This window comes from Thermocatellispora tengchongensis (genome assembly GCF_014202315.1).
In the GTDB taxonomy this organism is placed as follows: domain Bacteria; phylum Actinomycetota; class Actinomycetes; order Streptosporangiales; family Streptosporangiaceae; genus Thermocatellispora; species Thermocatellispora tengchongensis.
The window spans coordinates 456,472-514,142 of the sequence record NZ_JACHGN010000003.1 but is presented as its reverse complement, the minus strand read 5'-3'; the positions used below and the strand labels follow the sequence as shown (position 1 = coordinate 514,142).

General features: G+C 73.8%; 41 protein-coding genes, 1 pseudogene and 1 riboswitch (2 of these 43 only partly in view). Of the genes and pseudogenes, 25 read left to right on the top strand and 17 right to left on the bottom strand.

Features of this window, described 5'->3' with window-relative positions:
• From pulA to HNP84_RS08610, 4 genes are all read left to right on the top strand, one after another.
• Positions 1 to 5,032, top strand: partial view of a pullulanase-type alpha-1,6-glucosidase gene (pulA, locus tag HNP84_RS08625; protein ID WP_312924150.1) — the 3' portion only. It extends 620 nt beyond the left edge of the window; only the last 5,032 of its 5,652 coding nucleotides appear in the window; its start codon lies off the left edge, out of view; it ends in the stop codon at positions 5,030 to 5,032.
• 134 nt (positions 5,033 to 5,166) lie between these two features.
• Entirely contained in the window at positions 5,167 to 7,227 is a 2,061-nt protein-coding gene (locus tag HNP84_RS08620) for an N-acetylneuraminate synthase family protein (protein ID WP_221335988.1), read from the top strand.
• 163 nt (positions 7,228 to 7,390) lie between these two features.
• Entirely contained in the window at positions 7,391 to 8,365 is a 975-nt protein-coding gene (locus HNP84_RS08615; protein WP_185048838.1) for a glycosyltransferase family 2 protein, read from the top strand.
• Positions 8,362 to 9,672 (top strand): polysialyltransferase family glycosyltransferase, encoded by a 1,311-nt coding sequence (locus HNP84_RS08610; RefSeq protein ID WP_185048837.1) that lies wholly within the window; start codon positions 8,362 to 8,364, stop codon positions 9,670 to 9,672. The genes HNP84_RS08615 and HNP84_RS08610 overlap by 4 nt, the downstream gene beginning before the upstream one ends.
• Before the next feature lie 79 nt (positions 9,673 to 9,751).
• Here HNP84_RS08610 and HNP84_RS08605 read toward each other — a convergent pair whose 3' ends face one another.
• Both HNP84_RS08605 and HNP84_RS08600 read right to left on the bottom strand, forming a co-directional pair.
• Positions 9,752 to 10,945 carry a DUF6716 putative glycosyltransferase gene (locus HNP84_RS08605; protein WP_312924149.1) on the bottom strand — a complete coding sequence of 398 codons (1,194 nt, stop codon included), beginning with the start codon at positions 10,943 to 10,945 and terminating at the stop codon, positions 9,752 to 9,754.
• Positions 10,946 to 10,956: 11 nt separating this feature from the next.
• Entirely contained in the window at positions 10,957 to 12,000 is a 1,044-nt protein-coding gene (locus HNP84_RS08600) for a hypothetical protein (RefSeq protein ID WP_185048835.1), read from the bottom strand.
• 240 nt (positions 12,001 to 12,240) lie between these two features.
• Positions 12,241 to 12,394: riboswitch (cyclic di-AMP (ydaO/yuaA leader) on the top strand.
• A gap of 9 nt (positions 12,395 to 12,403) precedes the next feature.
• On the opposite strand from HNP84_RS08600, the gene HNP84_RS08595 reads away from it, so the two are divergent.
• Together HNP84_RS08595 and HNP84_RS52690 are read left to right on the top strand one after the other, a co-directional pair.
• Positions 12,404 to 13,054, top strand: coding sequence for a CHAP domain-containing protein (locus HNP84_RS08595; RefSeq protein WP_185048834.1), 651 nt, complete (start codon positions 12,404 to 12,406; stop codon positions 13,052 to 13,054).
• Between the two features lie 78 nt (positions 13,055 to 13,132).
• Positions 13,133 to 14,020, top strand: a complete 888-nt coding sequence (locus HNP84_RS52690; RefSeq protein WP_185048833.1) for an oxidoreductase — start codon at positions 13,133 to 13,135, stop codon at positions 14,018 to 14,020.
• Positions 14,021 to 14,336: 316 nt separating this feature from the next.
• Here the strand turns inward: HNP84_RS52690 and HNP84_RS56680 are convergent.
• The 3 genes and pseudogenes from HNP84_RS56680 to HNP84_RS08575 all read right to left on the bottom strand — a co-directional run.
• A pseudogene (locus tag HNP84_RS56680) lies at positions 14,337 to 14,627 on the bottom strand (histidine kinase dimerization/phospho-acceptor domain-containing protein); the annotation flags it as partial.
• A gap of 390 nt (positions 14,628 to 15,017) precedes the next feature.
• On the bottom strand, positions 15,018 to 15,650 hold the full coding sequence (locus tag HNP84_RS08580; protein ID WP_185048832.1) for a response regulator: 633 nt from the start codon (positions 15,648 to 15,650) through the stop codon (positions 15,018 to 15,020).
• A gap of 31 nt (positions 15,651 to 15,681) precedes the next feature.
• Positions 15,682 to 16,263, bottom strand: coding sequence for a hypothetical protein (locus HNP84_RS08575; RefSeq protein WP_185048831.1), 582 nt, complete (start codon positions 16,261 to 16,263; stop codon positions 15,682 to 15,684).
• Positions 16,264 to 16,455: 192 nt separating this feature from the next.
• On the opposite strand from HNP84_RS08575, the gene HNP84_RS08570 reads away from it, so the two are divergent.
• The 9 genes from HNP84_RS08570 (at position 16,456) to HNP84_RS08530 (ending at position 32,658) form a co-directional block, all read left to right on the top strand.
• Positions 16,456 to 17,277 (top strand): DUF418 domain-containing protein, encoded by an 822-nt coding sequence (locus tag HNP84_RS08570; RefSeq protein ID WP_281396057.1) that lies wholly within the window; start codon positions 16,456 to 16,458, stop codon positions 17,275 to 17,277.
• Between the two features lie 492 nt (positions 17,278 to 17,769).
• Positions 17,770 to 18,981, top strand: coding sequence for a hypothetical protein (locus tag HNP84_RS08565; RefSeq protein ID WP_185048829.1), 1,212 nt, complete (start codon positions 17,770 to 17,772; stop codon positions 18,979 to 18,981).
• 1,480 nt (positions 18,982 to 20,461) lie between these two features.
• Positions 20,462 to 21,757, top strand: coding sequence for an ABC transporter substrate-binding protein (locus HNP84_RS08560; RefSeq protein WP_246517921.1), 1,296 nt, complete (start codon positions 20,462 to 20,464; stop codon positions 21,755 to 21,757).
• A gap of 118 nt (positions 21,758 to 21,875) precedes the next feature.
• Positions 21,876 to 22,856 (top strand): carbohydrate ABC transporter permease, encoded by a 981-nt coding sequence (locus HNP84_RS08555; protein WP_185048827.1) that lies wholly within the window; start codon positions 21,876 to 21,878, stop codon positions 22,854 to 22,856.
• Complete coding sequence (locus HNP84_RS08550; protein ID WP_185048826.1) at positions 22,853 to 23,740, top strand: carbohydrate ABC transporter permease; 888 nt, start codon at positions 22,853 to 22,855, stop codon at positions 23,738 to 23,740. Before HNP84_RS08555 ends, HNP84_RS08550 begins: the two co-directional genes overlap by 4 nt.
• Positions 23,737 to 25,170, top strand: coding sequence for a GH1 family beta-glucosidase (locus HNP84_RS08545; protein ID WP_185048825.1), 1,434 nt, complete (start codon positions 23,737 to 23,739; stop codon positions 25,168 to 25,170). Before HNP84_RS08550 ends, HNP84_RS08545 begins: the two co-directional genes overlap by 4 nt.
• A gap of 54 nt (positions 25,171 to 25,224) precedes the next feature.
• Positions 25,225 to 26,247: a LacI family DNA-binding transcriptional regulator gene (locus tag HNP84_RS08540; RefSeq protein WP_185048824.1), complete on the top strand. Its 1,023-nt coding sequence runs from the start codon at positions 25,225 to 25,227 to the stop codon at positions 26,245 to 26,247.
• A gap of 673 nt (positions 26,248 to 26,920) precedes the next feature.
• Entirely contained in the window at positions 26,921 to 31,243 is a 4,323-nt protein-coding gene (locus HNP84_RS08535) for a non-ribosomal peptide synthetase (protein WP_185048823.1), read from the top strand.
• On the top strand, positions 31,240 to 32,658 hold the full coding sequence (locus HNP84_RS08530; RefSeq protein ID WP_221335986.1) for an MFS transporter: 1,419 nt from the start codon (positions 31,240 to 31,242) through the stop codon (positions 32,656 to 32,658). The genes HNP84_RS08535 and HNP84_RS08530 overlap by 4 nt, the downstream gene beginning before the upstream one ends.
• A gap of 7 nt (positions 32,659 to 32,665) precedes the next feature.
• Here the strand turns inward: HNP84_RS08530 and HNP84_RS08525 are convergent, their stop codons facing one another.
• The 7 genes from HNP84_RS08525 to HNP84_RS08495 all read right to left on the bottom strand — a co-directional run bounded on the left by HNP84_RS08525 (position 32,666) and on the right by HNP84_RS08495 (position 40,589).
• Positions 32,666 to 33,706, bottom strand: a complete 1,041-nt coding sequence (locus HNP84_RS08525; protein ID WP_185048822.1) for a methyltransferase — start codon at positions 33,704 to 33,706, stop codon at positions 32,666 to 32,668.
• Between the two features lie 88 nt (positions 33,707 to 33,794).
• Complete coding sequence (locus HNP84_RS08520; RefSeq protein ID WP_221335985.1) at positions 33,795 to 34,421, bottom strand: DUF6875 domain-containing protein; 627 nt, start codon at positions 34,419 to 34,421, stop codon at positions 33,795 to 33,797.
• On the bottom strand, positions 34,418 to 35,779 hold the full coding sequence (locus HNP84_RS55910; RefSeq protein WP_312924144.1) for an FAD-dependent oxidoreductase: 1,362 nt from the start codon (positions 35,777 to 35,779) through the stop codon (positions 34,418 to 34,420). Before HNP84_RS55910 ends, HNP84_RS08520 begins: the two co-directional genes overlap by 4 nt.
• Positions 35,776 to 37,287, bottom strand: a complete 1,512-nt coding sequence (locus HNP84_RS08510) for a condensation domain-containing protein (protein ID WP_185048820.1) — start codon at positions 37,285 to 37,287, stop codon at positions 35,776 to 35,778. The genes HNP84_RS55910 and HNP84_RS08510 overlap by 4 nt, the downstream gene beginning before the upstream one ends.
• Positions 37,284 to 37,535 carry an acyl carrier protein gene (locus HNP84_RS08505; RefSeq protein WP_185048819.1) on the bottom strand — a complete coding sequence of 84 codons (252 nt, stop codon included), beginning with the start codon at positions 37,533 to 37,535 and terminating at the stop codon, positions 37,284 to 37,286. Before HNP84_RS08505 ends, HNP84_RS08510 begins: the two co-directional genes overlap by 4 nt.
• Complete coding sequence (locus HNP84_RS08500) at positions 37,529 to 39,076, bottom strand: condensation domain-containing protein (RefSeq protein ID WP_185048818.1); 1,548 nt, start codon at positions 39,074 to 39,076, stop codon at positions 37,529 to 37,531. The genes HNP84_RS08505 and HNP84_RS08500 overlap by 7 nt, the downstream gene beginning before the upstream one ends.
• A gap of 1 nt (position 39,077) precedes the next feature.
• A complete protein-coding gene (locus tag HNP84_RS08495) occupies positions 39,078 to 40,589 on the bottom strand; it encodes a class I adenylate-forming enzyme family protein (protein WP_312924142.1) in 1,512 nt (503 codons plus the stop codon).
• Positions 40,590 to 41,010: 421 nt separating this feature from the next.
• On the opposite strand from HNP84_RS08495, the gene HNP84_RS08490 reads away from it, so the two are divergent.
• The 6 genes from HNP84_RS08490 (at position 41,011) to HNP84_RS08465 (ending at position 47,538) form a co-directional block, all read left to right on the top strand.
• On the top strand, positions 41,011 to 41,949 hold the full coding sequence (locus HNP84_RS08490) for a thiamine pyrophosphate-dependent dehydrogenase E1 component subunit alpha (protein ID WP_312924141.1): 939 nt from the start codon (positions 41,011 to 41,013) through the stop codon (positions 41,947 to 41,949).
• Entirely contained in the window at positions 41,946 to 42,935 is a 990-nt protein-coding gene (locus HNP84_RS08485) for an alpha-ketoacid dehydrogenase subunit beta (protein WP_312924139.1), read from the top strand. Before HNP84_RS08490 ends, HNP84_RS08485 begins: the two co-directional genes overlap by 4 nt.
• Positions 42,932 to 44,164 (top strand): 2-oxo acid dehydrogenase subunit E2, encoded by a 1,233-nt coding sequence (locus tag HNP84_RS55905; RefSeq protein WP_185048815.1) that lies wholly within the window; start codon positions 42,932 to 42,934, stop codon positions 44,162 to 44,164. Before HNP84_RS08485 ends, HNP84_RS55905 begins: the two co-directional genes overlap by 4 nt.
• An 11-nt stretch (positions 44,165 to 44,175) precedes the next feature.
• Entirely contained in the window at positions 44,176 to 45,498 is a 1,323-nt protein-coding gene (locus HNP84_RS08475; protein WP_185048814.1) for a GH1 family beta-glucosidase, read from the top strand.
• A gap of 92 nt (positions 45,499 to 45,590) precedes the next feature.
• On the top strand, positions 45,591 to 46,490 hold the full coding sequence (locus HNP84_RS08470; RefSeq protein ID WP_185048813.1) for an aldose 1-epimerase family protein: 900 nt from the start codon (positions 45,591 to 45,593) through the stop codon (positions 46,488 to 46,490).
• 52 nt (positions 46,491 to 46,542) lie between these two features.
• The gene (locus HNP84_RS08465) at positions 46,543 to 47,538 is read left to right on the top strand and encodes a phosphotransferase family protein (protein ID WP_185048812.1); all 996 of its coding nucleotides are present in this window, start codon (positions 46,543 to 46,545) and stop codon (positions 47,536 to 47,538) included.
• A 64-nt stretch (positions 47,539 to 47,602) separates the two neighbouring features.
• On the opposite strand, the gene HNP84_RS08460 is transcribed toward HNP84_RS08465, so the two are convergent.
• A complete protein-coding gene (locus HNP84_RS08460) occupies positions 47,603 to 48,448 on the bottom strand; it encodes an anti-sigma factor (RefSeq protein WP_312924137.1) in 846 nt (281 codons plus the stop codon).
• On the bottom strand, positions 48,445 to 49,044 hold the full coding sequence (sigK, locus tag HNP84_RS08455) for an ECF RNA polymerase sigma factor SigK (protein WP_312924136.1): 600 nt from the start codon (positions 49,042 to 49,044) through the stop codon (positions 48,445 to 48,447). Before sigK ends, HNP84_RS08460 begins: the two co-directional genes overlap by 4 nt.
• Before the next feature lie 277 nt (positions 49,045 to 49,321).
• Here sigK and HNP84_RS08450 point away from each other — a divergent pair, with 277 nt between their 5' ends.
• On the top strand, positions 49,322 to 50,593 hold the full coding sequence (locus tag HNP84_RS08450) for an FAD-dependent oxidoreductase (RefSeq protein ID WP_185048810.1): 1,272 nt from the start codon (positions 49,322 to 49,324) through the stop codon (positions 50,591 to 50,593).
• Positions 50,594 to 50,642: 49 nt separating this feature from the next.
• Positions 50,643 to 51,983: a class II 3-deoxy-7-phosphoheptulonate synthase gene (locus tag HNP84_RS08445; protein WP_185048809.1), complete on the top strand. Its 1,341-nt coding sequence runs from the start codon at positions 50,643 to 50,645 to the stop codon at positions 51,981 to 51,983.
• Between the two features lie 143 nt (positions 51,984 to 52,126).
• Here the strand turns inward: HNP84_RS08445 and trxA are convergent, their stop codons facing one another.
• Together trxA and HNP84_RS08435 are read right to left on the bottom strand one after the other, a co-directional pair.
• Positions 52,127 to 52,504, bottom strand: coding sequence for a thioredoxin (gene trxA / locus HNP84_RS08440; RefSeq protein WP_185048808.1), 378 nt, complete (start codon positions 52,502 to 52,504; stop codon positions 52,127 to 52,129).
• A 149-nt stretch (positions 52,505 to 52,653) separates the two neighbouring features.
• A complete protein-coding gene (locus HNP84_RS08435) occupies positions 52,654 to 55,002 on the bottom strand; it encodes an ExeM/NucH family extracellular endonuclease (RefSeq protein WP_185048807.1) in 2,349 nt (782 codons plus the stop codon).
• Positions 55,003 to 55,184: 182 nt separating this feature from the next.
• Here HNP84_RS08435 and HNP84_RS08430 point away from each other — a divergent pair, with 182 nt between their 5' ends.
• Positions 55,185 to 56,837, top strand: coding sequence for a pentapeptide repeat-containing protein (locus HNP84_RS08430; RefSeq protein ID WP_185048806.1), 1,653 nt, complete (start codon positions 55,185 to 55,187; stop codon positions 56,835 to 56,837).
• A gap of 19 nt (positions 56,838 to 56,856) precedes the next feature.
• On the top strand, positions 56,857 to 57,612 hold the full coding sequence (locus tag HNP84_RS08425; protein ID WP_312924132.1) for a permease prefix domain 1-containing protein: 756 nt from the start codon (positions 56,857 to 56,859) through the stop codon (positions 57,610 to 57,612).
• 45 nt (positions 57,613 to 57,657) lie between these two features.
• Here HNP84_RS08425 and HNP84_RS08420 read toward each other — a convergent pair whose 3' ends face one another.
• Positions 57,658 to 57,671 carry the final stretch of a PadR family transcriptional regulator gene (locus HNP84_RS08420; RefSeq protein ID WP_185048805.1) on the bottom strand. 322 nt of this gene lie beyond the right edge of the window, so only the last 14 of its 336 coding nucleotides appear in the window; its start codon lies off the right edge, out of view; it ends in the stop codon at positions 57,658 to 57,660.

The following is a 57,671-nucleotide window of genomic DNA, read 5'->3' as shown; positions in this document are numbered from 1 at the left end:
CAAGAAGCCCGCCTGGCTGAACGACGTGACGATGTACCACAACCGGGGCGACTCCACCTTCGCCGGGGAGAGCTCCGAGTACGGCGACTTCCACGGCCTGGACGACCTGTGGACCGAGCGGCCCGAGGTCGTCCAGGGCATGATCGACATCTACAGGACGTGGGTGCGCGAGACCGGGATCGACGGGTTCCGCATCGACACCGCCAAGCACGTCAACCCGGAGTTCTGGGAGCGTTTCTCGCCCGCCCTGGACGGCTACGCGGCCAGGCTGGGCAACGAGCGGTTCTTCATGTTCGGCGAGGTGTACTCCGGCGAACCGGCCTTCACCAGCCGCTACTCCACCCGCGGCGGCATGGACGCCACGCTGGACTTCCCGTTCCAGGAGGCCGCCAGGTCCTTCGCCGGCGGCACCGCGGGCGCCTCGCGGCTGGCCGCGCTGTTCGCGGCCGACGACCACCACACCGACGCCGACGGCAACGCGTACTCCTCGCCGACCTTCCTCGGCAACCACGACATGGGCCGCATCGGCCGCTTCCTGGCGCAGGACAACCCGGGCGCGGACGACGCCGAGCTGCTGCGGCGCGACCTGCTCGCGCATGAGCTGATGTACCTCTCGCGCGGCCAGCCGGTGGTGTACTACGGCGACGAGCAGGGCTTCACCGGCAAGGGCGGCGACCAGGACGCCCGTCAGAGCATGTTCGCCAGCCGGACGCAGAGCTACCTCACCGACGACCTGATCGGCACCGACGCGACGCACGCCGCCGACAACTACGTCACCTCGCACCCGCTCTACCGGGGCATCGCGGCGCTGGCGGGGCTGCGCGACGCGCACCCCGCGCTGGCCGACGGGGCGCAGGTCGAGCGGCTGGCCTCCGGCGGCCTGTACGCCTTCTCCAGGATCGGCGCGAAGGAGCGGATCGAGTACGTCGTGGCGGTGAACAACGGCGAGTCGGCGGCGACGGCCGCGATCCCCACCTACTCGGCGAACGCCCGCTTCACCCGCGTCTACGGGCAGGGGGAGCCGGAGCGCACGACCGGCGCCGACCGCACCCTGCCGGTCACCGTGCCGCCGCTGTCGGCGGTGGTCTACCGGGCGGAGGCGCGGCTCGCGGCGCCGGAGGAGGCGCCGCGGATCACCCTCACGCCGCCCGCCGACCCGGTGCGCGGCACGGCCGAGGACGGCCGGGTGCCGGTCACCGCGACGGTGCCGGGGCACGGGTTCGACCAGGTCACGTTCGCGGCCCGGGTGGGCGACGGGGAGTGGCGGGTGCTGGGCACCGACGACGCGCCCACGCGGGTGGGCGATGACCGCCTTTTCCGGATATTTCATGATCTGAGGGGTGTGCCGGCCGGGACCCCCATCGCGTACAAGGCCGTGGTAAAGGACTCCGCCGGCCGCCACGCCTCGGCGCGGGCCCAGGCCGTCAAGGCCCCCGACCCTGTGCAGCCCGCCCCGGGCGCCGCGCGCCGCGACTGGCTGGTCGTGCACTACCAGCGCCAGGACGGCGACTACGACGGCTGGGGCCTGCACGTGTGGGGCGACGTCGAGCAGCCGACCGACTGGGCGAGCCCGCTCCCCCTGCGCGGCGAGGACGCGTTCGGCCGCTTCGCCTGGATCAGGCTCAAGCCCGGGGCGGCGAACGTCGGCCTGGTGGTCCACCGCGGCGACGAGAAGGACGGCGGCGACCGGATCGTCAACCCGGCGAGAAACGGGGAGGTCTGGCTGGTGGCGGGCCACGACGGGGTATACACCTCACGTGCGGCGGCCCAGGGCCACGCCACGGTCCGCTACCACCGGCCCGACGGCGCGTACGACGGCTGGGGCCTGCACCTGTGGGGCGACGCCATCGCCGACGGCGCCGCGACCGACTGGGCGTCGCCGCGCATGCCCGACGGCACCGACGAGTTCGGCGCGTACTGGGAGGTCCCGCTGAAGAACGCCTCGGCCCCGCTCGAGTTCATCGTGCACAGGGGCGACGAGAAGGACCCCGGGCCCGACCAGGCGTTCACGCCGGCCGGGCAGCCGGAGGCGTACGTCGTGTCCGGCCAGGCGGCCGTGCACCCGACGCGCGCCGCGGCCGAAGGCGAGGCCGTGCTGCACTACCACCGGCCCGATGGCGACTACGACGGCTGGGGCCTGCACGTGTGGTCCGGGGCGGCCGAGCCCACCGAGTGGGCGCGGCCGATCATGCCGGAGAAGGTGGACGGGTTCGGCGCCACGTTCCGGGTGCCGCTCGCCGAGGGCGCGCGCTCGCTCAGCTACATCATCCACAGGGGCGATGAGAAGGACCTGCCGGGTGACCAGTCGCTCGACCTGACCGCGACCGGTCACGAGGCGTGGCGGGTGGCCGCCACCGAGGGCTACGTGCTGCCGCAGCCGGCCGCCGCCGGCGCGGACGCCGACCTGGCGAAGTCGCGCGCGCACTGGATCGACGCGGGCACGGTGGCCTGGGACGTCGAGCCGTCGGCGTCGCTGCACTACTCGCTGGTCCTGTCGGCCTCGGGCCGCATCGCCTACCAGGACGGCGACCTGACCGGGGAGGACCTGCGGCTGATCCGGCTCGTCCCCGGCGCGCTCACCGAGGAGCAGAAGGCCAGGTGGCCGCACCTCGCCGGGTACGCCGCGCTCAAGGTGGACCCGCGCGACGCCGCGCTGGTGAAGCAGGCGCTGCGCGGGCGGATCGTCGCGGCCGAGCGCGACGCGTCCGGCGCGCTGCGCGCCGCGACCGGCGTGCAGATCCCCGGCGTGCTCGACGACGTGTACGCCGCCGCCACCACCGCCGAGCTCGGCCCTTCGGCCGGGCCGCTCCCCCGGCTCGCCGTGTGGGCGCCCACGGCCCAGAAGGTGCGGCTGGCGCTGTACCGGGAGCCGTCCGGCGGCACGCCCGCCCTGCACGACATGCGCCGCGACGACCACACCGGCGTGTGGTCCGTCCGCGGCCTGCCCACCTGGAAGAACCGCTACTACACCTTCTGGGTCACGGTGTACTCCCCGGCGGCGGGCCGGGTCGTGACCAACGAGGTGACCGACCCGTACGGCCTGGCGCTGGCGGCGGGCTCCGGGCGCAGCAGGCTGGTGGACCTGTCGGACCGGGCGCACCGGCCCGAGGGCTGGGCCGGGCTGCGCAAGCCCGAGCCGGTGCGCCAGGACCGGGCCTCGATCTACGAGCTGCACGTGCGCGACTTCTCCGCCTCCGACACCACCGTGCCCGAGGCGCTGCGCGGCACGTACGGCGCCTTCGCCGCCGGCGGCGCGGGCATGCGCGAGCTGCGCGCCCTGGCGCGCGACGGGCTGACCCACGTGCACCTGCTGCCCGTCTTCGACTTCGCCACCGTGCCGGAGAAGCGCGCGGAGCGCACCGAGCCCGGCTGCGACCTGGCCGCGATGCCGCCCGACTCCGCCGGACAGCAGGAGTGCGTGGCCGCCACCGCCGCCACCGACTCCTTCAACTGGGGCTACGACCCGCTGCACTACACCGTGCCCGAGGGCTCGTACGCGAGCGACCCGGAGAACCGGACCAGGGAGTTCCGCGGCATGGTCAAGGCCCTGAACGAGGCCGGGCTGCGCGTGGTCATGGACGTCGTCTACAACCACACCCACGCCGCCGGGCAGGACGCGGGCTCGGTGCTGGACCGGATCGTGCCCGGCTACTACCACCGCCTGCTCGACGACGGGACGGTGGCGAACTCGACCTGCTGCGCGAACACCGCCCCCGAGCACGCCATGATGGGCCGCCTGGTCGTGGACTCCGTCGTCACCTGGGCCAGGGAGTACAAGGTGGACGGGTTCCGCTTCGACCTGATGGGCCACCACCCCAAGGCGAACATCCTGGCCGTGCGCCGGGCCCTGGACCGGCTCACCCTGGACGAGGACGGCGTGGACGGCAAGTCGATCATCCTGTACGGCGAGGGCTGGGACTTCGGCGAGGTCGCGGGCGGCGCCCGGTTCGAGCAGGCCACGCAGGCCAACATGGCCGGCACCGGCGTGGGCACCTTCAACGACCGGCTGCGCGACGCCGTGCGCGGCGGCGGCCCGTTCGACGCCGACCCGCGGGTGCAGGGCTTCGCCTCCGGGCTCGCCGGCGCCCCCAACGGCTCCCCCGCCAACGGCACCGAGGAGGAGCGGCGGGCCCGGCTGCTGCGCTACCACGACCTGATCAAGGTGGGGCTGGCGGGCAACCTGCGCGACTACGCCTTCACCTCCTCGGTGAGCGGCGAGCGGGTGACGGGCGCCCAGGTGGACTACAACGGCTCCCCCGCCGGCTACACGGCCGCGCCCGGGGAGGCGGTGACGTACGTGGACGCGCACGACAACGAGACGCTGTTCGACGCGCTGGCGTACAAACTGCCGCAGGACACCCTCATGGCCGACCGGGTGCGCATGCAGACGCTGGCGCTCGCCGCGGCCACGCTGGGCCAGGGCACCGCGTTCGTCCACGCCGGCAGCGAGCGGCTGCGCTCCAAGTCGCTGGACCGCAACTCCTACGACTCCGGCGACTGGTTCAACCGGCTGCTGTGGGACTGCTCGGCCGGCAACGGCTTCGGGGCCGGGCTGCCGCCGAAGGCCGACAACGAGGCCAAGTGGCCGTACGCCCGGCCGCTGCTCGCCGACCCCGCCCTGCGGCCCGGCTGCGCCGACATCGGCGCGGCGCGGGCGGCGTACGGGGAGCTGCTGCGCATCCGCGCCTCCTCCCCCGCCTTCGCCCTGGGCAGCCTGGACGAGGTGCAGCGGCGGCTGGCGTTCCCGGTGGCGGAGGAGACCCCCGGCGTGATCACCATGCGGGTGGACGTCTCCGGGCTCGACCCGCGCTGGAAGTCGGTCACCGTGGTGTTCAACGCGACCCCGGGGGAGCAGCGGCAGACCGTGTCCGCGCTCGCCGGCGCGGACGTGGCGCTGCACCCCGTACAGGCGGCCTCGGCCGACCCCGTGGTCAGGCGCTCGGCCTTCGACGCGGGCACCGGGACGTTCACCGTGCCGCCCCGGACGGTCGCGGTGTTCGTCCAGTCATGGAGATCTCCCGGATCGGAGTGAGGCACGCAAAGTTAACAGGAGCGATGCGGAGCGTTCAGCTCAGCAACCCCCGCACGGTCACCCTCATGGCTAGTTTTCCCCCTACACCTCAGCCCCCCAGCTAGGGCCGTTTCGTTCCGTCATGAGGAGTCATCTTGCGAGTCCTGGCCGTTGTACCCGCCCGTGGCGGCTCCGTGGGCGTCCCACTGAAGAACCTGGAGCAGGTGGGCGGCATGCCGCTCGTCTCCCGGGCGGTGCGGGCGTGCGTGCGGGCCGAGCTGATCGACGAGGTCGTCGTCAGCACCGACCACGCGGGTATCGCCGAAGCGGCGCGCGCGGCCGGCGCCACCGTGATCGACCGGCCGGAAGAGCTGAGCGGGCCCACCGCCTCCAGCGAGTCCGCGGTCCTGCACGCGCTGGACCAGCTCGACGGGGACCCCGAGGTGGTGCTGCTCGTGCAGTGCACCAGCGCGTTCATCGACCCTCACGACCTGGACGCCGCGGTGGCCAAGGTCCTCGACGGCGCCGCCGACGTGGTGTTCTCCGGTCTGGAGACGCACGAGTTCCTGTGGAGCGCCGCGGGCGCGGGCGTCAACCACGACCCCGCCGTACGCCCCCGCCGCCAGGACCGCGAGCCGCACTACCGCGAGACCGGGGCCTTCTACGCCATGCGCGCCGCCGGGCTGCGCGAGCACGGCCACCGCTTCTTCGGCACCGTCATGGTGCAGCCGGTGCCGGCCGGGCACGCGATCGAGATCGACACCCCCGGCGACCTGGAGATCGTGCGCGCGCTGGCCCCGTTCGTGGACGAGCCCGAGCCGATCGACGTGGACGCGGTGATCACCGACTTCGACGGCGTCCACACCGACGACCGCGCCTACGTGGACCAGGACGGCCGCGAGATGGTCGCGATCAGCCGCTCCGACGGCATGGGCATCTCGCTGCTGCGCCGCTCCGGCGTGAAGCTGCTGGTCATGTCCACCGAGCACAACCCCGTGGTCGCGGCCCGCGCCCGCAAGCTGGGCGTGCCGGTGCTCCAGGGCCTGGCCGACAAGCGCACCGTGCTGCGCGACTGGCTCTCGATCGAGGGCCTGGACCCGGCCCGCGTCGCCTACGTGGGCAACGACGTCAACGACCTCGGCCCGATGAGCGAGGTCGGCTGGCCCGTCGCGGTGCCCGACGCCCACCCCAAGGTGCGCGCCGCCGCCCGCGTCGTGCTCACCCGCCCCGGCGGCGCCGGCGCCGTCCGCGAGCTGTGCGACCGGGTCCTCGCCGCCCGCCCCGAGCCCGCCGAGACCGCCCCGGCCCCCGCGCCGCGCACCGAGCTGCGCGTCAGCCCGGTCGCCCGGCCGGTGCAGGTCGGCGACAAGTACATCGGCGCCGGCCACCCCGTCTACGTGATCGGCGAGATCGGCATCAACCACAACGGCGACATCGACATCGCCCGCCGGCTCATCGACGTGGCCGCCGAGGCCGGCTGCCAGGCGGTGAAGTTCCAGAAGCGCACCCCGTCCATCTGCGTGCCGCCGGAGCAGCGCGACCAGATCCGGCAGACGCCGTGGGGCGAGATGACGTACCTGGAGTACAAGGAGCGCACCGAGTTCGGCCACGACGAGTACACCGAGATCGCCAAGTACTGCGACGAGCGCGGCCTGCACTGGTTCGCCTCGCCGTGGGACGTGCCGTCGGTGGAGTTCCTGGAGAGCATGGACGTCGTCGCGCACAAGGTCGCCTCGGCCAGCGTGACCGACATGGAGCTCCTGCGCGCCCTGGCCGCCACCGGCAAGCCGATCCTGCTGTCCACCGGCATGTCCACGCTGGAGGAGATCGACCGCGCGGTGGAGGTCCTGGGCACCTCCAAGCTGGTGATGATGCACGCCACCTCCACCTACCCGCTCCCGCCGGAGGAGGCGAACCTGCGCACCATCGTCACTCTCCAGGAGCGCTACGGCGTCCCGGTCGGCTACTCCGGCCACGAGCGCGGCCTGCAGATCTCCCTGGCCGCCGTCACCCTCGGCGCGGTCACGGTGGAGCGCCACATCACCCTCGACCGCACCATGTGGGGCTCCGACCACGCCGCCTCTCTGGAGCCCGCCGGCCTGGAGCACCTGGTCCGCGACATCCGCATCATCGAGACGGCCCTGGGCGACGGCGTCAAGCGCGTCTTCCCCGGTGAGGAGGCCCCCAAGGCCCGCCTGCGCCGCGTCACTGTGTAGCCGGCGATTGCCGCGCGATACGCGGGGCTTGGGCGCATAGCGCCCAAGCCCACCACCGCCCGATTCCGGAGCCCGGAAGGGAACCGGAACGGAACCCGCAACCGGAACCGCAACCGAATAAGATCAACAGGAGAACGGCACTGAGCACCTCAGAGGTCGGCACGTGATCACTCTGTCCGTCGTCGTCCCCGTACGGGACGCGGCGCCGTACATCGGCGACGCCCTGGCCTCGCTGGCGCGCAACGCGCAGCCGGACTTCGAGTTCATCGTGGTCGACGACGGGTCGGTGGACGCCACCGGGCGGGTCATCGAGGACTGGCGCGGCGACCTGCCCGGCCTGACCGTGCTGCGCAACCAGACCCCCGTGGGGCTGGCCGACGCGCGCAACCAGGGGCTCTCGCTGGCCTCCGGCCGGTACGTCACGTTCCTCGACGGCGACGACTGGATCGTGCCCGGCTACCTGCGCCGCCTGGTGGCGGCGATCGAGGAGCTGGGCTGCGACTTCGTCCGGGTGGACCACGTGCAGGCCGAGGGCCGCAAGCGGGTGCTGCACCGCGCCCCGCAGGCGCGGCGGGGCGCGGTGCTGAACCCGCGCGACGGCGTGCTGCCGGTCGAGGGCAAGTCGATGGTGGACTACCCGTACGCGTGGGCGGGGATCTACCGGCGCGAGCTGGGCGAGCTGCTGACCTTCCCGGGGCACCTGCACACCGCCGAGGACCGGCCGTGGATCTGGCGGCTGCACGCGCGGGCGCGGTCGTACGCGGTGGTGTCGCTGGCCGGGGTGTTCTACCGGCGGCAGGTGCCCGGCTCGCTCACCCAGACCGGGGACGAACGGCAGCTCCACTTCTTCGACGCCTTCGACCTGGTGTTCAAGGAGATCGACGACATCCCGGAGTACCTGCCCAAGGCGGTGCGCACCTTCTGCGCGCTGCTCGCGCACCACCTGGAGCTCGCCGACCGGTTCACCCCCGAACTGCGCGCCAGGTTCGCAGAGCGCGGCGCCGACGCGCTGCGGCGGCTGCCCTCCGAGCTGCTCGCGGCCACCGTGGCGCGCCTGGAGACCGAGCGCGCCGAGGCGCTGCGGACGCTGGTCCCCGAGCTGCCGGGCTCCCGTCGCATCCGGTTGGAGGACGAATGACCCAGCTCTTCTACGCCTCGACGCTGTTCGGCGCGATGACCGTCGCCGCCGCGATCGACGAGGGCCGCTTCGGCCCGCACGACCGGCGGCGCGTCCTGCTGGTGTCCAACAACGCGGCCATCCCGGAGATCACCACACCGCTGGACGAGTCGCCGGGGTTCGCGGCGCTGCGCTCCCGGTTCGACGAGGTGCGCTCCTGGAACGAGATCATCGCGCCGCTGCACCCGTCGGACTGGAAGGCCAGGGTCATCGAGGTGCCGATGACCAGCCGGCTGGTCACGTCCTATCTGGGGCTGGGCGACGGGCCCGACGAGCTGGTCGTGGAGTCGATCGCGGTGCCGCCGGCGCGTACGATCTCCGGGCTGATGCGCGAGTGCCCGATCACGGTCTACTCCGACGGCCTGATGAGCTACGGCCCGACCCGCGACCCGCTCCCGCTGGAGATCACCGGGCGGATCACCCGGCTGCTCTACCTGGACCTGGTGCCGGGGCTCGACCCGCTGCTGCTGACCGAGTGCGGCGTACGGGCCGAGGCCCTGCCCGGCGCGGCCTTCACCGCCGTGCTCTCCCAGGTCGCGGCCACGGCGCCGGACCCCGGCCACGCCCCCGGCGCCCCGCTGATCCTCGGCCAGTACCTCTCCGCGCTCGGCGTGCTGACCGAGGACGAGGAGGCGGGCCTGCACGACGACATGCTGCGCGGCCTGGTCGCCCGCGGCCACACCGAGGTGATCTTCAAGCCCCACCCGGCGGCGGGCCGCGCCCACGCGCGCCGCCTGCGCGAGACGGCCGAGTCGCTGGGCGTCAAGCTCACCGTGGCCGCCGGCGAGTACCCGGCCGAGATCCACTTCGCCGGCGCCCCGGCCCTGGTCGTCGGCTGCTTCTCCACCGCCCTGGCCACGGCCTCGCGCTACTTCGGCCTGCCGGTCGCCACCATGGGCTGCGAGCTGCTGCTGGAGCGGCTGACCCCGTACGAGAACAGCAACCGCATCCCGGTGACGATCGTGGACGCCACGGTCCCCCGCCTCACCCCCGACGGCGCCCTGGAGCCCCCGCCGGTCCCCGCCGACCGCCTCGTCCCGCTGGTCCGCGCGGTCGGCTACTGCATGCAGGCGGGCGCGCACCCGGAACTGCGCGAGGAGGCCGCCGCGTACGTCGCCGAGCACGGCCCCGCCCGCCACTTCAAGCGCCAGCGCCTGTCCGCCCTCGGGCTGTCCTTCCCCGCGCAGCCCGGCCCCGCCGACTCCCGGCCGCCGGCTCCCGCGAACACCCTCAGCCGGCTGCGCCGCAAGCTCACCCGCCTGCGCTGACCCCGCCGCCCGGACGCGGGCGGGCACGCGAAAAGCGCGACGGCCGGCACACGGTGCCGGCCGTCGCGCTTCGCCTTCCTCAGGTGAGCGCCTTAAGGTAGTTGCGCATCTTGCGCTTGGCCCGGTAGCCGACCCGGAGCATGTTCGGCGGGATCTCCACGCGGAGGCGGGCGCGGCGGCGGGCGGCGGCGTGCTGGCGGCCGTCGAGGAGCGAGCGGGCGGGGATCAGACGGCCGGCGCGGGCGTCGTCCACCAGCGCGGACAGGCGGTGGGTCCAGTCGGCCTCGGACGGGTCGTGGAAGTAGTTGGCGCGGCACCAGGCCGGGTCGGGGTGGCGGAAGACCCCGGCGGCCAGCTCGTCCAGGGTGCCCAGGACACCGCTGCCCTCGAAGACCAGGTTGATCATCTCGGCGCTGACGCCGAAGTCGGACAGCACCAGGAGCGGGACCCCGCCCGCGATGGCCTCCAGGGCGGCGGTGGAGCTGACCGTGACGAAGCCGGTGGCGCGGGCCAGGTGCTCGTGCATGGCGCCGGTCTCGAAGCGGAGGGCGCCGGCGGGCAGGCGGTCCTGGGCGACCATGGAGTTCCACAGCCGCTCGTAGTGGTGGCGCTCGTTGTGGGTCTGGCGCTCGGTGTCGCGGGCGCGCAGCTTGACCACCACGTCGAGGTCGGGGCGGGCGACGGCCAGGCGGGTGAGGGCGAGCAGGATGCTCTCGCGCTCCTCGCGCCGCTTGGGCACCTTGGCCTGGGTGGCGAAGACCACGCGGTCGCGCGGGCCGGGGACCGCGGGCGCGGCGCCGTCGCGCAGGAACGGGAGCCGGGCCAGGCCGACGCCGCCCCCGCCGCCGAGCTCCTTGGCGATGCGGGAGAACTCCTCGACCTCGCGCCCGCTGTGCACCACGAACAGGTCGCAGCCGCTGCGGAACAGCCACGCCTTCTCGGTGGCGGGCACGGAGATACCGGGCAGGCCGGACAGGAACACCGGGCGGGGCTTGAGGCCGTGCAGGGTCTCGGAGGCCAGGACGTCCACGACCGGGCCGGTGCAGGCGAGCAGCACCGCGTCGGCGCGGAACCGCTCGGCGACCGAGCGCAGGCGGCGCGCGGACAGCACGGGCGGCAGCTCGCGCGCGCCGGTGCCCGACACGGCGGCCTCGATCTGGCCGGCGGAGGGCGCGATGGGCGTCCTGATCACCGCCAGCTCGGTCTGCGTCCCCGGGGGAAGGCCGTCGAGCAGGCACGCGGCCCACTTGAGATACGAGTCAGAGTCGGCCACCGCCAGCACCTTCACCGAGGCACTCCCGTTTGATCATGAGCGAACATTTGCAGGTGTGAGCGCAGGGACGGCCCGGCGTCCGCGGTCCACCAGTCGTCGGGGACCTCGACGGCGTCGACGGGCACACCGCGCGGCGTGAGCAGCACGCGCAGGGAGGTGACGGCGGTGGAGGGCAGGCTGAGGACGCGCTGGTCGGAGGACAGGCCGCGCAGGGTGATCTCGGCGGGCGCGCCGCCGTCGTAGACGTTGATGCCGGGCTGCCGCCGTACGCGGTCGAGGTCGCCCGGGTCCTCGCGGCGGTGCGGGAAGTACGCGACCGGGCCGTCGGCGCCGAGCCCGGCCAGCCAGTCGAAGTAGCTCTCGCGGTGGATCAGCCCGTTGCGCACCAGGGAGGTGCCGAGCACGATGGTGCGCTCGCCGGGCCGGGGCTCGCCCAGGGGCTGGCCGCGCAGCCAGGCGAAGTCGTGCAGCACCAGCTCGGCGCCGGTGCGGCGTACGGCGGCGGCCAGCTCGTCGGAGACGGGCAGCGCGGTGAAGATCGACAGCCGGCCGGCGCGGGCGGCGGTGCGCAGGCGGAGCCCGGCGGCCAGGCCGAGCGTCGCGCGCGGGACCCCGGCGCGGACGCGGGCGCGCAGCAGCGGCTTCCAGGGCGCGCCGCCGAGGAGTTCGAGCAGCCTGATGGTGGCCAGGCCGTCATCCACGATGACGACACGGCGGGGGAACGCGGTCAGCCAGCTCAACTGCACCTTACCGGAGAAGGCGTCGCCGACGACCCAGGTCGCGTGGCGGCCGGGGCGGCGCATCTCCTTCTCCGGCTGGGCCAGCGTGGCTCCGGGCGGCAGGGCGAGTCGCTTGAGCTCGCGCCGGGTGGCGGCCAGGGCGGGCAGCTTGGCCCGGGGGACGATGCTGGTGTGCTCGCCGAGCAGGCCCGCATGGTGGGCTTCCACCGCGCAGAGCATCTGCAGCGGGGACTCCACCCAGGCCACGGCCGACCCCTGCTCCCGCGCGTGGCGCCGCCGACCGTCTTCCTCCACGCCGGGTGTTGACCCGTTCACGACCCGACCAGGCTACGGGCGGTTCCTTAAGTGCCCGGGAACCGTGAGTGAACTGCGGGATACGAGCGGAATCGTGATCCATCCGTTGCCTGACTTGCCCTGACATATCCCTGTGTATTACTTTTTCCGAACTCAAGGCATACTTCATGCCCGATTGTCGGGTATGTCCGGATGCCGTGCCATTGCAAGCACCGCGCGCCCGCGCGGGGACCGGGCTCCCCCCTGAGCCCGCCCCGCAACGGAGTGCGGCCGCCGAGTCCGCGCAAGCGGAGCCGGGGACCCAGTTTCCCTTGGGGTGAATCGGCGGGCAGTCCCCGAAACGGGATGGCCCGTCGTAGGGCGCCTTCCAGGCCCGAACCCGTCAGCTAACCCGGTAGGCGGCATGGAAGAAGGAGATCCCCCTATGTCCCTCCACCGGATCGCTCGCAAGCTGAGGACTCCGGCGCTCGCCCCCGCCCTGGTGACAGCGGTGTGCGCGGGCGCCATCGCAGGCGCCGCCCCCGCGTACGCGGTGGACACGCCGATCGACAAGCAGGCCGCCCCGCAGGGGATCAAGGCCGGTGTCAAGGCCCAGGACGTGCTCGACCTCGCGCTCAAGCAGGTGGGCATCAGCGAGAACAGCCTGGGCGGCGGCACGAAGTTCCACCAGTGGTACATGTCCTCACAGCGGGCCCGCGAGACCGTCGCCCGCGACGGCGGCTCCATCGCAGGCTACGCCAACGCCCCGTGGTGTGCGATGTTCGTCTCCTGGGTCGGTGAGACCCTGGGCGTGCGCCCCACCGTCGGGTGGGACGCGTACACGGTGACATACGCCAAGTGGTTCGCCGCGAACCAGCGGTGGGGCTCCGACCCCCGGCCCGGCGCCGTGGTGTTCTTCGCCTGGGAGGGCGCCAAGAACCTGGACGCCATCGACCACGTCGGCTTCGTGGTGCGCGACAACGGCGACGGCACCATCAAGACCGTCGAGGGCAACACCGGGAACGGCAGGGTCGAGGTCCGCACCCGTCCGAAGTCCCAGGTCGTCGGCTACGGTTACCCCCAGTACGCCGGCTGATCCCCGCGCGCCGCGTGCGGCAGGGCACCGCGATGTAGCGTCGGGTACGACGGACCCCCTCGTCGTACTGGAGCGTTCATGGCGTCCTGGACCGCCCGCGACATCCCCGACCTGACCGGCACGCACGCCGTCGTCACCGGCGCCAACAGCGGCCTCGGCGTGCCGACCGCGCTGGAACTGACCCGGCACGGGGCCAGTGTCGTGATGGCGGCCCGCGACCCCGCCAAGGGCCGGGCCGCCGTCCGCGAAGTGCGCGAACGGGTCCCGGGCGCCGAGGTCGAGTACGGCCGGCTCGACCTCGCCGACCTGGGCTCGGTACGCGAGTTCGCCGACTCGGTCACCCGGCCGCTCGGCATCCTGGTCAACAACGCCGGCATCGCCGTCAGCGCCCGCCGCCGCACCACCGCCGACGGCTTCGAGCTGCTGTTCGGCGTCAACCACCTCGGCCACTTCGCCCTCACCGGCCTGCTGCTCCCGCGCCTGCTCGCCCATCCGGGGGCGCGGGTGGTCACGGTCTCCAGCGACCAGCACGCCGCCGGGCGCATCGACTTCGACGACCTCGGCATGGAACGCTCGTACGCGGCGACGAGGGCCTACGCCCGCTCGAAGCTGGCCAACCTCATGTTCGCCCTGGAACTGAACCGCCGCGCCGAAGCCGCCGGCGCCGACCTGCGCAGCCTGGCCACCCACCCCGGCTTCACCGCCACCAACATCGCCAGAGTGGGCCCCCTCACCCGCCCCCTCGCCGCCCTCCTCCGCCTGATCGCCCAACCCACCGAGGTGGGCGCCCTCACCTCCCTCTACGCCGCCACCTCCCCCGACGCCCACGGCGGCGACTTCATCGGCCCCGGCCTGCGCCCCCTCCAACCCTCCCCCCGCGCCTACGACCCCGAAGCCGCCCGCCGCCTCTGGCAGGTCTCCGCCGACCTGACCGGCGTCTCCTTCCCCGCCCTGACCCCCCACTAGCACCCCCGCCGTGGCGCGAGGCACACGCGGCCCGCCGCACAGTGCCCCGCACGCCCGCACCGGTCAGGGCCACGCGACGGGCGCACAGACCGAACGCGCCGCCTCCGTGTGGTGTGCGCCCGGGGTGCCGCCGCTCCCCCGGCGATCGGCCGGCCATCTGCCGCGGCCGGACCTGCGCGCCGGGGGCGTATGTGGTGACCCTGCGTGTGATGAACGGGCCGAGGGCGATGTCGGTCAGGTCGGGGCGTTCGGTGGCGGTGTCCAGGCGGGCCACCTCCAGGACGTCCTCGATCAGGCCGCGGAGTGTCTGGACCCGTCCGCGTACGAGGTCGGTCATCCGGCCCGGTGGCAGTAGTTCGGCCGCTGTGGTGAGCCCGGTGAGCGGTGTGCGCAGTTCGTGGGCGATGTCGGCGGTGACCCGGCGCTCGGCCTCCAGGCGGGCCTGCAAGGCGCCGGCCATCGCGTCGACGGCGTGGGCGAGGTCGGCGGCCTCGTCGTAGGGGCGGCCGCCGATCGCCTCGCTGACCTTGACCGTGTGATCGCCGGCGGCGACCCGGGCGGCGGCGGACGCGGCCCTGCGCAGCCTGCGTGACAGGCGCGCGCCCACGGCGATCCCGGCCAGGGCGCCCGCGGTGACGACCACGGCCGAGCCCAGTGACAGGACCCGGTCCAGTGCGGCCGGCTCGTCGAGCCGGCGCTGGTAGTCCGAGCGCAGCGACAGGATGTGGCCGCCGGCGCCGGCCGCCGCCCAGACGAAGGTGCCCTCGGCGCTCTGGCGTATCGCGGTGGCGACGGCGCCGTCGCTCGCCCTCGCACGCAGGTCTGCCGGCAGGGCCGGGTCCGTCCAGCCTGCTGCCGAAGGCCGCCTGGCCGCCGCGGTGGTACTCGCGCAGCAGGAGCTGGATGCGTTCGGCCTGCAGGCGATGGGCGTCGTCGGCCTGCCCGCGGGCGTAGGCGAAATGCACGATGATGCTCAGCGCCGTCGCCACCAGGACGCTCACCGCGGCGACCGAGACGCTGATCTTCCAGCGCAGGCGACCCGCGAATCGCCGCCGGAGGCGTAGCCCCACACGCTCTCCAGCAGCATGTCCCTGCTCAGGACCGTGCCAGGCGATTCGGCGAAGTGCAGCAGCAGTCGCATCTCGGTCGGGGTCAGGGCCACCGGCCTGCCACCACGCGACACCTCGACGCCATCGACGTCGATCTCCACATCGCCGAAGCGCAGCGTGCGCGGGCCGGGCGCGGCGCCGTGCCGTGTGCTGCGGCGCAGCACGGCGCGGAGGCGGGCCAGCAGCACCGAGCCGTCGAACGGCTTGGTCACGTAGTCGTCGGCGCCGGCCTCCAGGCCGACGACCACGTCGACGGCGTCGTCCCGGGCCGACAACATGATCACTGGGATGAGGCTCTCGGAGCGGATGCGGCGGCACAGGCTCACGCCGTTCATCCCGGGCAGCATCACATCCAGCAGTGCCACGTCGGGCGGGCGGGCGAGGAACGCCTCCAGCCCGGCCGGTCCGTCGGCGGCGGTGGTGACCTCGAATCCGTCGCGTTCCAGGGCCAGCCGGGTCACCTCCCGGATCACCTCGTCGTCCTCGACGAACAGCACGTGCGGACTCGTGGCCGCTTCCATGAATGTGTCCTCTGGGTTGTCTCGCGGGGTGTCACTCGCCGGCCAGGACGAGTGCGTGGCCGGTCCAGCGCAGCGGCGCCGACCGTGTGGCGGTCGGGCAGGAGGCGGCGTCACCGGGCCGGTAGTCCGGCCGTACCAGGACCAGGGCTCCGTCACGGACCTCCACCCGGCTGCCCACGCCCTCGTGGGCGTAGACCCGCTCGCCAGGCCCGCTCTTGGTGAGCTGGTAGACGTAGGTGCCGCGCGTGCCCTCATATCCGCAGCTACGGCCCGGACAGGAGTAGATGGTCACGCTCAGCAGGCGCACGGCTCCGGCTTCGCCACGCAGCGAGATCTCCCTGGTGACCACCGGGAACCGGCCTGCTTGGCACCGCGGGATCGCCGAGATCACCTCCCTGCTCACGCGTGGGTCGTCACGCAGCACCGGCATGCCGTCGATCTCGGAGGGGCGGCTGACGGCCATCCGCGCGCCCGCGGGCGTCTCGGTGCCCTTCCCGGCCGGGGACTCGACACGTACCTCCGGATCGATCCCGCACCCGGCCGCCGTGAGCGCGGTCAGCACGACGCCCGCGACCGCCGCGGCCACGGCGGCGCGGCGTTCTCTCAGCGACATTGCGCCGATAATACCTGCCGCGCACTGTTACAGAACCGATGGAATACCGCCGGACGGCCTATGGGAAAGCGAAGACAGGTCGATTGCCGCCGCCTTTACGATGGCGGCCACGCGGCACGGGAACGGGTCAATTCCAGCGGCATCGCGGGTTCCCGTGTCAATTCAAAGAATACCTCTGGAGGTTCGCCTTGAATGAACCACCCCATTCGAACTCCGGCGGGGCCCGCGACGCTTCGCGCCCGGCCCTCGCGAAGACGGTTGCCGGGCATCGACGTCGTACGGGCGCTGGCCGTCATCGGCATGATCTACGTTCACGTGGTTCCGGCCTCATGGCTGCCCGGCGGCACGGCCGAGTCGCGGCCCATGGCGCCGAGCCTGCTCGACGATGCTCTCAGGAGCCGTTCGATGAGCCTGTTCGTGCTCCTGGCGGGCGTCTCGTTCGCCGTCGGGCGGCTGGATCTGCACAGTCGGGCGGTGCGCCTGCGCATGCTGGTGACGGGCGTGCTCGTCGCCGCCGTCTCCTGGACCGTATCCTCGGTCGCGATGGTGGCGGGGGTGTCCGCGGTGCTGGATCGTTTCGACGCGGGGGCGCGGGCCACGCTGGAGGCCGGCGGGCATCTGGTGTTCCCCTGGGAGAGCCTGCTGGCGATGCCGCCGCGCATGACGTTCTCGCTCAGCGTCCCGACGCTGGTGCTGACGGCAGGGGTGGGGATCGCGCTGATCGGCGGCGTGGTGACGCTGATGGAGCGCCCCGTGTGGCGGCGTGCGTTGTGGCCTCTGGCCGCTACCGGCTCGCATGCGCTGACCTGGTACGCGGGGCATCTGCTTGCTTTGCGGGCGATCGACGACTCGCCGTACTCGTTCCTGCTCTTCGCGGTGTTCGTCGGGTTCGCGATGGTGTTCTCGGTCGTATGGCGGCACTGGATTCAACGCGGACCGCTGGAATGGCTGGTCCACCGCGTGGTCGTACTGGCCGTGCCGGGCCGCGGCACGAGTTGTCGTGAGGTGTCGTGAGGTGCCCCAGTCCACGTCCAGCAGGCCGATCGTCTCCGCGCCGCGCCGCTGCGCTTCATCCTCTCCCAGGGCCTCAAGGTAGCGCAGCGCGGGCTTGCCGCGGCAGCAGGGTGAGGGCGGCAAGGGCCTGGTGGCGGCGGGTGCGGCTGCGGGCGAAGACCGAAATGACGGCCAGGGTGAGTCGGCCCCGGCACAGCAGCCCGCCGGCGCCCGCCGCAGCCCGCCGCTCGATGCCGCCCTCCCACCGGGTCTCGCGTCATCGGGCCACCGTTCGCGGCAATTTTCCCTTTTGAAGCTTATGCCAGGTCAACTCTACTTTGCCGATAAGTCCGACTTATATGCTCCATGTTCTGAAATCAGCGTGATTCGCCCATTGTTTAGCCCTTCCGCGTCCGCGGCAAGATACCAGCGCACGGGGCCAGTCCATGTCCCCATTTTCGGGAGAATCTCATGCGTTCATATACTCTGCTTGCCTATGGCCTGGGAGGCGTAATGGCGGCAGCCGCTTTGGCGGCGACACCGACGGCGGCACACGCCGAGACCACGACGTTCGTACCCTGCACCGGAGCCAACGGCGGGGCCCAGGGCCTGCGCCGGGCGATCGAGACCGCGCAGGGCCCCCAGGGAGCGGGATCGGGCATCATCGAACTGGCCGCGGGTTGCGCCTACGTCTTCGATACGCCCTCCCCGGCAGGAGGAAACCGGGCGCTGACCATCACCGGCAGGATCCTCATCTCCGGTAAGGGCTCCATCATCACCCGTAGGGCCGACGCGCCCCGGTTCGGTATCTTCAGCGTGCGCCAGAACGCCTCTCTGACCCTGGTGGGGGTGACCGTCAGCGGAGGATCGCCGCGCAGTGGTCCCGACGGCGCGGGCGGGGGCATCGCCAACGCCGGCACGCTCATCCTGAAGTACAGCGAGGTCACCGGCAACCGGGCAGACTCCGGAGGCGGCATCAGCGCCGAGAGTGGATCGCTGACCCAGCTCTACAGCAGCATCGTCAAGGGCAACCGATCCACTCCGGCGAGCCGCGTCGTGGGCGTCGGGGGCGGCGGCATCGGCTCCGTGGGCGGGACCGTGAGCGTCGTCGGCAGTCTGATCGCCGACAACACGACCACGGCTGACGGCGGTGGTATCAGCAACCTGGGCGGCACCGTCGTACTGATCCACAGCACCGTCGCCGGCAACCGGGCCGCCAACGGTGGCGGCGTCACCAATGCCAGCGGGACCCTGCAGACGAGGAAAACCAAGATCGTCCACAATGTCGCCACGCGCGACGGTGGCGGCCTGGCCAACCTCATCTTCCCGACCGGCGGTCCCTCGGACGCGGAGCTGCGCGACAGCCTGGTCGCCGGTAACAACGCCGACAGGGGCGGTGGCATCTGGAACGAGAGCTCGGTCAACCTCGTCAACACCCGTGTCGTGGACAACGAGCCGGACAACTGCGCGGGCACCAGCCCGGTGCCCGGATGTCCGGGTGACTTCACGGCTTCGGCGAACGCGGCTCAGCTGAACGCGGCCGAGGCGGGCACGGTCGGAGCGGGCACGGTCGGAGCGGGCACGGCCACATCCGGTACGGCAGCCGACGCGACGGGTACACGGCTTGTGAGCCGTCGCCCGGACCGGCTCGGCTCGTCCCGGCCCGTGCGGGACGGTTCTTCGCGTTCGCCGCAGCGGCAGGACCTGCTGAGGGGTGCGCGCTGACGGCAGCACAGGCGAGGGGCCGGAACGTCCGGTCCCTCGCTTCCAGCCGAAGATGTGGCCCACCACGCGTCTGGCCGCCTTGCCGTCGTCCCGGGGAGCCAAGGTGGCTGTGAAGGCGTCGTAGCGGTCGGCGTCTTCACCTCGTCCATCGCGCGGACGACCTCCAGGACCTCGGGCTCGTGGACACGACGGGGCCGGGGGGCCTCTGGCTCACCAGCCGCCTGCACGCCGGCCCCGCCGCCTACGGGCTCGTGCTCACCGCCATGGGCGCCGGCAGCCTCGCCGGGAACCTCCTGTCGTCGGCGCGGTGGCTCGCGCGCCTGCTTGGAGCGGAAGACGACGATCTTGCGGGACCAGGTGGACCGGTACTCCGACGCCGAGCTCCGCTTCCTCCTCGATTTCCTCCGGGACGGCCGTGCCCACGCGGAGGAGGAGACCTCCAGCCTCCGCCTCGCGGGCCGTCCCCATGGCACCAGGAACCGCCGGGCTCAGGGATGACCCTCGCCTGTGCCGGCGCGGTGGCGGCCCTCACCCTCGCCCCCAGGCCGCCGAGGACGCCCGCCAGGCCGCCGAGCATCTCCGCCCGTACAACGCCACCAGCATCGTCCGACCATGCCACACGGCCACTGGCCGTGACGCTGGACCCCGGCGAGACGGATCCAAACCGGCTGTGCGGCTCCGTGCTGAACGCCGGTGCGGGCGCCTGGCCCGGCCGGTGCCGGCATACCTGCTGTTCCGGGGAAGGGCTGGGGGTGCCACTCACGCAGTACCCGTCCATCCCCACAGCGTGCCTGGCGCTGATGGCGCGCACCAACGCCGAGGTGGCCGCCCTGGCCGGGCAGCGCCAGGGCGACCTGACGCCACCGGCCCCCTCGGCGCGGACGCTCTCGCACCACGAGCGCGGCCGCGACCGGACCAGGACCGGGTCCTCCCGCCACGGGCGCGGTCCGCCCGTGACACCTCCACGGCGCGGACGCTCTCGCACCACGAGCAGGGCCGCGGCCGGACCAGGACCGGGTCCCCCCGCCGCGGCGCGGTGCGCGTCACCATCGTGCCGGTGGCGGGGCACGGGGCCGGTGGTGGGAGGGGTGGGGAGGGTGGGTTCGGGGCGGACGATCTGCGGTGTGGAACGTGCCCGACCGAGGGAATTGTCGGGATTTGTTGGGAGCGCTCCCAGCGTGATGTATGGGGCGTTCGTACTGGTCCAGGGCCTTTGTCCTGCCCAGTCTTCCCCGGAGTAACAGTTAGGTTTCGGCATATTGACGGCGGCGTTGCCCATCGGCCAATCTTCGTGGGAGCGCTCCCAAGCATCGGGGTTCCACGTGAAGATGCTGCATCGCGGGCCGTGACTGTCGGGGACCGGCGGGCGATGCCACCTCCCACTGATTCGGTGACCACCTGAGAGGGGTCCGGAATGATGATCAACAAGCGGCGGGGCAGGCTTGCCGCGGCTGCCGTGGTTATGGCGACCACACTCGGCATGACGGCGGCCTGCGGAGGCGGCGGTGAGGAGACGGCGGGCGGCGGGTCGTCCTCCGCGCCGGCCGAGAAGATCACGCTTACCCTGCAGACGTTCGGCGGCGGGACCAACTTCGGCTACAAGGCCGCGGTGGAGAAGTGGAACGCCGAGCACCCGAACATCCAGGTGAAGTACAACAACCTGACTCCGGACTTCGAGAACACCTACTGGCCGCAGATGCTCAACTGGCTGCAGGCCGGCAAGGGCGCGGGTGACGTCATCGGCATCGACGAGGGCGGCATGGGCCTGGCCAAGGCCCGGCCGCAGTTCTTCACCGACCTCAGCCAGTACGGTCTGCTGAACCGGCAGAACGACTTCCCGGCCTGGAAGTGGGAGAACGGCATCAACGCCGAGGGCAAGCTGTTCGCCCTGGGCACCGACGTCGGCGGCATGAGCGTGTGCTACCGCAAGGACCTGTTCGAGAAGGCCGGTCTGCCGACCGACCGCGAGGAGGTCGCCAAGCTCTGGCCGACCTGGGACGACTTCATCGCCACCGGGCAGAAGTTCCAGGAGAAGGTCACGGACGTCAAGTTCGTGGACGGCCTGAACACCTGGTTCAACGTGGTGCTGTCGCAGGAGGCCGCCAAGAACGGCAACATCTCCTACTACACCAAGGACAACCAGCTCGCGGTCGAGACCAACCCGGCCGTTAAGGCGGCCTTCGACTTCGCCGTGAAGGTGAAGCAGGCCGGGATCTCCGCCAAGCTCCGCAACTTCCAGGACCCGTGGCTGGCCGGCATGCGCAAGGGCGCCTTCGCCACGGTCGGCTGCCCGGGCTGGATGCTCGGCGTCGTGCAGGGCACCGTGACCGAGGACGGCAAGAACGCCGACGCGGGCAAGGGGCAGTGGGACGTCGCCACGGTCCCGGGCGGCAGCGGCAACTGGGGCGGTTCCTGGCTGGCGGTGCCCAAGCAGACCAAGCACCCCAAGGAGGCCGCGGAGCTGCTCAACTACCTGACCAGCCCTGAGGCGCAGCTCATGGCCTTCAAGGAGGGCGGCAACCTGCCCAGCACCATCCCGGCGCAGGACAGCCCCGAGCTGCAGAACGCGGTCAACGAGTGGTTCAGCAACGCGCCGATCGGCAAGATCTTCGGCCCGTCCGTGAAGTCGCTGCCGCCGATCTACCTCGGTGAGAAGCACTCGCAGACCAAGGCCGAGGTCGAGAACGTGATCCTGGGCATGGACGACGGCTCGATCCCGGTGGACCAGGCCTGGCAGCGTTTCATCAGCGAGGCCAAGAAGGTCGCGGAGGGCTGACCCTCCCGCCACCGGCCCGCCGCCGCAGCGCGGCGGGCCGGTGGCCAACTCGCCGAGCGGTCCGGCGCGCGCCACGGGCGACGGCCGGCCGCTCTGATCGCCGAAAGGTAAGCCTTCGATGAGCCTCAACGTCGACACGGGCCGCGTGCGCCGGGCTCCAACGCCCCCACGCGGCTCGCGACACGCCGGGAGGAAACCTCCGGGCAGCGGGCTGCTCGCCCGGTTCGACCTCCGGGTGACCCCCTACGTTCTGATCTCTCCGTACTTCCTGCTCTTCGCCGTCTTCGGGTTCTTCCCGCTGGCCTTCACGCTGTGGACCTCGTTCCAGAAGTACGAGCTGGCGGGCGAGGCGCGGTTCACCGGCCTGGACAACTACGTCAAGCTCATGGGCGACGCGGACTTCTGGAACGCGGTCGTCAACACGGTGGGCATCTTCATCCTGTCCACGATCCCCCAGCTCATCCTGGCCCTGCTGCTCGCCAACGCGCTGAACAAGCGCATCCGGGGCCGGTTGTTCTTCCGCCTGGGGGTGCTGATCCCCCTGGTGACCTCGGTCGTCGCGGTGGCGGTGGTGTTCACCCAGCTCTACGGCCGCGACTACGGGATGATCAACTGGGTGCTGGGCTTCTTCGGGGTGGACAACATCGCCTGGCAGAACGAGAAGTGGTCCTCCTGGCTCGCCATCGCGACGATGGTGGACTGGCGCTGGACCGGCTACAACGCGATCATCTACCTGGCCGCGATGCAGACCATTCCCAAGGACCTGTACGAGGCGGCGTCCATCGACGGCGCGACCCCGCGCCGCCAGTTCTGGCAGATCACCGTGCCGATGCTGCGCCCGGTGATCATCTTCACCGTCTTCGTCTCCACCATCGGCGGCCTGACCCTGTTCGCCGAGCCTGTGCTGTTCAACAACGGCACGATGAGCGGCGGCAGCACCGGCCAGTTCCAGACGGTGGCGATGTACATCGTCGAGAAGGGCTTCCGCCAGTTCGAGTACGGCTACGCGGCCACGGTCGCGTGGATGCTGTTCGTGCTGATCCTCATCGGCGTCCTGCTCAACTACTCGCTCGTACGGCGCATTGGGGGCGGCCGATGACCACGATCGCACACGCCGGACGGCAGCGCAGGGCGCACGCGCGCCCGTCCAGGAGGGACCCGTTCGCGGCGACGCCGCTGACCAAGGCCGCGCTGCTGTTCACCATCTTCCTGTCGGTCTTCCCGCTGTACTGGATGGTGGTCATCGCCTCGCGGACCACCGCGCAGGCCGTGGACGTGCCGCCACCGCTGCTTCCGGGCGGCAACCTGGGCGAGAACATCGCCCGGGTGTTCGCCACCGAGGACGCGCACTTCGTCACCGGCATGACGAACTCCCTCATCGTCAGCTCCACCGTGACGCTGTCGGTCGTCGCCATCTCGACGCTGGCCGGCTTCGCGTTCGCGCGGCTGCGCTTCCGCGGGCGCAAGCTGCTGCTCGGCTCGATCCTGCTGACGATGATGGTGCCGATCCAGCAGATGGGCATCGTGCCGCTGTACCAGCTCATGGTGAACCTGGAGTGGACCGGCACGCTGCAGGCGGTGATCCTGCCGTTCCTGCTCAACGGCTTCGGCGTGTTCCTCATGACGCAGTACACCGAGCAGGCGGTGCCGATGGAGCTGGTGGAGGCGGCCCGCGTGGACGGCGCCTCGACCATGCGCATCTACTGGAACGTCGTGCTCCCGGCGGTGCGGCCGGGGATGGCGGTGCTGGCGCTGCAGACGTTCATGCTGAACTGGAACGAGTTCATGTGGCCGCTGATCGTGCTCACCCCGGACAACCCGACGGTGCAGACCTCGATCGCGTTCCTCACCGGCCAGCACACCACGGACTACGCGCTGATCTTCACCGGAACGGCCCTGTCCGTCCTTCCCCTGCTCGTCGTCTTCATCGTGTTCGGCCGGCAGATCGTCGGCGGTCTCATGGAAGGTGCAGTCAAGGCGTGACCACGCAACAGACTCAGACCCAGACCCCGGATCTCACGTTCCCGGCCGGGTTCGTCTGGGGCGCGGCCACCTCGGCCTACCAGATCGAGGGCGCGATCTCCGCCGACGGGCGGGGGCGCTCGATCTGGGACGAGTTCGTGGCCCGGCCCGGACGGGTGCTCAACGGGGACAACGCCGAGGTCGCCATCGACCACTACCACCGCTACCGGGACGACGTGAAGCTGATGGCCGAGCTCGGCCTGACGGCGTACCGGTTCTCGCTGTCCTGGCCGCGGATCCAGCCCGACGGCTCCGGCGCGATCAACTCCGCGGGCCTGGACTTCTACAAGCGCCTGGTGGACGAGCTGCTCGCGCACGGCATCGAGCCGTGGGTGACGCTCTACCACTGGGACCTGCCGCTCGCGCTGGAGCAGGCGGGCGGGTGGCCGGCACGCGACACGTCGAAGCGCTTCGGCGACTACGCGGCGATCGTGCACGGCGCGCTGTGCGACAGGGTGACCAACTGGAGCACGGTCAACGAGCCGTGGTGCGCGGCGTTCCTGGGGTACGCCTCGGGCGAGCACGCCCCCGGGCGGCGCGAGCCGGCGCAGGCCGTACGCGCCGCGCACCACCTCAACCTGGCCCACGGCCTGGCCGCGCGGGCGATGCGGGAGCAGTCGGCGAGCAGCGCGATCGGCGGGTGCGTGAACCTGTACGCGATCTCGCCGCAGACCGACTCGGAGGCCGACCTGGACGCGGCCCGGCGCATCGACGGGCTGCAGAACCGCTTCTTCCTGGACGCGCTGCTCAAGGGCCGCTACCCGCAGGACGTGCTGGAGGACCTGGCGAAGGTCACCGACACCTCGGCGTTCATCCTGGACGGCGACCTGGAGACGATCAACGCCCCGCTGGACATGCTGCTGGTGAACTACTACAGCAGGTTCACGGTCTCGGGCACACCGGGCGGCGCCGCCTCGGCCGCCGCGGCGCCCACCGACAGCGGCTCGCCCTGGGTCGGCAGCGAGCACGTCTCGTTCGTCAACGGCGGGCGGCCGGTGACCGCGATGGGCTGGGAGATCGACGACGCCGGGCTGCTGGAGATCCTGACCTGGGTGGCGCGGGAGTACCCGGCCGTCCCGATGGTGATCTCCGAGAACGGCGCCGCGTTCGAGGACGTGCTGACGCCCGAGGACTCGGTGCACGACGCCGAGCGGCAGGCGTACATCGACGCCCACCTGCGGATCTGCCATCAGGCCATCGCCCAGGGGGTGCCGCTGCGCGGCTACTTCGCCTGGTCGCTGATGGACAACTTCGAGTGGGCGTGGGGCTACGGCAAGCGGTTCGGGCTGATCTACGTCGATTACGAGACCCAGCGGAGAATTCCCAAAGACAGCGCTCTCTGGTATGCCGAGACCATCAGGCGCGGTGGACTGCGCCCTCCGGCAGAATAGGTGCCAGGCGCGGCTCCTTGAGCGCGCGCCGCAGACGATTGGGGAGCGAGGTCAATGAACGGGGACCGGCGCGCGGCGGTGGCGCGTCCGACGCTGGAGGCCGTCGCCGCGCGCGCCGGCGTCGGGCGCGGCACGGTGTCACGGGTCATCAACGGCTCGCCCAAGGTGAGCGAGAGGGCCCGTGACGCCGTCCTCCAGGCGATCGACGAGCTGGGGTACGTCCCCAACCGGGCGGCGCGCACACTGGTGACGCGCCGCACCGACACCATCGCCCTGGTGGTGTCGGAGACCCAGCAGCGCCTGTTCGACGAGCCGTTCTTCGCCGGGATCATCCGGGGCATCGGCTCGGCGCTGGCCGAGACCGGGCTCCAGCTCATACTGGCCATGGCCCAGTCGCCGGAGGAGCACGGGCGGCTGGAGCAGTACCTCACCGGGCAGCACGTCGATGGCGTGCTGCTCATCTCGCTGCACGGCGCCGATCCGCTGCCGGGGCGGCTGGAGGCGATGGGCGTGCCGACGGTGCTCGGCGGCCGTCCGGTCGGGCTCGACCCCTACAGCTACGTCGACATGGACAACAGGACCGGCGCCAGGCAGGCGGTGAAGTACCTGCTGGGCAAGGGCCGGCGCCGGATCGCCACGATCGCCGGCCCGCAGGACATGTTCGCCGGTGTCGATCGCCTGGCCGGCTACCGCGACGCGCTGCTGGCCACCGGCCTGCCCGAGATCGTGGCGTTCGGCGACTTCTCCGAGGAGAGCGGCATGCGCGCGATGCGCGAGCTGCTGGCGAGCCACCCCGACATCGACGCGGTGTTCACCGCCTCCGACCCGATGGCGCTGGGCGCCATGCGGGTGCTGCGCGAGGAGGGGCGGGCGATCCCCGATGACGTGGCGGTGATCGGGTTCGACGACTCCTCGGCGGGGGCGCACTCCTCGCCGGCGCTGACCACGGTGCACCAGCCGGTGGAGGCGATGGGCCGGCAGATGGCGCAGCTCCTGGTGGCCCGGATCAACGGCGAGGCGCTCAAGCAGCCGGTCGTGATCCTGGACACCCATCTGGTGACCCGGGCGTCGGCATGAGGGCGGCCCGATCGCGTCCTTGACGGCCCCCGCGGCCGGGGTTAGCGTTGGGAGCGCTCCCACTCGTGGTGAACCGCTCCCACACGCGGACGAAGCCACACGTACCGCCTCGTCCGCGCACGCCCTCTCGCGACCGGGTTGAAGGAGCAGGCACATGCCGAGTGAGGTGCGACCGGAGACCGTGCCATCGAGCCACGACCAACCGGGGCCGGACGCCGTCCCAGAACCGGCCACGGGCGACATCCCAGAACCGGCGACGGGCAACGGCCCGGAACCGGCCACGGGCGAGGGCCCGGAACGCCACGGCGAACCAGGCGCGGGCGACGGCCCGGCGCGTCAGGGTGCGCCGGGATCGGGTGAGGTCCCGGCACAGCGCGGCGAGTCGCGGCCGGGCGATGCGGGCTCCGGGCACGGGAAGCCGGGCGATGACGGCTCCGGGAGCGGGAAGCCAGGCGATGCCGGCTCCGGACACAAGAAGCCAGGCGATGGCGGCACCGAGCGCGGGAAGCCAGGCGATGGCGGCACCGAGCGCGGGAAGCCAGGCGATGGCGGCACCGAGCGCGGGAAGCCAGGCGATGCCAGCTCCGGGCGCGGGAGGCCGGGCGATGGCGGCTCGGGGCGTGGGAGGCGGCCGGGTGGGCGGGCGATTCCGCCTCGCGATCCGGCGCGCGAGGTGCCGCTGACGCCGGCGCAGCAGCGGCTGTGGTTCCTGGAGCACGCGGGGCACGGCGGCGCGACGTACCTGTTGTGGCAGGGCATACGCGTCTCCGGGCCGATCGACATCGGCGCCCTGCGCGGGTCGCTGGCCGCGCTGGTGCGCCGGCACGAGGCGTTGCGCACCTCGATCGAGGAGGTGGACGGCCGGCTCCGGCAGGTGGTGCACGACCTGACCGGCGAGGGCCTGCTCCAGGTCGAGGACCTGAGCCCGGCGAGCGCGGACGGGGGCGGGCTCGCCGAGGCCGAGGCCGCAGCGCGGCGGCGTACGGCCGAGATCGTGACCGCGCCGTTCGACCTCGGCCGCGCGCCGCTGCTGCGGGTGGCGCTGCTCCGCCTGGCCGAGGAGGAGCACGTCCTGCTCGTGGTCATGCACCACATCGTCTCCGACGGGGCCACGATCGGGCTGGTGGCGGACGAGCTGCTGGCGGGCTACCGCGCGGCCGTGACCGGCGAGCCGGTCCCGGAGCCCGCGACGCCCGCGGCGCAGTTCCCCGACTACGCGGCCTGGCTGGCCGGCCGCGATCCGGAGTGGCTGCGCGCCGGGCGGGAGCACTGGCGCGAGCACCTGCGCGACGCGCCCCCGCTGCTGCCGCTGCCCGCCGACCGTCCGCGCCGCGCCCCCGTCCAGGGGGAGCCGCCGGGGCCCGCCGGGCGGTGCTCGGCCCGGGTGCCCGCCGGCGTGGCCGCCGGGCTGCGCGAGCTGATGCGGCGCGAGAAGTGCACGGCGTACGTGGTGTTCCAGGCCGCCTTCGCGGCGGTGCTGGCGCGGGTGTGCGACGTGGAGGATCTGGTCATCGGCACGCCCGCGGCGAACCGCGACATGCCCGCCCTGGTCCGCTCGGCCGGCATGTACGCCAACACCCTGGCGATGCGCGCCGACCTGCGCGGCGACCCCACGCTCACCGAGCTGCTGCGCCGCACCCGCGCCGCGTTCCTGGCCGGGCTGCGGCACCAGGGGTTCCCATTCGACCAGGTGGTGGAGCTGGCGGGCGCGCCCAGAGACCCGGCCCGCAACCCGGTCTTCCAGGTCATGCTGGTGCTGCGGCCCGCGACCCGGTTCGAGCACGGCGTGCCGGGCTGGAGCGTGTGCGAGTGGCAGACCCCGCCGCCGGCCGCCCGGTTCGACCTCACCCTGCAGGTCGTGCTCGGCGAGGACATCGAGCTGGACCTGGACTACTCCACCGCGCTGTTCGAGCCGCGCTCGGCCGCGCGGCTGCGCGACCACGTGCTGCGCGTGCTCGCCACCATGGCCGAGCGGCCGGAGACGCGCGTGTGGGACATCGAGCTGGCGCGCCCCCGTACGCCCGCCGCCGTCCCGGAGCAGGACGGCGAGCCGCCCCGGGTGCACGAGCTGATCGCGCGGCGCGCGGCGGAGAACCCCGACGCGCCGGCCGTGTTCGGCGGCGACGGGCGCGAGCTGAGCTACGGCGAGCTGGAGCGGCGCGCCGGGGAGATCGCCGCCGAGCTGGTGGAGGCCGGCGTGGGCCCCGGGGAGGTCGTCGGCGTGATCCGGCCCCCGGGACCGGATGCGGTGGCCGCGATCCTCGGCGTGCTCAAGGCGGGCGGCGCGTACCTGCCGCTCGACCCGGCCCACCCGCCGGCCCGGCTGCGGCAGATCCTGCGCGCCGCGGGCGCGTGCGCGGTGCTGGCCGACGACTCCGGCGCGTACGTCGTGGATCGCGAGCGGTCCGCGCCCCGCACCACGGGCGCCGGCCTGGCCTACGTGATCTACACCTCGGGCTCGACCGGGCGGCCGAAGGGGGTCATGGTCGGCCATGAGACGCTGTCCCGGCTGACCGCGTCGTTCGTGGCCGCGCACGGGTTCGGCCCCGGGCAGCGGGTGCTGGCGCTGCCGCCGCTGACCTTCGACGCGTCCGTGGGCGACCTGTTCCCGGTGCTGACCTCGGGCGCGGCGCTGGTGTTCCACACCGAGCCCGCCCTGATCGACGGCAAGGAGCTGATCCGGTTCTGCGCCGCCCGCGGCGTGACGGCGGTGGACGCGGCGGCCCCGCTGTGGCGGCAGTGGGTGGAGGACCTGGCCGGCATGGACGGCCCGGGTGACCCGGAGCAGCTCGCCGTCGTCCCTTCGGACTGGCCGGTGCGGCTGATGATGGTCGGGGGCGAGCGGGTGCCGGTGGCGGCCGTGCGGGCGTGGGCGCGGGCCACCGGGGGCCGGGTCCGGCTGGTGAACCACTACGGGCCGACCGAGGCCACCGTGTGCGCCACGACGTACGAGACGGTGAACGGGGCCGGGCTCGGGGACGCGGCGTACCTGCCGATCGGCCGCCCGCTGCCGCACGTGCGCGCGTACGTGCGCGACCGCCGGGGCCGACTCGCCCCCGACGGCACGCCGGGCGAGCTGTGCCTGGGCGGCGACTGCCTGGCCCTGGGCTACCTCGGCGACCCGGTGCTCACGGGCGAGCGGTTCGTGGCCGACCCGTTCTCCGGGATTCCGGGCGCGCGCATGTACCGCACCGGCGACCTGGCGCGGTGGCGGCCCGACGGAAACCTGGAGTTCCTGGGCCGGATCGACCGGCAGGTGAAGATCCACGGCCATCTGGTCGAACCGGCCGAGGTCGAGGCGGCCCTGGCGGCGCTGCCGCAGGCGGGCGAGGCGGCGGTCACGGCCGTGCCGGGGCCCGACGGGCACCTGCGGCTGGTCGCGTACGTCACCGGCGGCGACCCGGCCGAGCTGCGCCGGCTGCTGCGCGAGCGGCTGCCCGGCTACCTGGTGCCCTCGGCCTTCGTCCGGCTGGACCGGCTGCCGCGCACCCGGCACGGCAAGACCGACTACGCCGCCCTGCCCGAGGCCGCGCCCGCCGGGCCGGGCGAGGCGGGGTTCGAGCCGCCGCGCGGCCCGGTCGAGACGGCGCTCGCCCGGATCTGGGGCGACCTGCTGGGCGTGGCGCGGGTGGGCCGGCGCGACTCGTTCTTCGCGCTCGGCGGGCACTCGCTGCGGATCGCCGAGCTGTCCGCCCGGGTGGGCGCGGAGCTGGGCGTGCGCCCGTCGCCGCGCGAGCTGTTCGAGGCCGCCGACCTGGCCGAGCTGGCCGAGCTGGTGGAGGCCCGCCGCGCCGGGCGGGCCCCGGAGGTGGAGGAGCCGCCCGACCTGCTCGCCGAGGCGACCCTGCCCGACGACGTGGTGGCCGGGCCGCGGGCCCCCGCCCGGCCCCGGCCGTGGACGTTCCTGCTCACCGGCGCCACCGGGTTCCTCGGCGCGCACCTCGTGGCCGAGCTGCTCGGCCGCACGGCCGGGAACCTGGTCTGCCTGGTGCGGGCCGGCTCGCCCGAGCACGCGCTGCGGCGGGTGCGCGAGAACCTGGCCGCGTACGGGCTGGGGTGGGTGGCCGGCGACCCGCGGCTGTCGGCGCTGCCGGGCGATCTGGCCGCGCCGCGCCTCGGGCTGGACGCCGGCGACTTCGCCGGCCTGGCCCGGCGGATCGACGCGATCTGCCACAACGGCGGCCTGGTGGACTTCGCCCGCCCGTACGCGCTGCTGCGCCCGGCGAACGTCTCCGGCACCGTGGAGGTGCTGCGGCTGGCCGCGCTCGGCGGCGGGGTGCCGGTGCACCTGGTCTCGACCCTGGGCGTGTACCTCGGCGAGGCGTTCCTGGAGCGTACGGTCACCGAGTCCGACCCGCCCGACGACCCGCGCGGGCTGGCGGGCGGCTACAACCAGAGCAAGTGGGTCGCCGACCGGCTGGCCAGGCTCGCCCGCGCGCGCGGCGTGCCGGTGACCGTGCACCGCCCGGCCAGGATCGGCGGCGACGCCCGTACCGGGATCGGCGCGCCCGGCGACTACTTCAGCCGCCTGCTCATCACCTGCGCCCAGCTCGGCATGGTGCCCGCGCTGGCGCATAAGGAGGACGTCTCGCCGGTCAACCAGGTGGCGGCCGGGATCGCCGAGGCCCTGGCGTCGGGGCATCCGCCGGATCACGACCTGCACTACTTCAACCCGGCGACCGTCGGCTACCAGCGGATCGCGGCGCTGCTCACCGAGCGCGGCCATCCCGCCGAGACCGTGCCGTGGTCCCGCTGGCGGGCCGCGGTCCTGGAGCGGCTGGCCTCGGGGCGTCCGGTCGCGATGGAGCCGTTCGCCCCCGGCCTGCCGGAGGAGGAGCCGCGCTTCGCCCGCCCGGAGTTCGACTGCGCGCGCAGCGCCGGCTGGCTGGCCGGCGCGGGCGTGGCCCACGCCCCCGACGGCGTGTGGCTGATCGGCCGCTACCTGGACTCCTTCGCCGCCGCCGGCCTGCTGCCGCCCCGGACGGTGCGGCCGTGACCGGGCCCGGGGCAGGAGACGGGACAGGGGCGGCGGGCGGGACCGGGACGGGCGACGGGACCGTGGCCGGGGACGGGGCGTCCGCCCGGCGGGACCTGGTGCGCTTCGGCGGGGTGTGGGCGGCCTCGCTGGTGTCCTCGGTGGGGTCGAGCGTCACCTCCTTCGTGCTGGGCGTGTGGGTGTTCCAGACGACCGGGTCGGCGACGCTGTTCGCGTTCGCGATGCTCAGCGCGATGCTGCCGGGCGTGGTCGCCGGGCCGTTCGCCGGGGTGGTGATCGACCGGTTCGACCGGCGCCGGGTGATGCTGCTCACCGACGGCCTGGCGGCGGCGTCCACCGCCGCGCTCGCGGCGCTGCTGCACTTCGACGCCCTCCAGGTGTGGCACGTGTACGCCGGCGCGACGGTGAGCGCCGCGTGCGGGGTGTTCCACCTCACGGCGTACCAGGCGATGACGCCGCTGCTGATCCCGAAGCGGCACCTGGGCCGGGCCAACGGGCTGATGCAGGGGGCCATGGCGATCCAGATCGCCGCGCCGCTGGCCGCCGCCGCCCTGCTCGGCGCGGTCGGCATGACCGGGGTCCTGGTGCTGGACCTGTGCTCGTTCGCGGTCGCCATGGGCACGCTGCTGCTGGTCAGCCTGCCCGCCTCGGTGCTGCGGCCCGCGGAGCGCTCCGAGCGGGTCTCGCTGGGGGCCGACCTGGCGTACGGGCTGGGGTTCCTGCGCGCCCGCCGCCCGCTGCTGGCGCTGGTGCTCACGCTCACCGCGTACAACTTCCTGTTCGGGGTCGCGGGGGTGCTGGTGCAGCCGCTGATCCTGTCCTTCTCCTCGGCGGCCACGCTGGGCGTGCTGATGTTCGCGGGCGGGGCGGGCCTGTTCGCGGGCGGCCTGGCGATGGGCGCGTGGGGCGGGCCGAGGCGGCGGGTGCCGGGCGTCGCGCTGTTCATGGCGCTGGGCGGGGTGGCCCTGGTCCTGCACGCGCCGTGGCGGTCGCCGGCCGTGGTCGGGGTGGCCGCGGCGGCGTTCCTGTTCACGCTGCCCGTGGTGCAGGGGACCGTGACGACGGTGCTGCAGGGCAAGGTGGAGCCCGCGGCGCTGGGCCGGGTCATGGGCACGGCGCACACGCTGGGGCAGGTGGCGATGCCGGCGGCGTACCTGCTGGCCGCGCCGCTGGCCGAGAGCGTGCTCGGGCCCGCGCTGCGGCCCGGCGAGGCGCTCGCGGGCTCGCTGGGGGCGCTGGTCGGGGTGGGCGAGGAGCGCGGCTTGGCGGCGGTGATGCTGGCGGACGGGCTGCTGCTGGTCCTGCTGGGCGCGGTCGTGCTGCTGGTCCCGGCGCTGCGGCGGCTGGAGCGCGAGGTGCCCGACGCGGCGCCGTCCGGGGACGGCGCGCCCGCGGCGGAGCCGGCCCGCCCCTGAGGGCGGGCTACCCGGCGCGGTCGGCGGCGAGCAGGACGTGGGTGGCCGAGCGGGTGAGGTCGTACCGCGCCGGGGCGGCGCAGCCCGCCCCGGCCAGCCACTCGCACAGCAGCTCCACCGGGTGCAGCCGCCCGCCCTGGGTGTGCACCAGGTTCAGCTCGAAGCCGCGGGTGAACGCGGTGTCGCGCACGCCGCCGCACGGGTCGGCGCGGGTCTCCAGGACCAGCAGCCTGCCGCCGGGGCGCAGCGCCCGCGCCGCCCGCTCCACCACCGCGCGGGCGACCGTGGCGGGGAAGCCGTGCAGCACGTTGAACAGCAGCACCGCGTCCTGGCCGCCCGGCGGCTCGTCGATGCGCAGGTCGCCCGGCAGGAACGCGACCCGGCCCGCGAGCCCTTCGGCCGCCGCCGCGGCGCGGCCGGGGCCGAGGGCGGCGGGCAGGTCCAGGACCGTGGCGGCCAGACCGGGGTGGCGGCGGCAGTACGCGATGCTGTACGCCGCGTGCCCGCCGCCGAGGTCCAGCAGCCGGGCCGCGCCCTCGGGGGGCCCGGCGAGGGCCACCACCTCCTCGCCCAGCCACACGGCCAGGTCGCGCTGCATCCGCTGGAACCGGGCGAGCAGCGCGGGCCGGGCCTCCAGCCAGGTGTAGAAGTCGCGCCGGGGACCGCCGTCGCGCACGGTGTCCTCCAGGTTCCGCCACAGCTCGCCGAGCGCCTCGTGCCAGAAGTCCAGCACCGCGCCGTACCCGGACTCCGGCCCGCTCAGCCACTCCCCCGCCGGGGTGCGCGCGTACCCGCCGGGCCCCTCCGCGACGTAGCCGCCCGACTCCAGGGCCCGCAGCAGCACCCCGAGGGCGAAGGGGTCGGCCCCCAGCTCGCGGGCCAGCTCCCCGGGCTCGCGCGGCCCGTCTTCGAGCGCGCGGAACAGGCCCAGCCGCAGCCCGGCCACCGCGGCGCGGAACACCATGGCGTGGACCAGGTCGAGGTGGGCGCCGGGGGCGCGGCCCGCGCGCAGGTCGGCGGCCTCGTCGGGGGGCAGGTCGAGGGGCACGTCGCGGCCTTCCGCTCAGGTGGCGTCGTCGAACTCAGGTGGGGTTGTCGAACTCAGGTGCGTTCGAGCTCAGGTGATGTCGTCGAACTCAGGTGGCGTTCTCAATGGCGGCGCGCACCGCGCCGTCCAGGTGGGCGGGCACGTCGTGCCCGAACCGGTCCAGGTACGCCCGCACCTGCGCGCGGTCCTCGCGCAGGAACGGGAAGTCGGTGGCGACCATGTGCCTGATCACCAGCATCGCGACCGGGCTGGCCAGCGGGCGCAGGTCGGGGTTCCACAGGCCCGGCTTGTCCGGCGGCCCCTGGTGGAACTCGCCGATCATCAGCCCGTCGGCGACGTAGGCCGGCTTCAGCAGCGCCTGCGCGGCGTCGATGACCGGCAGGTCCTCCTCCAGCGCGTCGGGGAACAGCACCATGATCGTGGCGTGCATGGAGCGGGTGTCGCCGGGCGGGGCCAGCCGGATGAACCACTCCCGGTACGGCCGCAGCGCCTCGGCCACCTCGCCCGGGTCGGCCGGGCGGCCGGGGCGCACCGCGAGGTAGGCCAGGCCCCGGTCCAGCGACGCCTGCGTGTACGGGCACACCGGGCCGCGCCGGCCCAGCTCGGCCAGCGGGCGGCACAGGTAGTCGTCCATCCACTCGCGCACGGCGCGCAGCGCGTCCACGTCGCGCGTCTCCAGCAGCGTCAGGTCGCGGTGGTCGGGGTGGCGGATCAACGGGTCCTCCTCGCCCGCCGGGCCGCCCACGTCCCGCCCAGCGCGGCGCCCGCGGCCAGGGCGGCCGTGGCGGCGCCGAGCAGCGCGTCCTGCCTGCGGGCGCGGCGCAGCGCCTCGCCGTACGGCATGGTGGTGTGCGAGATCATCGTGTACAACGGCTTCCACCCCCGTGGGAAGACCCGGTTGAGCACCAGGTCGGCGCGGGCGCGCAGCATCCGCGCCGGTGAGCGCAGGCCGTCGCGCAGCTCCAGGAAGTTGCGTGCCGACAGCTCGGCCAGCACGTCGGTGTGGGGGCGGCGCAGCCCCTCGTACGCGCGCAGCGCCGCGCCCATGTCGCCGGGATGCGCGGCCAGGCACTCATCGAGCACCACGCAGTCCTCGAAGGAGGCGTTCATGCCCTGGCCGTAGAACGGGTAGACGGCGTGGCAGGCGTCGCCCACCAGCACCACCCGGCCGGCGGCGGACCAGGGTGAGGTCCGCACGCTGACCAGGCTGCCGACGGGGTTGGCCTCGTACTCCCCGGCGAGATCCGGGATCAGCTCCCGGGCGCCGGGGAAGCGGGCGTCGAAGAACCGCTCGGCGTCGGCGCCGGAGCGGATCTCGGCGAAGCTCCCCTCGCCCTCGTGGGGCAGGAACAGCGTGCCGGTCAGCGAGTCGTCGGTGTTGGGGTGGGCGACGATCAGCGCCCGGTGCGCCGGCCAGACGTGCAGCGCCTCGATCGGGGTGCGGGGGCCGCCGCCGGGCGCGGGCGGGATGGTCAGCTCCTTGTAGCCCCACTCCAGGCACTCCTGGCGCAGCTCGGCCGGCCTGCCGCGGTGCATCAGGCGGCGCACGGCGGAGAACGCGCCGTCGGCCCCGACGACGAGGTCCGCGGTCACCTGCCGGGTCTCGCCGGTGACCTCGCCGGTCAGCGTCAGCGTGCCGGTCTCGGGGTCCAGGTCGCGGCAGCGCAGCCCGAAGCGGAAGCGCACCCCGGCGCGGGTCTCGGCGGCCTCGACCAGCGTCGCGTTGAGCACGTCGCGGCGCACCGAGTGCAGGATCTCGTGCTCGGCGGTGCCGTACGGCTGGAAGGCGGTCCCGCCGCCGGGGGCGTGGATGAACCGCCCGCGCATGGGCACGGTGTGCGGCCACAGCTCGCCGAGCAGCCCGGCACGGCGCAGCGCCCGGATGCCGCGCGCCGACAGGCCGAGGTTGATCGAGCGGCCCTCGGCGTCCTGCTTGCCGCCCGCGCGGGGGTCGTCCCGGCGCTCGAAGACCTCCACCCGGAAGCCGCGCCGGGCCAGGAACAGCGCGAGCAGCGACCCGGACAGCCCCGCGCCCACGATCGCGGCGGTCGCGCCCCCGCCCGGCCCGGTCACGCGCCCTCCTCCAGGATCTCGGCGGCGGCGCCGACGAGCAGGTTCTCGGCCTGGCGCAGCATCGACTCCGCCGCCTCGCGCCGCAGGTACGCCGTGTCGGTGAGCAGGTGCAGCTCACCGGTGTGGGTGGCCGTGCCGACGGTGAAGAACGCCTTGAACCGCACCCCCGGCCAGGCTCCGGACACGCGGGTCCGGGTCTTGCCCGCCAGCACGGCCAGCTCGGCCGCGGTCGCGACGGCCGGCCGGTTGGGCCAGCCGCCGATCGCCCGCCTGTCGTTGAAGAACGCGTCGAGGTCCGGCTCCCGGCCGCGCAGCAGGCCGATCTCCGCGCGCATCGCGTCCATGGCCGCCGGGTCGTAGTGGGCGTTGCGGTAGGCCACCAGCGCCCGGCGGTGGGCCGCGCGGCAGATGCCGGCCAGCCCGGCAGGGGTGAGGCCGGGCTGAGTAGGGCCGGAATGGGTGAGGCCGGGCTGAGTGAGGCCGGGCTGAGTGAGGCCGGAATGGGTGAGGCCGGGCTGAGTGAGGCCGGGCTGGGTGAGGCCGGGCTGAGTAAGGCCGGTCTCGGGCAGGTCGAGCAGGAACAGCCCGTCCTGGCCCGCGGTGCCGACCATGCGGCTGATCCGGGGATCGCGCCGGTTGGCGGTCACGAGCTGCATCACCGCGCGGGAGCGCCCGGCGACCCCGGCGAGCACGGTCGCGCAGGCGCCGAGCAGCACGCTGGTGGTGCTGATCGTCCACCGGGCGGCCAGCAGCTCGGCCGCCACGGCCAGCGCCGGCGACTCCATGACGACCTCCACGAACCGCGGGTCGTCCGGCTCGCCGGGCGGGAAGTCGAACACGTCGAGCGGCACGTCGCGCAGCGCCGAGCGCCAGTACTCCACGGCGCGGGCGCAGCGCGCGGCGCACACGTACCCGGCCTCGAAGGCCGCCTGGTCCATCGGCTGCCAGGCGGGCGGCGGCAGGCTCTCGCCCGCGAGCAGGGACCGCCACTCGGCCGCGAGCAGGTCCAGGGCCCAGGCGTCGGCGGCCAGGTGGGAGAAGGCGAAGGCCAGCGCCATCGGCCTGCCGCCGCGGGTGACGACGGCGCAGCGCAGCGGCGGCTCCTCGGCGTGGGCGAAGGGCGTTCGGGCCAGCTCGCCCGCGATGCGCGCGGCGAGGTCCCTGGGCCGCTCGCCCTCGGCCGCGGCGTGCTCGGCGTCCACCACGGTCACGGGCAGCTCGCCGTGCCTGGCCACGCGCTGCACCGCCCCGGCGGGGGTGTCGGCGAACGTGGTGCGCAGGCTCTCGTGGCGCTCCAGCAGCACGCGCAGCGCGTCCAGCACGGTGGCGAGGTCGCGCCTGCCGTGCACCGGCAGGACCCAGGGCCGGTTCAGGAAGCACTCCCCCGCGCCCATCAGCCGGATCGCCCGCCAGATCTGCGCCTGGCCCCAGGTGAGCGAGGACTCCCCGCCGCGCGCCCCGGCGAACGCGACGGTGACGGGCGCGCGTACGGCGCCGGCGGCGGTCATCGCGGTGACCTCGTCAGGCGCCCGGCGACGTGCGCGGTGAGCCCGTCCAGGCTCTCCAGCGCCTCCGGGTCGGCGTCGATGTCCACCTCCACCCCCAGCTCCGTCTCGATCGCGTCGATCAGGCGCAGGGCGGCCAGGGAGGTGAGGCCGAGCGCGGTCAGCGAGCCGCCGTCGGCCAGGATCTCGGCGGCGGAGATCTCGCCGTCGCCGGCCTCGGAGATCATCCGCGCCAGGCGCTCCCTCAGCATCGGTCCTCCTCCGCGTCGCCGCCGAGCAGCGCGGCTATCTCGGCCGCGACGCCCGTCGGCGTCGGGTCGTCGATGAACACCTCGAACGGCACCTCCACCCCCATCCGGTCGCGCACCCGGCCGATGATCTCGGTGATGGTCAGCGAGTGGCCGCCGAGGTCGAACAGGTCGTCGCCCGGCTCGACGGCGTCGAGCGCCATCACCTCGCGCCAGATGGCGCAGACCTCGCCGATGAGCCCCGCGTCCGCCCCCTCGGCGTACGCGGGGAGTCCGGTGTCCGCGCGGGGCGCCTGGGCCGCGGCGGCGACGCGGGTGGGCAGCGGCAGGTCCTCCAGCGCCGCGCCCGGGTGCTCGCCCGCGGCCAGCAGCAGCCCGCACAGGTCCTCGCCGATCCGCGCGCAGTCGTCGCGGGACAGCAGCTCGGGGTTGAACAGCAGCCGCGCCGCCGGGCCGCCGGGGCCGTCCACGACCTGGAGGTGCAGGGTGTTGCGCACCGCGCCGTTGGCCATCATCCACTCCACCCTGGTCTCCAGCCCGGCGAAGACGGGGCCGGGCGCGGTGCGCTGGCGGTAGCTGAAGGACACCGGGGCGAGCGCGCTGCGCGGGGAGATCCCGCCCAGGGCGCGGGCGATGGGCACCTCGCGGTAGGCGTACATGGCGCGCAGCTCGCCGCGCACCCAGCGGGCGAACTCCGCGAACGTCCCCCGGGGCTCGGTGGCGACGGGCAGCTCGTTGACGAACGGGCCGATCAGGTCGCGGCTCGCCCTGGTGCGGGTGGACAGGTCCACCGCGACCACCGGGCGCTCGTTGCCGTACGCGCGCAGCAGCACGTGCAGGGTCGTGAGCAGCAGCTCGAACCGGGTGACCTTCAGCCGCTTGGCGGTGTCGGCCAGGCCGTCGCCGAGCACGAGGTCCACGGCCTCGGCGGGGCCGGGCCGCACCGAGGGGCGCACCAGGCCGGGCAGCGCCAGCTCGCCGGTCTCGCGCCAGCGGGGGCGCCAGAACCGGGCCGCGCCCGCCATCTTGGCCTCGATCCGGGCGCGCTCCTCGGCCGCCGCCTCGGCGTACGCGCGCAAGGGGACGGGCGTGGACCGGCCGTTGTAGGCGGCGGCGAGGTCGCGCAGCAGGATGTCCTTGGACGCGCCGTCGAAGACGGCGTGGTGCACGACCACGAGCAGCACGTGCCGGCCGGGGCCGAGCCGCACCAGCGTGAACCTGGCCAGCGGCCCCCTGGCCAGGTCGAAGCCGCGCCGGATCTCCCGCTCCAGCCAGCCGCCCTCCGACTCGGCGACGGCGATGGGCGAGACGCCCGCGCCGGGCGCCAGGCGCAGCTCGCCGCCGCGTTCCACCAGCACCGCGCCGAGGAGGGGGTGCCGGCGGGCCATCGCGGCGCAGTCGGCCAGCAGGTGCTCCACGTCCAGCGGCCCGTCCAGCCACACCGCGAGCGGCATGTGGTGTACGAGCCCCCCCGCGCCCACCCGCTCGGTGAGCCACATGCCGTGCTGGGCGGGCGAGGCGGGTCCCAGATCGCCGCGGATCATGTCACGCTCCCTCCGCTCGGCCCGGCGCCGCCGTGAACATCTCGCGCACCCTGCCCTTGACCACCTTCCCGGCCTGGTTGCGGGGCAGCGACTCCACCAGCGCCACCCGCTCGGGCAGCTCGTGCCGGGCCAGCCGTCCGGTCAGGAACGCGCGCAGCTCCCGGGGCGTCGGGCCCTCGGCCCGGGGCACGACGGCCGCCGCGAGCGCGGCCCCGAGCACCGGGTGCGGCACCCCCACCACGGCGGCCTCCGCCACGCCCGGGTGCTCGTACAGCGCCGCCTCCACGGCCAGCGTCGAGACCTTGTACGCCCCCGACTTGACCACGTCGCTCTCCCGGTCGAGCAGGTGCAGGTATCCGTCGGCGTCGAGGTAGCCCAGGTCGCCCATCCGCACCCAGCCGTCGGCGAACACGCCGCCGTCGCCGTCGCGGTAGTACGTGCGGGGGGCGGCGGGCGAGCGCAGCCAGATCTCCCCCGGCTCCCCGGGCGGCACCGGCCTGCCCCGCTCGTCGGTGACGCGCAGCGCGGCGCCGAAGGCGGGGCGGCCCAGGGCCTCGGGGCGCTCCGGGTCGAAGATCATGACGGTCTGGGCCGGTGCCGCCTCGGTGGAGGTGTAGTAGTTGGCGATCTTGGCGTTGGGGAAGGCGGCGGCCAGGCGGACCGCCAGCGCGGGCGGCAGGGCCGCGGCGGCGGAGCCGAGCAGCAGCACCCCGGAGAAGTCGTGGCGGTCCTGCAGCCCGGCGTTGAGCAGTTCCATCGCCATCGCGGGCACCAGGAACACCGTGCCCGGCCGGTACGACTCGATCAGCCGGGCGAAGCGCGCCGGGGTGAACCGGGCGGGCGTGAGCATGGCGGGGTGGGCGTCCAGGGCGTGGACCAGCATCATCTGGCCCGCGTTGGTGCCGATCGGGAAGGCGTGCAGCAGGTGCCGGGAGTGGCGGAACCTGCGGCGGCTCGGGCGGGTCTCGCAGCCGTGGGTGAGGTTGGCGTGGGTGGCGGCGACGGCCTTGGGCCTGCCGGTGGTGCCGGAGGTGTACAGGATCTGGGCCAGGTCGCCGGCGCGCACCCGCACGCCGGGCGGGTCTGCTCCGCCCGCGCCGCCGTCGCGCTCCAGCTCCTCGACCGGGGCGGCCCAGCCCGCGTCGTACGCGGGGCCCGCGCCGGCGCCGTGCACCACCCCCACCGCCGAGCAGTGCCCCAGCATGTACGCCGCCTCGGGCGGCGCGAGCCGGTCGGAGACCGGCACCGCCACCGCCCCCGCCTTGTGCACCGCGCAGGTGGCCACGCAGAAGCCGATCCAGTCGCCGCCGAAGCGCAGGCCCACGCGGTCGCCCGGCAGCACCCCGCGGGCGCGCAGCCCCCGCGCCGCCGCGCCGGACCTGCGATCCCACTCCGCGAACGTCAGCTCCCCCTGGCCGTCCACCACGACGGCCGTCGCCCCGGGCTCCTGCCCGGCGCGCAGCCGCAGCAGCTCCGGCACGGTTCGCGGGACGTCCGCGCGCTGATCTCTCACGCCATGATTCCCTTTTCCGGTATGGCTCTCCGAAAGTTTTCGGGCCAAATCGAACGCGGCCCGCCTGTTTCGATTTCGGCACTCGGACGACGGTTCCCGGCCGCCGCCGGCCCGGCGGAAGGATGTGCGCCCACCGCTGCGGGATCGGTTGAACCGCCGGTCTACGCTGGCTTCGAGGTCTCGAAGACTCCGCGGCCGGGCCTTGCGGCCCGGCCGTGGCATACCAGGTCATACGGACCTGGGAAACGCTCCCACTGCCTGGAGATTATGGATTCCGGACATGTCACGTCAAGGTGTCCGAGGCATTTCTCCCGAAATTTATCGGCATACGACAGCAACTTTCGGAAGCGTCGTTGACGGCCGCGGCCGGCCCTGCCTAGGCTCGCCGCGAGCGCTCCCGCACGCGACACGAGGAGCGCACGTGACCCTGAAGACCGGCCGGTCGCCCGGCCCGCGCCCGCAGCCTCCCCCTGAGGCTCCCCCTGAGGAGGAGGACCTGCGGCTGCTCCTGCTCATCCGGCACTTCGAGCTGGCGCTGCTGCGCCTGTTCGAGGCCGGCGCCCTCAGCGGGACCACCCACACCTGCCTCGGCCAGGAGTACGTCCCCGTCGCGCTGCGGCCGCTGCTCGCCGAGGACGACTTCGTCTTCAGCACCCACCGCGGCCACGGCCACTTCCTGGCCCGCCACCCCGAGCCGCACGCCCTGCTCGCGGAGATCATGGGGCGCGAGGGCGCGCTGTGCGCCGGGGTGGGCGGCAGCCAGCACATCTACCACCGCCGCTTCCTGTCCACCGGCGTGCAGGGCGAGAGCCTGCCGGTCGCCGCCGGCGTCGCGCTGCGCCTGGCCGGCACCGGCGCGCTGGCCTGCGCGTACATCGGCGACGGCACCTGGGGCGAGGGGGCGGTGTACGAGGCGCTCAACCTGGCCGCGCTGTGGCGGCTGCCGCTGCTGGTGGTCGTGGAGCACAACGGCATCGCCCAGTCCACCCCCACCTCGGCGCAGATGGCGGGCACGATCGCGGGGCGCGCGGCGGCGTTCGGCGTACGGCATCTCACAGTACGCTCGACCGACCTCGGCGAGATCCGGGCCCAGGCCGGCCCGGTGGTGGCGGCCATGCGCGCGGAGCCCGCGCCCGCGGTGCTGGAGTTCGTCACGCACCGGCTCGGCCCGCACAGCAAGGGCGACGACACCCGCCCGCCGCAGGAGATCCGCCGGGCGGCCGATCACGACTGGCACCCGCGGCTGCGGGCCGCGTACGGCGCGCGCTTCGACGAGCTGGACCGCGAGCAGCGCGAGCTGGTCGAGCGGGTCGTCGCCGAGGTGTCGGCGCGCCCGCCGTCGGTGTGGGAGGACCGGTGAGGGCCGTGCGGATGGGCGAGCGGCTGAACCTGGCGCTGCACGAGCTGATGGCCCGCGATCCGGACGTGTACCTGCTCGGCGAGGACGTCGCCGACCCGTACGGAGGCGCGTTCAAGATCACCAAAGGGCTGTCCACCCGGTTCGGCGACCGGGTGCGGTCCACGCCGCTGAGCGAGGGCGCGATCGTCGGCGCGGGCGCCGGGCTGGCGCTGGCCGGGGGCAAGGCCATCGTCGAGATCATGTTCGCCGACTTCGCCGCGCTCGCCTTCGACCAGCTCGTCAACTTCGCCGCCAAGTCCACCGCCATGTACGGCCGCCGGGTGCCGCTCCCCCTGATCGTGCGCTGCCCGAGCGGCGGCAACCGCGGCTACGGGCCCACCCACAGCCAGAGCCCGCACAAGCACTTCATCGGGGTCCCGGGCCTGGACGTCTACGAGCTGACCCCGTTCCACGACCCCGGTGAGCTGCTGGAGCGGATGCTGGCCGCGCGGCGGCCGTGCCTGCTGTTCGAGGACAAGGTCCTCTACACCCTGCCCGCGCCCGAGGGCGGGACCGTGGCCGGGCTGTTCGACCACGAGGTGCGCGGCGACGTGGCGCGGGTGTTCCTGCCCGGCGCCGAGCCCGACTGCGCGATCGTGGCCCACGGCGGCGTGGCCCACCGGGTGATCGAGGCCATGCGCACCCTGCTGCTGGAGGAGGACGTGGCCTGCGAGCTGCTGGTGCCGGCCCGGCTGTACCCGCTGCCCGAGCTGCCGGGACTCGAGCGCGCCGGGCACGTGTGCGTCGTGGAGGACGGCTCCCCGGGCGGGTCGTGGGGGGCCGAGGTGGCCCGGGTGCTGCACCCGCGCCTGTGGCCCGCGCTGCGCCGCCCGATCACGCTGATCGGCGCGGCCGAGCGGGTCATCCCGGCGGCCCCGCACCTGGAGCGCGAGGTGCTGCCGCAGGCGGAGCGCGTCCACCGCGAGATCCTGGAGGCCCTGTCGTGATCGAGATCCGCGTGCCCAGGCTGAACGCCAACGACGCGAGCTACGTGCTGGTGGAGTGGGCGGCCGGCGACGGGCAGGAGGTGCGCGCCGGCGACCCGGTCGCGGTGCTGGAGACCTCCAAGGCCGCCGAGGAGCTGGCCGCCGAGGCCGGCGGCGTGCTGCGCCACCTGGTGCGCGAGGGCGCCGAGTGCGCGCCGGGCCAGCCCATCGCCCGGCTGCTGGCCCCCGGCGAGCAGGCCGGGGAGCGATCCGGGGAGCGATCCGGGGAACAACCCGGGGAGCAGGGCGGCGAGCACCCCGGGGAGCGCCCCCGGGAGCACGCCGCGGACGCCGCCGGGGACCGCGGCGGGGAGCCGGCCGCGCAGGCCGGCGCCGCGCAGGCCGGGGCCGGGCCGGACGGGGCCGGGCCGGGCGGGGCCGGGCCGGACGGCGGCCCGGTGGTGACCGAGCCGGCCCGCAGGCTGATGGAGGAGCGGGGCATCCCGCCGGAGCGGGTGCGGGCGCTGGGCCTGCGCGTGGTGCGGCGGGCCGACGTGGAGGGCCTGGATCTGATCGAGGTCCCGCGGGTGCAGCGCCGCATCGCCGAGGTGGTGACGCGCTCCCACCGCGAGATCCCGGCCGCGTACGCCGTGATGCGGATCGACGTCACCGGGGCGCTGTCGCGCGCCCGCGAGCTGAGCCGGAGCGAGCGGACCCTGATCGGGGTGCCGGAGCTGGTGATCGACGCCGTGGCGGGGCTGCTCGGCCGCTTCCCGCTGTTGTTCGCCGCGCCGGTCGCCGGCGGGCGGGCGCGCCCGGCGGAAGGCGCGCACGTGGGCGTCACGATCGATGTCGGCCGGGGCATGTTCATCCCCGTGGTGCGGCACGCCGACCGGCTGGGGCCGGGCGGGATCGCGCGGGAGCTGACCCGGTTCCGGGCCACCGCCATGAACGGTTCATTCACCGAGGCGGATCTCGCGGGCGGCGCGATCACCCTCACCCTGCACCCCGCCGACGGGGTGATCATGGCGGTGCCGCTGGTGCCGCCCGGCCAGATCTGCGCGCTGGCGCTCACCGCACCCCGCTCCGAAGTGGTGGAACAGGCCGGCGGCGGCTTCCGGGCGCGCAAGGTGGTCTCGCTCGGGCTGGCCTACGACCACCGGTACGTCAACGGGATGCAGGCGACCGCGTTCCTCGGCGAGATCAGGGCGGGGCTGGAGCGCCTTTCCGGTGGGAGCGCTCCCATATAGACTGCCGGTCCATGGAGCTGAACCTGCGATTCCCCGACGGCTTCGTGTGGGGAGCGGCCACGTCGTCGTACCAGATCGAGGGCGCCGCCGCCGAGGACGGCCGGGGGCCGTCGGTGTGGGACACCTTCAGCCACACCCCGGGAAAGGTGCGCGGCGGCGACACCGGCGACGTGGCGGCCGGGCACTACCACCTCCTGTCCGAGGACCTGGACCTGATGGCCGCGCTCGCGCTGCGCAGCTACCGGTTCTCGATCTCCTGGTCCCGCGTGCTGCCGGAGGGCACCGGGCAGGTCAACCAGAAGGGCCTGGACTTCTACCGGCGACTGGTGGACGGCCTGCACGCCCGCGGCATCCGGCCCCTCGCGACGCTGTTCCACTGGGACCTGCCGCAGGCCCTCCAGGACAAGGGCGGCTGGGAGAACCGCGACTGCGCGCTGTGGTTCGCCGACTACGCGCAGACCGTCTTCGACGCGCTCGACGTCGCCGACTGGGGCACGATCAACGAGCCCAAGACGGTCGTGGAGGCCGGCTACCAGATGGGCGTCCACGCCCCCGGCATCACCGACCCCGCCCGGTCCTACGTCGCGCTGCACCACCTGCACCTCGCGCACGGCCTGGCCGCGCAGGCGCTGCACGCCCTCCACCCCGGCCGGCGCATCGGGCCCGCGCTCAACCTGTCGCCGGTCTACCCCGCCGACGACGGCGACGCCGCCCGCGAGCAGGCGCACCTGTACGACGGGCTGGAGAACCGCATCTACCTCGACCCCATCCTGCTCGGCCGCTACCCCGACGACATGATGGAGTGGATCGCGCGGCGCAGCCCCATGCCCCGCCACGTGCTCGACGGCGACCTGGCCGTCATCGCCGAGCCGGTGGACCTGCTGGGTGTGCAGTACTACAACCCCAAGTACGTCGACGGCGCCGGCCGGCGGGTCTTCAAGCACCCCGTCGCCCAGGCCGAGTGGCTGGAGATCCACCCCGAGGGCCTGTACGACATCCTGGTCCGGCTGCACCGCGACTATCCGGCCGTGCCGCTGCGGATCACCGAGAACGGCCTGCCCACCACCGACGCCCCCGGCCCCGACGGCAGGGTGCGCGACACCGGCCGGATCGCCTACCACCGCGACCACCTGGCCGCCATGCACCGGGCCATGGCCGAGGGCGTGCCGGTGGAGGGCTACCACGCCTGGTCGCTGCTGGACAACTTCGAGTGGGCCGAGGGCTACAGCCAGCGGTTCGGCCTGGTGTACGTGGACTTCGAGACCCAGCGGCGCACCCCCAAGGACAGCGCCCTGTGGTACCGCGACCTGATCCGCCGGGGCGTGCTGCGCTGACCCGCCACCTCCCCCGGACGAGCTGCGGCGATACGATCTCGCCCGTGGCGGCCGCACCCGCCCGCCCTCCCCGACCCGAGAGGACCTTTCCCGTGTCCCGCCAGTTCACCATCCGCAGCGGCCCGGCGTACGCCGAGATCGACGAGCGCGCGGGCGCGTTGCGCGTGCTCCGCCACGGCGCGCGCGAGCTGGTCACGAGCTGGGCCCCCGGCGGCCCGATCCCCTACTACAGCGGCACCCTGCTCGCGCCCTGGCCCAACCGGATCGGCGGCGCCCGCTACACCTACCGCGGCGAGCTCCACAGCCTGCCGGTCAACGAGGAGGACCTGGGGAACGCCCTGCACGGGCTGGTCGCCGAGGGGCCCTGGGAGGCCGTGGAGTGGCTGCAGGTCGAGGACGAGCAGGGCTTCGTCCGGCTGACCCACACCATCGCGCCCCGCCCCGGCTACCCGTACACGCTGGCGCTCCAGGCCCTCTACACGCTCACGCCCGAGGGCCTGACCACGACGCTGACCGCCGAGAACGTCGGCGACCGGGTGGCGCCGTACGGGTGCGGGCCGCACCCGTGGCTGCTGGCGGGCGACGGGCCGGTGGACCCGTGGGAGCTGGAGGTGCCGGCGGACCGGGTGCTGCTGGTGGACCAGGCGCTGCTGCCGCGCTCGCTGGAGGACGTGGCGGGCACGCCGTACGACTTCCGGGTGGCGCGGCCGGTCGGGGCCACGGCGGTGGACCACGCGTTCACCGCGATCACCCCGGGCCGCACCGGTTCTGCGGCGGTCAGGCTGCGCGGCCCGGCGGGCGGCGTCGAGATGCGCTGGGACCCGGCCGTGCTGCCCTGGGTGCAGGTGTGCACCGGCACCGGGCTCGGGCACGCCGGCATCGCGGTCGAGCCGATGACCTGCCCGCCCGACGCGTTCAACTCCGGCACCGACCTGGTCGAGCTGCACCCCGGCGACAAGCACGAGGCGAGCTGGACGATCTCCGCCTTCTGACGGCGCCATCCCCCACCTGACGGCGCCATCCCCCACCTGACAGGGAGGACGCGTGGAGAGCAGGACCAAGCGGGTGCTCGACGCCGCCCGGCTCGACGCGCTGGTGCGCCGGGCTGTCGGCGCCGGAGTGGTGACGGCCGAGGAGCTGGCCGACGGGTACGCGAACGCGGTGTGGCGGCTGACCACCGACGACGGGCGGCGGCTGGTGCTGAAGCTGTCGCCGCCTCCGGAGCTGGAGCAGCTCACCTACGAGCGCGGCCTGCTGCGCACCGAGGCGCGGGTGTACGAGCTGTGCGCGAAGGCGGGCGTGCCGGTGCCGGAGCTGGTCCGGGCCGGGTTCGACGACCCGGTGCTGGGCGGCGACTACCTGGTGCTGGCCGACCTGGACGGGGTGCCGTGGAACCGGGCCGGCGACCGGCTGAGCGAGGAGCAGCAGCGCGCGATCCGGCGCGAGCTGGGCGGGCACATGGCCAGGTTCAACGCCATCACCGGCACCGAGTACGGCTACCCGAGCGGTGCGCCGGCCGGGCCGACGTGGCGAGTGGCGTTCCTGGCCATGGTGCGGGCGCTGCTGGCCGACTCGCGCCGCTACGGCATCGCGCTGCCGCTGCCCCCCGCCGAGATCGCCGCGATCGTCGAGGGCGCCGCGGGCGCGCTGGACGACGTGCGCACCCCCTCGCTGGTGCACTTCGACATCTGGCCCGGCAACGTCTTCCTCACCTTCGGCGACGGCCCGCCCCGCATCCAGGCGATCATCGACCACGAGCGCTCGTTCTGGGGCGACCCGCTGGCCGACTTCGTCACCCCGACCATCTTCGGCGAGCTGGACGAGACCGACGACCTGGTGACCGGCTACCGCGAGGCGGGCGGCACCGTGGAGCTGACGCCCTCGGCGCGCACCCGCCTGGCGCTGTACCGGGCCTACCTGTACCTGATCCTGCTGGTGGAGAACGGGCCGCGGCAGTACCCCGAGGAGTCCTACGCCCGGGTGCGCGACCTCTCGGTCACGCACCTCACCGAGATCCTGGCCCGGCTGCGCACGGCCTGAGCGGGCCTGCCGGCCTGGCCGCGCCTGCCTGCGCCTGAGCGCCTGACCGCGCCGCCCGTGGCGGTCAGGGCGTCCCGGGCAACTCGGCGAGCAGGATCGGCGTGGTGGTCGGCCGCGCCGAGCCGCCGGCCGGCTCCACGGTGAGGCCGAAGCGCTCGGCCTTGGCGGTCAGGGCCACCACGGCGGTGCTGACGCCGTTGGCGCCCGGCACCAGCCCGGCGGGCCTGACGCCGTCGGGGCCCATCAGCCACATCTCGTAGACCCGCGAGTCGCCGAGCGGGGTCAGGTCGCCGGAGGTGACCACCATCTCGCCGCGGCTGCGCGAGACCACCAGGGTCGCCGAGCCGCCCCCGGTGAGCGGGCGCACCACCGTGGCGGCGTCGGGCGCGGCCAGGACGGCGGCCACCGTACGGGCCCTGGCCCGCTCGGCGTCGAGGTCGCGGCGGGCGTCCACGGCGACCACGCCCAGGGTGACCGCGGCGGCGGCGGACACCGCGGCGATCCCGGCCGGCACCCGGCCGCGCCACGGGACGCGGCGGCGCGCGGCGCGGCGGCGTACCCGCTCCTCCACAGACTCCGACGCAGCCTCCGGCGCGGTCGCCGCCCGCGTGCCGGCGGGGCCGCCCAGGGCGGCGCGCGGCACCACCACGGTCGGCGCGGCGGCCCCATGGGAGGGAGCCGGGGCGAGCTGCCGCACCGTGGCGATCTCGGCGAGCACCCGCTCGCGCAGCCCGGCCGGCGGCTGCACGGCCGCGGCCAGGGCCAGCCGGGCGGCGGTCTCCGTCAGCCCGCGCACCTCGGCCGAGCACGGCTCGCAGCGCTCCAGGTGCCGCTCGAAGGGCCGTCGCTCGCCCTCGGGCAGCGCGTCGAGGGCGTAGGCCCCCGCCAGCGTGTGGAGGTCGTCGTTCACCGTTCCACCCCCATGCAGTCGCGGAGCCGCACCAGCCCGTCGCGCATCCTGGTCTTCACGGTGCCCAGCGGTATCTTCAGCAGCCCTGCCACCTCGGGATAGGAGTAGCCGCCGTAGAAGGCCAGCTCGACCGACCGGCGCTGCAGCTCGGTCAGGCCGTCCAGGCAGCGGCGCGCCCGCTCGCCCTCCAGCCTGGTGGTCACGGCCTCGGCCACCTCGTCGTAGGCGACGCGGTGCTCGCGGTGCGCGGCCCGGGTGTCGCGGTCGATGGCGGCCTGGACGGAGCGGACCCGGTCCACCGCGCGGTGGTGCGCCATGGTCATCACCCACGACAGGGCGCTGCCCCGGCCGGGGTCGTAGCGGGAGGCGGTGCGCCAGACCTCGACCAGCACCTCCTGCGCGACCTCCTCCGCCTGCGCCGGGTCGCGCAGGACGCGCCGCGCCAGACCGTACACGGCCGGGGCGAGCATCCCGTACACGCGCTCGAAGGCGGCCTCGTCGCCCGCCGCCACGCGGGCCAGCAGCTCCTCCAGCCCCTCCGCGCGGCCCGCCGTCCCCGGCGCCGGCGAGCCGCCCTGCCATGGACTGCCGCTCACCGTCCACCACCGCGTTCCAGGCCCCGGCGGGCCCTTCTCAACCGCCCCGTCCCCGCAGGTGGGAAGGCCGCCCGGTATCGGCACGTGATCAGGGTGCGCAACTCTCGCCATCCCTTCGGGTCCTGGGCCGCCTCCCTTGAGCAGGCGGGATGCGGGTGAAACGGGTTCGGTCATCGGATGATCGCCGTTCGGCCGTGCACGGATGATTCGTCGCCGGTTGGGCCGTGGATTGCGGGGCACGCTGATTTGTGCGGACTATTCAGTGGGTGATGAAATCATGCGGACCTCATGCGTCATCGCCGGCGGCGGGCCCGCCGGCGCCATGCTCGCCCTGCTCCTCGCCCGCGCCGGCGTCGATGTGGTGCTGCTGGAGAAGCACGCCGACTTCCTGCGCGACTTCCGGGGTGACACGATCCACCCCTCGACCCTCCAGGCCCTGGACGAGCTGGGGCTGGCCGAGGAGTTCCACCGGCTGCCCCACCGCAGGGCGGAGCGGCTGGCGTTCTTCAACGGCTCGGAGTACACGCCGGTGGCCGAGCTGTCCGGGATCCCGGGCCGCTATCGCTACATCGCCTTCGTCCCGCAGTGGGACTTCCTCAACCTGCTCGTCGCGCACGCCCGCCGCCATCCCAGCCTGCGGGTGCTCATGGAGGCCGAGGCGTGCGGCCTGATCGAGGAGGACGGCGCCGTACGCGGCCTGCGCTACCGCGACCTGTCGGCGGCGGGCGGGGGCGCCGAGCACGAGATCCGGGCCGCGCTCACCGTCGGGGCCGACGGGCGCGAGTCGGACGTGCGCCGCGAGGCCGGGCTGCGGCCCCGCGACTTCGGCGCGCCCATGGACGTGGTGTGGTTCCGGATCACCCGCGACCCCGGCGACCCGGCCGAGCCGTTCCTGCGCATCGTGCCCGGCGGGGCGATGGTGGCGATCAACCGCGAGAGCTACTGGCAGCTCGCGTACCTGATCCCCAAGGGCGGCTTCGGCGAGCTGCGCGAGCGCGGCGTGGAGCGGTTCCGCGCCTCGGTCGCCGAGCTGATCCCCTTCCTGGGCGAGCGGGTCAAGGAGGTCACGTCCTTCGCCGACACCAGCGTGCTGGTGGTGCGGGTGGACCGGCTGCCGCTGTGGCACCGGCCGGGCCTGCTGTGCATCGGCGACGCCGCGCACGCCATGTCGCCGATCGGCGGGGTCGGCATCAACCTGGCCATCCAGGACGCCATCGCCGCCGGCAACCTGCTCGCGGCCCCGCTCGTACGCGCCCAGCGGGCCCGCGGCGGCGGGCCGGTGCTCGACCCGGTGCCCGACTCGCTGCTGGCCAGGGTGCAGCGGCGGCGGCAGATCCCGGCCGCCGTCACCCAGCTCGTGCAGGTGACGGTGCAGAACCGGGTGATCCGCCCGGCGCTCGCCGGGACGCGCCCGGACGCCCTGCCGCTGCCCGCCAGGCTCGCCCGCGCGCCGCTGGCGCTGCGCCGGCTCATCGGCCTGTTCATCGGGCTCGGCGTGCTCCCCGAGCATGTGAACCGGGAATTCACGGTAGAAGAATCTTCTCAGTAGGTGGACATGAGCCTGGTTATCCCCGCGCCGTGCAATAGCCTGATATCCCGTGAGCGCAGAACCACACAACCTCGATTCCTGGCGTGACCTGCCGGCGGCGCAGCAGCCCGACTGGCCCGACCGCGCCGAGCTGGACAAGGTCGTCGCCGAGCTGGCCGGGCTGCCGCCCCTGGTGTTCGCCGGGGAGTGCGACCAGCTCAAATCCGAACTCGCCGCGGTCGCGCGCGGCGAGGCGTTCGTGCTGCAGGGCGGCGACTGCGCCGAGACCTTCGCCGGGGCCACGGCCGACGCCGTGCGCAACAAGCTCAAGACCCTGCTGCAGATGGCGATCGTGCTCACCTACGCGGGCCGGGTGCCGATCGTGAAGATCGGCCGGATGGCGGGCCAGTTCGCCAAGCCGCGGTCCAAGCCGACCGAGGTGCGCGACGGCGTCGAGCTGCCGGCCTACCGGGGCGACATGGTCAACGGGTTCGAGTTCACCCCCGAGGCCCGCACGCCCGACCCGTGGCGGCTGCTGCGCGCCTACCACTCCGCTGCGGTGACGCTCAATCTGTGCCGGGCCTTCACCAAGGGCGGCTACGCCGACCTGCGCCAGGTGCACGCCTGGAACCAGGACTTCGTGGCCGGCTCGCCGGCCGGGCAGCGCTACGAGCGGCTGGCCCGCGAGATCGACCAGGCGCTGGCGTTCATGCGGGCCTGCGGCGCCGACCCGGAGGAGTTCCACACCGTGGAGTTCTACTCCTCGCACGAGGCGCTCATCCTCGACTACGACCGGGCGCTCACCCGGATCGACTCCCGCACCGGGCAGCCGTACGACGTCTCGGCGCACATGGTGTGGATCGGCGAGCGCACGCGGCAGCTCGACGGCGCTCATGTCGAGTTCTTCAGCCGCATCCGCAACCCGATCGGCGTCAAGCTCGGCCCCTCCAGCACCCCCGAGGACGCGCTCGCGCTGATCGAGAAGCTCAACCCGGCCAACGAGCCCGGCCGGCTGACCTTCATCACCCGCATGGGCGCCTCCAAGATCCGCGACGCGCTGCCGATCCTGGTGGAGAAGGTCACCGCCAGCGGCGCCCAGGTGGCCTGGGTGTGCGACCCGATGCACGGCAACACCTTCGAGGCGCCCAGCGGCCACAAGACGCGCCGCCTCGACGACGTGCTCGACGAGGTCGCCGGGTTCTTCGAGGTGCACCACGCGCTCGGCACCCACCCCGGCGGCATCCACATCGAGTTCACGGGCGACGACGTCACCGAGTGCGTGGGCGGCGGCCACCCGGTCGTCGAGGACGACCTGGCCCTGCGCTACGAGACCGCCTGCGACCCCCGGCTCAACCGCGGCCAGTCGCTCGACCTCGCCTTCCGGGTCGCCGAGCTGTACCGCTCCTCCTGAGGGCCGCCCTTCCACGAGGGGCGCTCCTCCTCCGGAAGCCGGCTCCTCCGCGAGGGCCGCTCCTCCGGGAGAGCGGCTCCTCCGCGAGGCGGCCTCTCCCGAGGGGCGCGACGAGAGAAGGGGAGCGTCTCCGCTCCCCTTCCTCAGTTCTGCTGCTCGCCGCCGTTCAGCTCGGCCGCGAGCTCGCTGCGGATCTGGTCCATGTCGAGCGCGCGCACCTGCGAGATCAGGTCCTCCAGCATCGGCGCGGGCAGCGCGCCGGGCTGGGCGAAGACCACGATGCCATCGCGGATGGCCATGACCGTGGGGATCGAGGTGATCTCGAAGCCCTCGGCGAGGCCGCGCTCCTGCTCGGTGTCGATCTTGCCGAACGTGATGTCCTGGTGCTTCTCGGAGGCCTTCTCGAAGATCGGGCCGAAGGTGCGGCACGGCCCGCACCACGCCGCCCAGAAGTCCAGCAGCACGATGCCCTGGTCGGCAATCTCGTTGAAGTTCTTCTCGGTTACCGCGATGGTCGCCACCAGTGGCTCCTCGTCTCTTCGGCGCTCTTCGCCTTTACTCAAACCGCTTTCCCCCGCCCAGCATTCCACGCCTGGGGGACCGGTGGCACCCTCGCGGGAAGCGGGCCCCCGCCGGCCGGACGGCGCGGCGGGGGCCCGGGGTCACGCGGTCACAGCCGCAGGCCCACCAGGACCGGGTCGTGGTCGCTGGAACGGTAGGCGTCGGGCCGGTACAGGCCCGGCGGGTTGAACTCGGTGTTGTAGTCCAGGATCAGCGGCTCGTCGGCGTTGACGTGCCAGATGGTGGCGCCGGTGACCCGCTTGAGCAGGTTCTTGCCCACCATGGCGTGGTCCAGCTCGCCCCACAGGCCGTCGAAGACGTAGCTGTAGCGCCGGCTCGCCGGGACGTGCTTCTTGGTGACGCTGGTCAGGCCGCCGGCCTCCAGGGTGTCGATCGGGTCCTCCTCGCTGTAGGCGTTGAGGTCGCCGAGGACCAGCGGGTTGGGCAGCTTGAGGTCCTTGATCAGCGCGAGCGTCGCCTTGGCCTGGCGGACGCGTTCGGCGTTGTAGCAGCTCTGGCCGTCGCCCTGGTCGGTGTCGGGGCCGGTGGCGTCGTCGCAGCGCTTGGACTTGTAGTGGTTGACCAGCATGGTGAACCTCTCGCCGCCCTTGGCCTTGCGGAAGGTCTGGATCAGCGGCGGGCGGCGGAAGACCGGGTCGGTGGAGGACTTGGCCTCGCCGACCGGGGTGAGCTTGGCGGGCTTGTAGATGATCCCGACCTGGACCGCGTCGGTGCCCGGGTACGGGTGGCTCAGCGCCGCGTACGTCCCCGCGCCGACCTCGGCGTTCAGGGCGTCCACCAGCGCGTTCAGCGCGGTCTGGCCGTTGTTCTCGACCTCCATCAGGCCGACGGCGTCGGCGTTGAGGCCCTTGAGCGTGGCCACGAGCTTGGCGAGCTGGCGCTGCTGCTCCTCGGGGGTGTTCGCGCCGCGCGAGTCGAGCGTGGTGAACCAGTTCAGCGTGTTCAGGCTGGCCACCCGGACGTTGCCGAAGACCGGGAACGGCGCCTTCGGGCGCGGGTTGGTGCGCAGGAAGGTGATCGGCTTGGTCGGCTGGAGCCGGTAGGACCCGAAGCCGTAGCCGAGGACGCCGGTGATGCCGAAGGCCGCGTCGCCCGCGCGAACCGCGTGCGGGGTGGTGAAGGGCACCGTCTCCGGGTTCTGCACGGTGGAGCCGTCGTCGATGAGCAGCATGCGCCGCGCGTTCTCGTCCGCGTCCACGCCCTCGCGCTCGGTGGGCTGGAAGGTGCGGCCCTCGGAGGAGACCGTGACCTCGCCGAAGCGGCCCAGCTCGAAGTGCTCGGTCACGGTGAGCGGCTCGGGGAAGGTGACGAGCACGTTCTCCAGGGGCTCGAAGGTGGTGCCGGCGGGGCGCGGCAGGGTGCGCACGACGGGCTTGATGGTGCCGGTGCCGCACACGTCCACCGCGGTGACCGGCGACAGCTCGGTCCAGCCGTTGAACTCGGTCGCGGTGCCGCTCACCAGGACCCGGTCACCGACCTTGACGTCCTTGAGCGAGGCGCGGGCGAAGGCGAACAGGCCGTCGGAGGTCGCCGGGTCGGCGTCCGGGGTCGGGTCCTGAAGGAAGAAGCCGTTGAGCTGGCCGGTGCCCTGGAAGTCGCCGGTGACCACGCCCTCGACGCGTACGCGCTGCCCGGCCAGCGGGGTGCTGTCGCCGGAGCCCTGGACCTGGGCGATCTCGTGGGTGGGCGCCACCTCGCACGGGTCGCCGGTCGGCGTGGGCGTCGGGGTCGGCGTCGGGGTCGGCGTGACCGTCGGGGTGGGCGTGCCGGTGCCGCAGGGGGCCGCGGGCGTCGCGGTGTTGCGGGGCGCGGGGGCGGCGGTGGCGAAGTCGGCGGCGTTGTCGTCGGTGTCGGCGCAGCCCGCCTGGGCGCGCACCCCCGCCGTCGTGGCGCTCAGGCCGGGCGCCGCGGCCGTGCCCTCGAAGAAGTTGGCCGTGCCGTAGCCGACGAGGTCGGCGATCTGGGCGAGCTGGTCGGCCGAGCAGGGGGCCGAGCCGCCGTTGCAGGCCAGGCCGGTCGCCGAGCGGACCAGCGCGACCTTGCCCGAGCTGCCGCTCATGTTGGCGGTGCCGGTGGCGTCGGGCGCGGGGAGCGCGGAGCCCGTGGAACCCCCGGCGAGCTGCACGAGGTAGTACGCCCCCGGCGCGAGCGTCCCGCTCAGCGGCGTGACCGGGTTGGCGCCGAAGGCGCCGGTGCCGGTGGCGCTGGCGTACTGGACGGACCAGCCGTCCAGGGAGACCTCGGCGCCGCTGCGGTTGAACAGCTCGACGAAGTCGTTGCTCAGCGGGGCGCCGGCGCTCCCCCCGCTCCCGTAGACCTGGCTGATGACGACGGCGCCCGGCTCGGCCGCGGCCGGCACCGTGGAGAGGGTGGCCACCGCCGTGGCCACGAGGCCGGCGGCGGCGAGGGCGGCGTACGCCCGGGTTAAAGCACGCATGCCGGGAGCGTAGGACTGGATCACCCGCCAAATCCCATACTGAACCTGGCGTATCGGTTAAATCTGAAAAATTGGCAGTTTCGCGCTACGAGTAGCACCAAGTCTGTTCTTTAGGAGGCTTGACAGCGAAATCTGGTACGCCATCCTCAGATCGCCCGCAGAGTCGGGGTATAGCTTCCCATATGGCGAGGACTCTCCCCCTGGACATCGACTGGGTCACCTGCGCCGCGCCAGACTGCCGCGGCGCCGTGTGCGCGCCGTACGACCGGTGCATGGCCCACCTCGACGCGGCCGAGCTGGATTCGGCCGTCCGCGCGCTGTCCCCCGGATCCGGGCTGGACCTCCGCGGCGTCGTCATCGACGCCCGCCTCCTCGGCCGGGTCATGGCCGCCCTGGACGACGGCCGCGGCCGGGCCCGCATGGGCCGGGCGCGGTTCGAGCGGGCCGAGTTCGCCTGCGACGCGCGTTTCTGCGGCGCCGTGTTCGAGGGCGACGCCTCCTTCGGCCGGGCGCGCTTCGACCGGCTCGCCACGTTCTACGGCGCCCGCTTCGCCGGCAACGTCGCCTTCTGCGAGGTCCGCTTCGCCCGCGAGCTGTCCTTTCACGATGTCACCGTGGCGGGGCACGCCGCCTTCGAACGCATCGTCGTGGCCCGCGACGCGTTGTTCGGCGAGTCCCGCTTCGGGCGCACCGTCTCCTTCCGCGGCGCCCGGTTCGACGGGTTCGCCGCCTTCGACCAGGCCGTGTTCGCCGCCGGGGCGTCGTTCCGGGGGGTGCGCTTCGAGCGGGCCGCGTCCTTCCGCAAGGCCGTCTTCCAGGGCCCGGCCGGGTTCGAGGCCACGCGGTTCGGCGCGCGCACGTACCTGTCGCCGGCGAGCGCCGGGTGCGGGCTCGCGCTGACCGGCGCGCGGGCCGCGGGCAGCCTGGACGTGCAGGCGCACGGCTGCGCGATCGACCTGCGCGCGGCCCAGGTGACCGGCCCGCTGACGCTGCGCCTGACCGACGGCGAGGCCGACCTGGAGGGCACGGTGCTGCGCGGCGGCGGCACGCTGACCGGCCGGGGCTCGGCGCGGGTGCTGTCGCTGCGCGGGGTGGAGGCCGAGCGGCTGACGCTGACCGGCGTGGACCTGAGCGCGTGCCGCTTCTCCGGGCTGCGGCATCCCGAGGGGGTGAGCCTGTCCGGCTGCGTGTTCCCCACCACGCCCAAGGGGGTGCGGGTCGGGCTGCGCTGGCCGCCGCTGCGCTGGTCGTCGCCGCGGCGGGTGCTGGCCGACGAGAACGACTGGCGCGACTGGCGCGAGCGGCAGGACAGACGGCGGACACGCGACCGGCAAGACAAGCGAGACAAGCGAGACAAGCGAGACGGGCGGGGGACGCGAGACAGGCGCGGACGGCGGGAGCGCGACCTGGCGCGCGCGGAGGAGGCACTGAGCGGCGTCCGGCCGCCGGCCGCCCCGCCGCCGTCGGCCGCGGAGGAGCTGGCGTTCCTGTACCGCGGCCTGAGCAAGGCCCTGGACGACGCGCACACCGCCGACGACTTCGCCTTCGGGGCGATGGAGGTGCGCCGCCTCACCAGCCTGGGCGCCGGGCGGTGGCTGCTGGCGGCGTACTGGCTGGTGTGCGGCTACGGGCTGCGCATGCGGCGGGCGCTGGGCTGGTCGGCGCTGATCGCGGCGGTCGCGGCCGGGTTCGTGATGGTGACCTCGGCCTCGCACGCCGTGCGCGCGCCCGCGCGGCCGAGCCCGAGCAGCGTGCGCACTCCGGAGGTTCTGCAGGGCACCTCCGTCCCCGCGAGCCCTGTTCTCGGGGACGATTACCGGGACGGGTCAGGGTAGTCCCCTATTCCGGCCCGGGGTGCCGATCGGCATGCTGGAGGCGGCGCCCGGGGCGACGGGCCGGATCGAGACTGGGGAGAGCATGGCGAGCGCGGGCCTGATCGACGACTACGTGCGCGAGCTGGGCCGTGAGCTGCGGGGCCCCCGGCGCGCCCGGCACGACATGATCGTCGAGGCGCGCGACAGCCTGGTGGACACCGCCGAGGCCCTGGAGGCGTCCGGCATGTCCCGGGCCGAGGCCGAGAGCCTGGCCGTGGCCGAGTTCGGCCCGGTGGAGGAGATCGCGCCGGGCTACCAGGAGGAGCTGCTGGCCGGGCAGGGCCGCAGGACGGCCGCCCTGCTGTTCCTGTCGGTGCCGCTGGTCACGCTGATGTGGAGCCTGATCTGGCGGTTCTGGCCGGAGATCGTGACGATGAGCCCGGTGGAGCACAAGCCGTGGTGGTTCCTGCCGGTGGCGCGGGCGCTGGACATCGCGCAGATCCTGACCGGCCTCGTCGCCGCCGTCGCGCTGGTCACCCTGGGCCGCGGCACGCGCCGCCGGTTCGCGCCCAGGGCGCGCACGGTGACCCGGGCCCTGGGCCTGCTGGTGTGGTGCCAGCTCCCGTTCACGACCGGCATGTCGATCGCGTTGATGTCGGCCGGGCACACCGGCTTCGGCACGTACGTGCCCGGCGTGGTGGCGAGCGTGCTCAGTTGCGGCATGCAGGCGTGGCAACTGCACAGCGCCGCGCGGTGCCTGGCGCTGTCGCGCAGGCCCCGCCCCGCGCTCGCGTAGCCCGCGACTCAACGACCTCAAGACCTCTCAACGACCGCGTAGCCCTCAGGGCGACGGGC

Bases quoted from the DNA above. Each gene is read 5' to 3' on its own strand.
- HNP84_RS08560 (WP_246517921.1), top strand. From the start codon at position 20,462: ATGACGGCGGCCTGCGGAGGCGGCGGTGAGGAGACGGCGGGCGGCGGG.
- HNP84_RS08555 (WP_185048827.1), top strand. From the start codon at position 21,876: ATGAGCCTCAACGTCGACACGGGCCGCGTGCGCCGGGCTCCAACGCCC.
- HNP84_RS08435 (WP_185048807.1), bottom strand. From the start codon at position 55,002: ATGCGTGCTTTAACCCGGGCGTACGCCGCCCTCGCCGCCGCCGGCCTC.
- HNP84_RS52690 (WP_185048833.1), top strand. From the start codon at position 13,133: ATGGCGTCCTGGACCGCCCGCGACATCCCCGACCTGACCGGCACGCAC.
- HNP84_RS08575 (WP_185048831.1), bottom strand. From the start codon at position 16,263: ATGTCGCTGAGAGAACGCCGCGCCGCCGTGGCCGCGGCGGTCGCGGGC.
- HNP84_RS08540 (WP_185048824.1), top strand. From the start codon at position 25,225: ATGAACGGGGACCGGCGCGCGGCGGTGGCGCGTCCGACGCTGGAGGCC.
- HNP84_RS08475 (WP_185048814.1), top strand. From the start codon at position 44,176: ATGGAGCTGAACCTGCGATTCCCCGACGGCTTCGTGTGGGGAGCGGCC.
- HNP84_RS08570 (WP_281396057.1), top strand. From the start codon at position 16,456: ATGAACCACCCCATTCGAACTCCGGCGGGGCCCGCGACGCTTCGCGCC.
- HNP84_RS08580 (WP_185048832.1), bottom strand. From the start codon at position 15,650: ATGGAAGCGGCCACGAGTCCGCACGTGCTGTTCGTCGAGGACGACGAG.
- HNP84_RS08550 (WP_185048826.1), top strand. From the start codon at position 22,853: ATGACCACGATCGCACACGCCGGACGGCAGCGCAGGGCGCACGCGCGC.
- HNP84_RS08510 (WP_185048820.1), bottom strand. From the start codon at position 37,287: ATGACCGCCGCCGGCGCCGTACGCGCGCCCGTCACCGTCGCGTTCGCC.
- HNP84_RS08565 (WP_185048829.1), top strand. From the start codon at position 17,770: ATGGCGGCAGCCGCTTTGGCGGCGACACCGACGGCGGCACACGCCGAG.
- HNP84_RS08450 (WP_185048810.1), top strand. From the start codon at position 49,322: ATGCGGACCTCATGCGTCATCGCCGGCGGCGGGCCCGCCGGCGCCATG.
- HNP84_RS08500 (WP_185048818.1), bottom strand. From the start codon at position 39,076: ATGATCCGCGGCGATCTGGGACCCGCCTCGCCCGCCCAGCACGGCATG.
- HNP84_RS08505 (WP_185048819.1), bottom strand. From the start codon at position 37,535: ATGCTGAGGGAGCGCCTGGCGCGGATGATCTCCGAGGCCGGCGACGGC.
- HNP84_RS08610 (WP_185048837.1), top strand. From the start codon at position 8,362: ATGACCCAGCTCTTCTACGCCTCGACGCTGTTCGGCGCGATGACCGTC.
- HNP84_RS08430 (WP_185048806.1), top strand. From the start codon at position 55,185: ATGGCGAGGACTCTCCCCCTGGACATCGACTGGGTCACCTGCGCCGCG.
- HNP84_RS08595 (WP_185048834.1), top strand. From the start codon at position 12,404: ATGTCCCTCCACCGGATCGCTCGCAAGCTGAGGACTCCGGCGCTCGCC.